Consider the following 57,671-nt stretch of genomic DNA (forward strand, 5'->3'; position numbering starts at 1 on the left):
TCATCGTGGTAGTAGATGACGAAAATCGAGAAAATGAAGGTGACTTGATTTGTGCCGCCCAATTTGCTACACCAGATACGATCAACTTTATGGCGGTGGAAGCACGAGGACTGATTTGTCTGGCAATGATGGGCGATCGCTTAGATGAACTAGATTTACCATTGATGGTAAGTAACATCACAGACACAAACCAGACTGCCTTCACAGTTAGTATTGACGCAGGACCACATTTAGGCGTTACTACTGGTATATCAGCAGAAGACCGCGCCCGTACTATCCAAGTTACTCTTAATCCTGCCACAAAACCTTCAGATTTACGTCGTCCCGGTCATATTTTTCCCATCCGCGCTAAGGAAGGTGGCGTACTTAAACGAGCAGGACACACAGAAGCAGCTGTGGACTTAGCTAGACTAGCTGGATTATACCCTGCCGGGGTAATTTGTGAAATTCAAAACCCTGATGGTTCAATGGCGCGTTTACCTCAGTTAAAGTCCTACGCTCAGCACCATAATCTCAAGATTATTAGTATTGCCGATTTAATCAGTTACCGCTTGCAACACGATCGCCTGATTAAGCGCGAAACTGTTGCCGAACTACCTACCCAGTTCGGTCAATTTCAAATCTACGCTTACCGCCACACCAAAGATAATACAGAACATGTCGCAATTGTCAAGGGAGATCCGTCTCAATTTGGTGATACACCAGTAATGGTACGGATGCACTCGGAATGTTTAACAGGTGATGCTTTGGGTTCTCTCCGCTGTGACTGTCGAATGCAGTTGCAAGCAGCTCTGAAAATGATTGAAAATGCTGGTACTGGTGTTGTAGTATACCTGCGGCAAGAAGGACGAGGAATTGGACTGGTGAATAAGTTGAAAGCCTACTCGTTACAAGATATGGGGCTGGATACAGTGGAGGCGAACGAGCGTTTGGGATTCCCGGCTGATTTGCGCGACTACGGTATGGGAGCGCAAATGCTGATGGACTTGGGCGTACATAAGATTCGTTTGATTACCAATAATCCTCGGAAAATTGCAGGTTTAAAAGGCTACGGTTTGGAAGTAGTGGATCGAGTGCCGTTGTTGATTGAGGCAAACGATTACAATACCTATTATTTAAGTACAAAAGCGAATAAGTTGGGACACATGCTGTTACAAACGTATTTAGTAACAGTAGCAATTCATTGGTTTGATGAGCCAGAAGCGATTACAGAACGTTATGAACGGTTAGAGAAACTGCGTCATTTAGCAAAAAATCACGATCTATTATTGCAGGAAGAAGCGCGTCCGTTGGCGATCGCCTTATTTGACAACCCATCATTAACAGTACACCTGGGTTTCGATCAACCCCGCTTAGCAACCCATGACTGGTATCAACAGCAAGGTCATCCTTACGTACAGGCGATTTCTCAAATTTTAGACGAACTCCTAGCAATACCTTACATCCAAAAGCTAGAATTTTTGATTTCTCCCGGCGTCGATCCCTTGAGTAATTTGCAAGTGCAATTAGATCGGCAAACTTTCCCCACAGGTACTTTACCTTCATCAATTTGTTGCGACCAACTACAGACGCAAAAGATTTACAGTTTTACTCGCTCAGTGGAATAATATGGCAGTAGATAAGTTATGATTGTTGCTAAATCTTCATCAATAACGCTCGAAGAGTTTCTCCTGCTTCCAGAAACTAAGCCTGCCAGTGAATTTATTGATGGCGAAATTATTCAAAAACCAATGCCGAAAACTCGCCACTCCCGACTTCAAGGAAAGTTAATTTACAAGATCAATGAAGTTACTGAAGAGCGGCGAATTGCTTATGCATTTCCAGAATTACGTTGTACCTTTGGAGGTAGATCAATTGTTCCTGATGTAGCAGTTCTTCGTTGGGAGCAGATTGAGTTTGATGAGAATGGAGAACCTGTAGATAATGTGTTGATTGCTCCAAATTGGACAATTGAAATTATTTCACCGCAACAGAGTTCCAATCGAGTCACAGGCAACATCCTGCACTGCTTGAAACACGGTTGCCAACTAGGATGGTTAATTGATCCGGGCGATCGTTCAATTTTAGTCTTTCAGCCCAATCAACAACCCGAATTATGTTACGTCCGTGATAATTTAACTGTGTTAGACGGTATTGAACTGACATTGACAGTGAATCAAGTATTTGACTGGCTGAAGATGGCATGATCAATCAGATAACTTCAAGATAGCTAGCAATCGGAGCGCGAGATTTATGAAAATTCGCCAAGAACTTCTCAACGTGGTTGAGCAACTGAGCGACGAGCAGTTATCCGTACTGCTGAATATTGCTATGATTGCTAAGTAGTCGGACAAAATTAAATTCATTCGTGAAGGCAGGAGTCATCGAAGTAGTCTTCTAACAGCATCTTTTATCCCTCTTTCTTTTGCAAAATTTCTCGAATTCGCGTCCTAAATAAACGCACTGCGGCTCTTTGTCCAATAGTTTTACTTTGTTCAATAAATCCTGGAACTTCTGTAATAGGTAAAAAGGGAAAAGCGAGACTTTGAGGAGTAAGTTCATAATTCGCTTCTACAAGTTGATAAACTTGCAGAGTTTGACGGCGATATCTCCATAGTTCGGGAACACCCAGAGAAGCGTAAATTGTGAACTTGTTCAGAGAAGAACTTGTATAATCTGACTCAACTACTAAATCTGGTGGTGGATCGTTAGGGAAAACAACGTTTTTGCCTCGGACTCTGGCTTCATTTTGGATGTAAAAACAAGTATCTGGTTCAACAGCACGAGTTAAGTCTTCTCGCTCAAGAGTCAACGCACCTAGTTTCATCACCTCAATTTCTAGCTCATCTGCGATCGCTTCAACAAAACTCTCTATCAGTCCTTTAGGAACTTCATGTTCTTGTAGTGGCATTCTCAGTTCTAATACTCCTCCATCATAAGCAATTCTCCAAGCGCGATCGTCCCCAACTTCTGCCATTAATGCCTTAAAAGTTTGCCAGCTAACACCTTTTAAAACAAATTTTGGTTCTACAAAGGTAGAGGAAGTTACCTGTGCATTCATGATTTGATTTCTCTGACTAAATTACTCAAACTATAACGCTTCTAATGATGGCGCTAAGAACAAGACGTTCGTTCAACAATAAACCACTTGTGGGACTTGGGGAGATGCAGTCACTCAAGTGATTGCTGTATTTTATTCGATTGAGAACCGCGCTTATTACGTATACCAAAGTTTTCACCTGACTCCTGATGAGTCTGTACGACTAGTAGGGGGTTTTTGATCGCTGGTTGGCTCATAGCCAGCTAGTGCAGCTTGAGTTGACAACAGTGTAATAGCTAAAACACAAATTGCTATTAACCTGGGATTGAGAAGTTTGTGTAAAAACCGCATTTTATCAGCAATCATGAGTATTTTTACCTTGAATAATAAATTCGATTTATTTTGCAAACAGAATTTATTACTTTATTTGCCTAATACTACTAAATATGATAGTTATTTTTATTACCTGTTGTCTGTAAAGAGGATGTAAATTTTTTACTATGATTTGTGTGCAGTGACGAACCAAGTAGAGACGCGATATATCGCGTCTCTACAGATCCCTTGTCAGCTACATACCAGTAAAACCAAACTTCACCCCAGGCCAAGTTAATTCACATATAGTACCTTTTGGAGAAAGCGCAGAACGTCTAAATTTGCCTTTAAGTTGTTTAGCTATGTGTTTAAACTGTTGTGTTCCTCGACCTTCTCTGAAGGATTTAATACCTAAACCATCATCTATGACGGTAAGATTAAACCAGCCATCAACAGTTGTACAAGTTACTTGTATGCGAGTTACACCTACAGCATGTTTGCCTATATTACACAAAGCTTCTTCTAAAAATCGGCACAAAGCTCGCTTTTGTTCAATATTTAAATATTTCTCTTCTATATGCTCAAAGGCACGGATTTTAACTTTGAGTGTTTTGAAGCAAGGAAAGTCTCGCTCTAGTGTGTATTTGTAGACTTGATAGAGAATCTCCTGAATTGGGTTTTGTAAATTTAGCTCTATACCATTGCTAATATAAAGACTACTATCTTCAGAGAGAGGTTGTCTTTGTAAAAAATCATAGATTCCGCGTAAATCATGGTTTAGTTTTTCTAGTTCTGATTCAATTTGTGGAAGTAATTCTTGGGGTGGTAAATCTCGTTCTCGAACTTGCTTTAAGGCTTTTGCAAGGGTTTGCAAAGGACCGTTGTGAATTGTTTCAAATGTGTGTTCAATGATTGTTTGACGAGCGTTAATTGAAGAGCGTAAACTTTGATCGTAAAGAAATAAAGCGGTGAGTCCTACGCCATTCAAAGTCAAGGTTAGCATTGCAGGTGTGACTGGAATCCACAAACCCCAAGTAGAGAGAAGTAAATAACTGCATCCGATCAAGCTGGCGCTACTAATACTAACAGCGAAAAGATTTGTGAGGGGAAATTTGGTGATCCTAGCGCAACACATTCCCAAAATACCCCAGCCGATAATCCACACATATTCCCATTTATCCGACCAAGTTGTGATCAGTGGTCTATTGTTAAGTACTGCACTGATAATCTGGGAACAAGCATGAGCCTGAATTTCTACTCCATAAACTTGTCCTGGTGCAGTTCTGTTGCTTGATGGAATTGCCGAAGTAGTGTTGAAATCTTTAACGCTCGGAGCAATGACTCCAAGTATAACAATGCGATCGCGTACCCAAGACGGATTAAACCGCCCTGTTTTGACATCACGTAGAGAAATAGTTCTAAATCGCTGTTTACCACTGCGAAAATTTAGCAACAGCTGAACCCCGCCTGCATCTGCTTTTACATACCCCCCAGAGTCTGGTGAAAAACGTGGTAGTTCAGTTTTTCCAAACCTCATCACATTCTTATCTTGCTTACCACTTTGTAGAGTAATACCTTGATGAGCCAAATAAGCTTCTGCTAGACGTATCGTCAGAGAAAATTTATATTCCTTAGTTGTTGGCGATGGAGTTCCTAACAAGCTACGTCTTAGCTTACCGTCTGTATCAATAATTTGGTCTGTAAAACCAACTTGCTTTGGAGGTAAATATCTTGGTGGATCAACTGCATCTGGTAATACTTTCTCGATCGCAATTAGATTTTTACTACGTTGTAATGTTGCCTTCAATTCTTCATAACCTGGGTAAACTGGTATATTCCGATAGGTATCAATACCAATTACTCTCGGCTGATATTTCTGTAATTTCCGTAATATATTGGCAATTTCTCCATCAGGTACTGGGTAAGCTTCTAAACTACGTATATCACCTTCATTAATTCCGACAATCAAAATACGTTCATCGATGGTTTCAGTAGGACGCCAACGCAGAAAACTATCAAAGACTAGCCACTCCAGTTCTTGCAGTGAACCAGTCATCCGAGCTACCATTATTAACCCAATGACGACTATTCCTGTGAATACACCTACACGCCAAAGGGCTACTTCATCCTTGACTCTTTTCCAGATGCCACGATGCATAAGCTTCATGAACTGATAACCAATCAAATTTAATAATAGTACCCCCTTTAACAGATACTATTGGTCTATTCCGCTTCCGGATATGTTCACAGTATTTTTACGGAATCTTTGCAAAATCTTGTAGAGACGTTCCGCCGGAACGTCTCTACGGTATTCGCTCCTAATCTATTAATCCTTCTTCCCGCGCTCGCATTTCAGTTTGAATGCGGATATTTTTTCCATCCTCAGGATAGACGTCTAGAGCGTCTTGCAGTTTACTCCAGTAGTGGCGGATCATCCTTTCAGATACATTCATACGTTCAGCGATGGACTTATCTTGTAATCCTTCTTCAAATGCTAGAGTTAACACCTTGAGCCACTCTGGTTTAACTTCTAATCCTCTTATTCCTTTGATATCTTTAGTGTGGGTAAGTCCTTGTAATGCCCAATCTACTCTAGTCAACATTTCTTGACTAGGAAGGCTCTTATCAGCAACTGTAAAACCTCCTTTGTGAGCATCAATTTCCGGTCTAATCCGCACAAGTGTTTTGACGTGAGCGCTTTGGACTACTATATTCAAGGTGGGATATTTTGTCATCAAAGTCCTGATCAGTTGAATACCTGTCTCTGTACGTGCTGTCGCTTTAGGATATTCCGGAATCGAAATATCTGTAACAACTATGTCTGGTTGGGAGTCTGCTACTTGATTGATTACAGTTTCCGCAGTCTGAGCAGTGCTAATATCAGCATCTGGGTATTTTCTACGTAGAATTGGCACTGTACCTGCTAATACTGACTCATGATCATCAATGACAAGAATTTTTAGTAATGCTTTCTCTAATAAGCCTTGGCTCATCACTATTCTCCAAGTTTACTACTCTATGTCTCTACCAAAAGAAGTACCAAGCGACGCTTAAATTATTGTTACGGCAGAAGCATTTTCCTGATGTTAAAACTCGAAAGGAATCGCTGAGATATCCTAACTCTGGGATATTGGAATGAAATTCAAGTGTAGATTCATCAGGATAAGTAATTTCTACCAAGAGCTGACGAATATTTTCTTGCTGCTTTAAATTAATATATATTGAAATTTGCGTCAAAACTTGCGGCAAAGTTATTCTGAGCAATTCTTCTAAGGTGCTTAAAATTACTATGCAGCGTTCTGCTGGTTCGTCCCGCCAATAGGAAGGAACGTCCATTTTAAAATATATGTGAGGATGGGATGCTACCCACGGTTGTAATAATAGTTCGATCGCCAACGGCAAACCTTCTGGTAGGTATGCTGAAAATAAGCGATCGCTCAATTGCGCCAAGGAAAGATGAAAATTATTGATTTTATTTAAACATTCTTGAGTATGGTCAAACGATAGCTCTAAGCTTTCTACTGGCAATAACTCCAAGTTACGACGGATTGTAAAGGATTCTTGCAGTAAGTCGTCTCTAATTTTCTCGGCTTCAGCAAAAAGTTTCATAGATTGTCTATCAGACCACCATCTTAACGCTTGTTGAGTTTTCACGTAAGAAGAGAAAAACCAAACAAGGGTCATGATGTAGATAATTAAAACTATGATTTGAGTACACAACTGGTAGATCACAAGTATATTACTACGTTAGCTGTTTTCTTATAGTAGGGAAAAAAACTAGGTAGTGCATGGCTTGTTTGTGCCAAATAAATTGTCTAAATCGGACAAAAGAATGCCAAAAATGTGCAATTGTCACTTCCGAAAACTGCAACTGATGAATTACGCAGAAACAAAACTTGCTTATTCACGTATACATAATAACATGTTATTCCCGCAATAACCATTAAATTTGCTCATAAACAAAGTCCGCGAACACAGACTTTGTTCTCAAGGCGTGTTCTGTGAGCAAATTACAAATCACTAATTATCCTTGCTTTTCTCAACAGGAATTGCATAGCTGTCTCTTCTTTGGAAATAATTTCAGCTGCGGCATTCATACCGGCTTGAATTTTGCATGTACGCCCAAATTGTCCAAAAGAATTACTATCTGGCTTGATTGTAGCCTCATAATAGCTTGCACTAGGAGTAGTGGTAGCTGATGTTGCACCTGTATTGTTAGCTTGAGGTGAAATTGCATCTGGAGAAACATAGCTGACAACACCTTTTAAGGTACCGTAATCAGGATAAGGGCATGCATCAAGGCGCAAAGATACTTTTTGCCCAACGGCGACATGTTTAATGTCCGAAGTCGGAACTATTGATTTTATGATTAGAGGTGCGTTTTGAGGTAAAATCTCAGCAATTCCTTCTGACGCACGTACCACTTGACCTGGGTTGCGCAGATTAAGTTTCACAACAGTGCCATCACTGGTAGCACGAATTACACTATCACCAATTTTGAGCGCATTTTTTTGCAGTTCTTTTTGAGATTGTACGACTTGATTGCGCATTTCAATGCGACGCTGAATTAAAGCGTTTTTCTCTCTTATAAATGCAGCGACGCTGGATAAACCTTTAGCGGATTCTTGGGCAATTCTTTCTTGGGCAATCGCTACGGTTGCTTTACTGGGGTTAAGGACTGATTTAGCAGTTTGCAGGCTTGCTCTGGCTATATCCACAGCTTTTTGTTGAGCTTCAAGCAGTGATTCTGCTTGAGAAACTGCTAATTTTTTTTGTTCATATTGAAGTTGTGCAACTGCCCCTTCTCCTACCAGCGTAGAATAGCGTTCGCTTTCAGTTTTCGCATATTCTAAATCTGCTTTAGCCTTTTGTAACTCTGCCTCAGCTTTTTGCAAATTTGCTTGCGCTGCCAATGAATCGCTTTGAGTTTTTACTTGCTCATTTTGATATTCCCGTTGATTGCGTGCTAAATCAGCTTTAGCTGAAGAAATTGTTCTATCTACTATTTGTTTTTCCGCTGCAATCTGGTTATCTAAAGCTTGAAGTTGGGCATTAATTTGGATTAGCTGTAAATTGCCTTCTTGAATACTACTACGTAGTTGGTTATTTTTTATATTTAATTCCACGTCATCTAGACGAGCAATTACATCCCCTTGTTTAACAGTTTGATTTTCTTTTATATAAATACTTTTTATCGTTCCATCAATTAACGGTTGTACCAATCGGGTTTCCCCAATAGGGCGAACAGATGCAGGTGCTTTCACCGTTACATTATATTTCACCGATGAAGCAAGGCTAATTGCAGCGCCAACAGTCCCAATTAAAGTTATGCCAGCTAAAGATGTCCAAGGACTAACGGGAGGAAGAAAATCGCTACTTTTAACAGAGGGTAGAGCTCTTTGATTTTCAGTATAAAGCATAAGTGTTACGTAGTATTAAGGGAATTGAGAATTGGGTCATGAGCAATGTAATTAATTTATCGCCCTTAACGCAGTTATTCCTCAAGTCGGGAAACCCGCCCAAGGCAATGGCTTCCCCAGAAAACATTTTAAGGAGTTAAAAAATCTAAATGATCTCCTGGTTTTGATCGTAACTCCTCCAATGTACCTTGAAGTTTTAACTTACCCTGATCTATCAATACAATCCAATCAGCCCGGTTAATTACCCTGGGGCGGTGGGTAATCATAATCGTGGTTTTGCCCCGACGATGGTGCAATAATTTATCCAACACAATGGTTTCACTTACTGGATCTAATCCTGCGGTAGATTCATCTAAAATTAGAACTGCTGGATCTGTAACAATTGCTCTGGCTATTGCCAGTCTTTGACGTTGCCCACCAGATATATTTGCACCAAATTCACCTAATATAGTTTGATATTTATCAGGCAATTTACTGATAAAGTCATCAGCTTCAGCTATTTGGCAAGCTTTGACAATCTGCTCAAAAGTTACATGAGGTGCTCCTAAGCGAAAGTTTTCAATAATAGAACGACTCCAAAAGTGAGCGTCTTGGGGGACTAAAACCACTTGTTGACGGAGGCTATCTAGTGAAAGGTCATCTAGGTTATATATTCCAATTCGGATATTACCTGATTTTATAGCGTATAGCCCAGCAATTACTTTAGCAAGGCTGCTCTTACCACAACCAGATTTACCTATTAGAGCAACAACTTTACCACCGGGAATTGTCAAAGTAAAATCTTCAAGTAAGTCAACTCGACCTGCGTAGTGAAAGTTAATGTTTGTACAAACAATGTCGGCATCACCCTGTAGTTCAACAAATTGCTTTTTGCTGTCGCCTTCATTTTCTGGAGTAGCGTCTATAACTTCTGTCAAGCGTTGTGTAGCAGTTTGCGCCCGAGTAAATTCATCAACAAAACCGATTACAGTACTAATAAAGCTGATAAAGTTGCCGTTCATTGAGTTAAAGGCAAATAGTTGCCCAATACTCAAATTTTCTGCTGGGTTAATTACCAAATTACCGCCTACCCACAGCAAAATTACACCACCAATAGTAGAAACAAAACCAGAGAAGGTACTGTTGATAATGCTAATTTGAATTGTCCGGAGTGTGAGGTTAGCAAGCCGACTAAATCGGTTTTGAAACTCCTCCCAAAACTGTGGTGCAGCTGTGGTACTTTTGAGGGTCAGTGCGCCTTTAAATGTTTCTACTAAAACACCTTGGGTTTCTGCTTCTGTAATTAATAGTTCACGAGTTTTTTGCTGCAAAGTTGGCTGAAACACAACTGTAGATCCCGTCATGATCACAGATATGATCACAGCTACTACTGTCAGTTTCCAACTGTAAAAAACCATTAAAGCCAAAGAAACTACCGCAATAAAAAAACTGCTGGGCAGACTCACAACTACGCCAGCAACTATGCTATTGATTTGGTTAATATCTCGCAGACGGCTAACAATTTCCCCACTTCGACGTGCTTCGTAATAAGAAAGAGGTAATCGGAGAATTTGCCGTCCAAATTCCAAGACTAGCCCTAGTTGTAATCTTTGTGCAAAATGAGCAATTAAGTTAGACTGCACCCACGAAATGCTACTAGAAATAAAATTCATCACCATCACGGCGATCGCCACACTAGTCAGCAGCTTAGTATCACCCCTCACTAGCACGTCATCTGTGAGAATTTGCATCAAAAAAGGCGAAGCTAATGATAGCAATCCCAGGATCAGGTTTAGGGGTAATGCTTGCGCTAAAATATTGCGAAAAATCCAGACGCGCTGAAAAAACCGGAAAATGCCACCAACTTGATCATCTTCTTGGGCTAAGAAGCGAACTGGATCTGGCTCTAGCAGAAGCATCATCCAATCTGTCCAAGCCTCTTCTAAATCTTTTTTCGACAGATAACGGATGCCGATTGCCGGATCTGCTACTACGTATTTTTTCCCTTTCTTTCCGTATAAAACTACCCAATGATAACCCTTCCAGTGAATAATTGCTGGTAAGGGCGCTTCATTAATTCGATCTAATAGAGCTGCCGATGTTTTTACTGGGCGTGCATTGAAACCAAGATTTTCTGAACCCCTTCTTAACCCTAATAAAGTTGTGCCTGTTTGTCCGGTGCCTACTAATTCTCGGACGTGACTTATAGTGAAGTTACGCCCATAATGTTTGGATACGGAAGCCAGACAAGCTGCACCGCAGTCTTCTTCACTAGATTGTAAAACATAAGAATATTTCATAATGCCACAATGCTTGTCTTAATTTCCCTATCACTCATTTCAATATTTCTGTAGAGTTTGAATATTATTGGTGAAACACCCTATCATTATAAATTGCCCACACCTATTTTCAGGTGGGGCTAACTATAAAAATCAGCAAAGGAGTTAGGAGAGTATTTTTATTTCTTGGTAGTTTATTATTACATTTAAGTTATTCCACAACTAGAGAAATAAAGTCATACTACCCTCTAAGATTATATTACCTAAGATAAGAATATTATGTTACATTTTTCGATGAGCAAAATTTCCCTGAGTACATGAACTATCTTTCATTAATTTTTAATTACCTCTTAACCTGACGTTTTTTACTTTCTTGGTCAAAAACTAACGCCCGCTCCCTGGCAGACTAAGTTTACTTTCAATTTAACATGTAATTGTAAAATTTATTACTAGCACCTCAATTAAATAAGTAAGTATTCTGGTCAAAACTTACCCTGGGTTTTCAAAGTTGATAATATCAGACTCTTATTTTGTTAGATCCGTAAATCGACAGTTTTTCTCTCCAAACAATAAAATATCACAATATGTAGCAATGAGGATAACAAAACATTCGGGAATTTCGGAGCAGAATTTACCAACTTCACAAACTTTTCATATTTTATTTACACGTATAAAAATAAACTGGCAGTTAAATGAAGATTTTATGAGTTTGTGACCATTATTACCCAATTTATGGTATTTTTTTACACATAAGCACAAATAAGAGGTACTTATGACTATTAAAATCGCCGATCTATGGATAAAATTTGCTCTGAGTGCAGGGTTGATCTTCTTTGGACAGTCTACAGTAATGGCTCAGTCAAATTCAGCACAGGTTTTACCAATTTCAGCTACGGCTGAGATAGCCGGTCAAACCTTTGATCTAGAAGTTGCTCTAACTCCCGAACAACAGGCTATGGGATTGATGAATCGAACCTTTTTGCCTGACAATCGGGGATTGCTGTTTCCCTTTAATCCACCTCAACCTGCAAGTTTTTGGATGAGAGATACACCAATCCCCTTGGATATAATTTTTCTGCTGAATGGGACGGTGTTGGACATTGCACGGAACCTTCAACCCTGCCTCACAGAGCTTTGTCCCAGTTACTTACCAGCATTTGAAATTAACGAGAACACCACTGATATAGGGATTGACGACATTTTTATTTTTCAGTCAGAACCACAGGGTATCTCAGATACGATTAAACTACCACAAAACATTTTCTTAGCACCCGTCGATCAAGTGATTGAGGTGCGAGGTGGACGTACAAGTGAACTGGGACTGCAAAAGGGTGAGTCTGTGGCAGTACGTCCAGTGTCTGAATCTTCTTCATCTATACAAAATAGACCAACAAACGAAATAACGGAAGTGCCTGAATCTCCTTTCTCTGTTTGCACACTAGCGTTGGGTGCTTTGGGTGTGGGTTGGCTATTTAAACGCAAACAAAATCGACTTTCTAAAGTTAAGAGCTGTATTTGAATCCGAAAATAACTAACGGTAGAATTAACACGCACATTCAGTGTTAAAACTAACCTATCCTGTATAACTCTTACTGTAAGGTTTCTACGTTGGATTGCGATCGCCTACCAATATTAATCGGTTACTAGTGCTAAAGCGAATATTCCCTCAACCCCCCTTAAAAAGGGAGTTTGATGCCCCCCTTCAAAAGGGGGGTTGGGGGGATCAAATATTAACCGAGAAGTATTGGATCGTCCACTACCCTTGATCTTAATTTCGTCTCATCCATAAAAAAATACTGAAACATTAGAGTAATGTCTCAGTATTTTTTAGATTATTGTGATTTGGAATTGGAAATATTCTTGTGCTATGACTGCACTACTTCCAATTTAAACTATACCCTAACAGGTATATTAATTAGTACGGGAGCTGCGGGAGCTGCGGGAGCTGCGGCGCCACTAGAGGTGAAGAGTGCTCTGTTGAAGGCTTGGTTAACTACGTTGGTAGTTACGCCACCATTAAATACTGCACCTGCACCGATTACAAATAGGTATGTATTGAGGTCAAAGTTAACTGTTGATTGACCACCACTGACTAGAGCAGATTCTTCTGCTGTAACTTCTGTGTACAAAGAGATTTCTGTGTTAGCTTCCATGATTAATTCCTTGGTAGTTGCAATTAATTTGCTTTGTTGTAAGTATGTTAGCTGTTAGAGCTTATACTGTGATTTCTGCCATGAACATACTTGTTATCCCTGGCATTACTTCACACTAAATATAATGAGCCAAAAACTGGATCATTATACTTAATGTCTTATGACTGACTTGCTTTAGGTTTCGTCAGAAGTCTTCAGAACTGTTCCTAAGCTTTGATTAGAAGCTCTGAGTAAACAGCGCTCTGTTGAAGGCAATGTTAACTACGTTGGTAGTTACGCCACCATTAAATACTGCACCTGCACCGATAACGAACAGGTAAGAGTTAAGGTCAAAGTTAACTACAGTTTGACCACCGCTGATGATTTCAGCCTCTTCAACGGTAATTTCACTGTACAAAGAAATTTCTTGGTTAGCTTCCATGGTTCAATCAACCTGAGTTTACTATCACTTTTTTCGATTGATATGTTCATTTTCTACATCTTTCTCTTATCTATAACAGATGCAAAAATGAACATACCCAAGAGCACAAACACTAAATAGGTTGTCCTAGTCTCTAGAACTTCTCTATCGCTCTATTATTTCTCAGTCATTTCTGGCTGTTCAGAAAAACCTAGAATCTTTTCTAAGCTTTGATTAGAGGCTCTGAGTAAACAATGCTCTGCCGAAGGCAATGTTGATGTTGTTGGTAGTTACGCCACCATTAAATACTGCACCTGCACCGATGACGAACAGGTAGGTGTTTAAGTCAAAGTTAACTCTGGTGCCTTGACCACCACTAACGAGTTCAGATTCTTCGGTAGTTACTTCAACGAATAGTGCTTCGTCTTTTTGGTATTGCATGGTTAGTTGCTCCTGTGTGGTAATTGAACCGTTTTAATTGACTCTGAGTTGATAGCTAATAGCTTTCCTGAAAGCAACTCAACTCTCGGCTTATTAAATACAATAACACCGTTTATTATGGCTGCTTTTTTTTTTGAAAACAAAAAATAAAAACTTTGCAAACATCTGTTTTTTGTGAAGATATAAATCAAAAAACCAATTTCACTCTATAATTTTTCTTACACCATATTTAATTTTTATATAAAAAATTTTTTTTGCAAAACTATAATTTTCTTCATAAAAAAATTATGCATATTTTTGCTTGAATTGAGTATGTGTAATGTTCGTATCTTAGTTGTAAATTCACCAATGATTAGAAGCCCGGTTGCCCAAGAACTTGGGCTTCGCGTGTTCATCTTCCTAAAAAAAATACTGGAACATTTAATAATGTTCCAGTATTTTTTACTTTAAAAAATCTCCACCAAACACAGTAGCTGCTTCTGCTGCTATGACTTCGGTTAACATGAGGTATTTATCCAGGTTAAACTAGTTGAATATAGGCGGAATTGAGACTTTTATTCACTACTTCAGGACGACAGTCTTAGTTCATTTATTATTCCGTCAACGTCAATACCTCTGTCACGTAGGGAATATCCAAGATCTATGAGATTAGCCTCTACTGAAAGAACCTCACCTCTAGTGCCAACGGGCGTAAAAAGACTTATACCAATACTTGGTAGACTAAGGAATAATTGACCGCCACAAACGGTAGCAGATTCCTCTACTGTTACCTCTGTAAATAGTGAATTGTTTTCTGTTGTTGTCATTGCTTTTCACCTACGATGTAGTTGGTCGCTAAATTCTTCTTTGACTCACCATATTAAACACTGTTACAAGTCGTAGTGTAACAGTATTTATTAAAGTAGAAATGTCAGCTTAACTCCATGAGATGTTCTAGAAATTGAGAGAAAAAATCAGAGACACCTGTTTGGGTATTTTTACACCACTAGCAGGATCGTTAACTATAGCTGCGCTAGTGGTCAGTATGAAAGTTACAGTTAAATTTGCTGTTCTTTAACTAAGGTTCCGGTATTTTTTTTAGAACCACGACTATACTAGCAGATGATTTAGTTATGATTCATAGAAAAAAGATTTTTTCTTGATTTTTAAGATGTGCCTATTTTGGATGCGCCCTACTGACATAAGTCTTTGTCGAGATTTTTCTGACTAGTACAGAAGTCTTAGCAGTTTTTCCCGTTCTGAATTCTATTATCATTTTTATCCTGTAAAATAAAATAACTTTGGTCAAAATATAGTAAAAATTATTTTTTACGCCAAGATAAATTTAAATTATTTATCTTTAATCAAAAAATCATAGGTGGCAAGGTTAGCAAGTTCATATCACTAGGGAATAAATAGATAAATTTCATCTCTACAACTGTAATGATTTCAATTCCTGCAAAAATTGTATTTACTATAACAAGTAGATATATATCTAATTTACACTTTTGGGGAAGTCATCAGTTAAAAGAAGGAAATCGCTTGATATTTAAACTTTAACTATTTATTAGTCTTTTTTTAACTTACTGAGGTTAATACATGCCAACTTTGATATATGAAAGTAAAAATACTTTTTACTATGCTGTTTTATTTTCTTAAATCAATTACTTTTGATGCAAAAAATTACCAGTAGCAGGTAAGCAAGCTAAAACACCTGTCCAGTAAAATAAAACAGACGCGAAACTTCGCGTCTGTTTTTAAACCATGACCTAAAATAGTTATCTAGTGAAATAGCGGGTGGCTTCTGGAGTAGGTTACGCCTTATTGGTGAAGATTGCTGTTTGGAAAGCCGAGTCAACCAAAGCGTCAGTTACTTTTGCTCCAACAGGTATAACCCTGGGTGGGAAATTTTGGACAACAAAAGCAGCTTGTGGTGCAGCACTTTTAATAGTGGACACGTAAGCTTTTAAATCAAAATTAACCTGAGTCAACTTACTACGGCTAACGGGAGTAGATTTTTTGCGTGTCATTGTGGTTAAAAGATAGTTATTTCCAATATCTTGGATGGTAGCGCATCCCTGAGTCGATTTACACAAATCCGCTAAGCACTGATATTTTTTATAGGTGCATGAGAAGTCTGACTGACAACGGGCTACGTCCATACCAAGCTTGCATCTAGTTATTCAACTAGATGCAGGCGCGATTGAGACTAATTATTAGTCAGTCTACCGCCAGAGTCGGAAATCAAAAGGGACTACATTGTCAGGACTCTGATTAGCAAAGGAACTGCCTTGTAAATTAGCTATAGAGGTCGGACTAATATCGAGAGTAAAGTTGGAAGTAAAGTCACTGCCTGTAAAACTACCGTTGAGATTTGAAACCAGCTTTAGACTTCCGTCTTCACCAAAAATTAGTTGATTGTTTTGGGTATTAATTCCAGTGAATTGACCACCACTAACGGTGGCACTTTCTTCGTCAGAAACTGCTGTCAAAAGGGAGTTGTTCTTCTCTAACATGTTGGTATCCAGAGAGTTGTGGTTAATATGTTTGCTAATGGCAGTGCTTTCCTGGGTAGATTTACTCCTGATTACCTTATTGTTGGTCTTTAGTGATATATACTGTTTTGCACTTAAAAAGCAAAACAACAATACATAAATGCTCTGTTGCTATTTTATACTATGTAGCGTTTAGATGCAACACACTTAGGTGATGAAAATGTGGCAACATCAACTATCACCTTCTATTTTCTTAAGACCTTTTTTTAGACTTTTTGTTTTTGTCAAACACAAATGCATTTTCCCACGCAAACTGAGTTTCTTCGTAAGTAAGTCCTGGATTCCCAAATACAACACCAGCTCCCAAAATGAACAGGTAAGTATTGAGGTCAAAACTGACTCGAGTTCCTCCTCCGCTAACGTTAGCGCATTCTTCTGTTGTTATGTCCGTAAAGAGTTGGCTTTTTTCTTCCATTGCCGTAAATGATCAATTGTTGTCGTAATTAGCATAACAGACACCCTAAATATTTTTGGATAAAAAGTCTAAGGCTTTATCATATATTTGCATTTTATCCAAAAACAAAAAAAATCTATTTATATTTTCTTTAAAAATAAAAAAATACCGGAACAATATATCCTGTGTTCCAGTATTTTTTCTTACGCAATTCAAGGTTACTATTTATACGGAAATTTCAAGTTCCTTAAGCCTATGGGCTGAGCAAACCTGTATTAGAAATCTCCACCAAAAGAGTTATGCGTTACCCAAAAACCCTTGTAGAGACGCGATCGGACGAAGTCTCTACTGCTATGTATATTGGTTCCACATCTGCTCGTAAGCTTTCTCCATCTCACAAGTAAATTGCCTTGCATTCCACAGTGGTGCTGTATGCCTTGACTGTCGCAGTTTCCACGCCACTTGCTGTCTTAAAGTAGCGTCCTTACCCAGACGCACACCCCATTCCACGTACTCTTCATCTGTCCAAGCAATGCCTTCTGTTATACCAGCATTTATCATCATGGTGTAGCTATTACGAGCTGCAAATTGCTGCCCAACTCTAGTAACTAGCGGAATACCCATCCATAGTGTTTCTAGAGTTGTCGTTGCCCCATTGTAGGGAAATGTATCTAATACAACATCTGCAATAGTGAAATTTGCTCGGTGGGCAGATTCAGTGGGATCTAACGGCAAAAATCTTAGGCGCGAGCCACTCACTCCCTCTTCTTGGGCTAACTGCATAAAGAATTTCTTCACACCTTCTGCTTCTGCGAACCCCTTAATCAAGAAATAGCTGTTAGGAACCTGCTTGATGATCTTCATTTGCAGTCGTGCTGTTTCGGGGTGACGTTTAAATCCTCTTTGCGCACTAAGGTAGACTACAGCATCATTGGGAATACCCAGATGATCGCGCCTTTGAGTTGGCACACCTACTTCAAAACCATCCACTGCAATATAGGTTTGGGGCAATCTCCAGATTTTTTCTGCATAGTATTCCTGAGCAGATTCTGGCAAAACATAAGGATCGGCAATAAAGTAATCAACGCCTGGTATTCCGGAAGCATCCCAACCCAACCATGTTACTTGAACAGGTGCGGGTTTTAGTGACATAATTTCACAAGCAACATCTACGGTAATGCTATCAAGGTCGATCAAAATATCAATTTCATCCTGGTAAATTTGTTGAGCAATGACTTTACCATCAATTCCACCTTTATAAGCTTTCGTTACTTGCTGAGTGTACCAGTGTTGTAGCGGATCTCCCTGTTTAGAATTTATGAAGTACGCATAAATTTGAAAACGCGAGCGATCGTGATACTGAAACAGCCATCGTGCTAGCCAGCCCACTGAATGTATACATAGACAATGAGATACGTATCCGATTTTAAGTAGCCCAGTGCGATGCCGCAATGCGGCCTGCCCCGAAGGGGCATCGCCTGATGTCCGTTGCTGATATTGCTTGACTTGTTCACTAGCATAATTTTGCACTGCACGCTGAGCAAATTGAGCTAGTTGATTCTGAATTTGTCGATTTTTCTGCGCATCATCTCGCAAGTAAGGTGCAAAATAGTTGGCATTAAACAAACCCAGAACACTATCTGGTTCAATATTTGTAGGTTGTTCTTTAAACAAAGACTGTAGTAAATCTTCCAGTTGCTGCAAAGCCGCACGAGCTTCCTGCCAAGAGTCAGGAGCCTCCATCAATCCTCGTTGCAGCAGATGTACTGCATATAACTGATCTATTAATTTATCTGATAAGGAATAGCACAACTTAGCTGTCTCTATTCCTTGAGAGTAATCACCAGCATTGATATAAAAACCAGCTAAATAGCGCAAAACTTCTAAATTTTTAGGTTCCAGACGTAAACCTAGCGTAAGCAACCGTGCTGCGGTTTTTGGCTGCCGGATTGAGTGGGCAATTTTAATCGTTGCTGGAATCAATACGTTAAAGAAAGAATGAGGCTCGCGAATATATGGCAAACTTGCTTCTACACACTTTAGCACTCCGGGATGCAAAGGAGCAGCTTGGAGAATATTATTCAACCCCTGCAACAATTTAATTTGTTCTAGCTCACCCTCAGCCATACCCAACTTCCAAGTACTCTGAGCTTCTGCCTCTTGCCCCTGCAATAGCAACATTAATCCTAAGTTCCAGAAGTGAGATTTCACTTCTGGCTCTGCTTCTATAGCTTGCCTATAGCAGTTAGCCGCCTGAGAGTAGTCGCCTTTAGTCAAGTATTGCTGAGCTTGCTGCTCTTTCGGGGTGAGTTCAGTGTGAGCTTGCATAGAAGTCATAGCCAATTTTCAATTTTAGTAGTCTTGCATCAAATCTTACACCATACCCTTAGCTGTAGAGACGTTACATGTAACGTCTCTACAATCTATGGACAGTTTCTTCAGCAAAGCACTGGAATATCTTAAGATATTCCAGTGCTTTGTACAGTCACAGCATAGCTGGGTAGCCCAGGTTAACGATTCTCCCTGATCATAACTCTTGCCTGTCCGGTTGCTTTATCAACGTAGACTGATATCAGAAACGGAAGGGGAGTAGTTGCATACAGCTTTATTTCATTGAATTCAGGAATATCTTTACCTGGAACATTACTACCGCTGCCTGGTTGTATACCATCAACGCCACCAGAAACGGTAGCGCATTCTTCTTCAGAAACCGCTGCAAAAAGCGATTTTTCTAGTGAGTTGTTCTCATGTATTGCCATTGTTTTTTGTCCTATGTTTAGCTTGGTTGAGTAGTTAAAAACCTGGAGACTTATAAAAGGTTCCAGTATTTGCTACATCCTGATTTCAGAAGTAATCAACTTGTTAGTTTAAACCAAGGCTTCTTTTGAGACTTGCGTTACCTGGTAAATTCAAGATACGTATCACTAATTCCACGACTTTTGGCTCAAAAGTCACCTGGGCGGTGTTGTCAGTAATGTTGTAACTAATAGAGTTACCTGAGTTATTACTAACATTAATCGAAATCTCAGATCCACCACAAACGGTAGCAGATTCTTCTACCGTCAATGATGTAAAAAGTGAGTTTTTTTCAGTTGTTGCCATGGTTTTGTACCCTAATTATGTTTCAGTGATTATTCCAAATACTGGATAATTAATAAAATTATCCAGTATTTAATAATACAACCTTACCTCGGCATTATCCGGATTTTTCGGGTATTCATTAGAGAGATTAACTGATTATTAGAAGATAAAATTGATGAGTTATTTACTTCACATTTCTAACTCCTAATGCTTCACTTCTCACTCAGGAAGAAGTGAGTTGTTCTCAGTTTTTATCATTCTTGTTTACCTAAAGCTCTTTAACGTCAATAAGACCACCGGAAACAAGTTTAAATCCACGTAAAAGTCCAGAAGGAGCAGGGGAAGGAGTAGGAGTACTACCGGAACTGTTACTAACGGGATTACCATTACTAACAACATTAACAGTAGCATTCATTTTAGCTCCGTAATCTGCTAATTGTCTAGCAAGCTCAAGTACAGCATCAGTAGGCTGGCTACCACCGCTAACGGTAGCAGATTGTTCTACTGTCAGTTTAGTAAACAGTCTAGATTTCTCGATTTTATGCATGGTAAGTAATTCCTAATTAAGCGTCAGTACGATTTACGAAATAGGTAAGTATTAAGATTGGAGTTAGCAACTTACCTTGTCTGGAGAGTTAATAAAAGTCTCCACTATTCACTACATTCTTAGTTCGGTATTACACCCTGGAATTTTTGGGTATTTATTCAAGAGATTAACTGATTGTTAGAAGATGAAAGTGATGAGCTATTCGTCACTAATTTCTCACTCCTCATGCTTAACTCATCATCTCGCTGCCTCGAAAATTCTTCTGAGATCTGGGTTAGCATTTAGGTAAGCTTCGTATTGCGCCCTATTACTTAGATCTACATTAACAAAGGCTATGCCACCCGAAAGTATAGCTAAACTTCCAATGAGATTACCACCATAGGCGACACCACGACCAGTATCAACAGAAAGGTTACTACCACCAGAAACAGTAGCAGATTCCTTTTCAGTAATCACTGTAAAAAGTGAATTTTTAACTGTTGTCATTGTCATTCTCCTATACCTTAATCAGGCCACTAGAAACTACCGCAAATATCGGTAAAATTAAAGGGGGAGCAGGGGGAACAGGGGGAGCAGGAGTAGCAGGGGTAACAGGGGTAACAGGGGTAGTTGAGGATGTTGTAGTACCACTACTACTACCACTATTTGTCGCAACTATAGTGGTAGTTGTAGTACCTGCAACGGATGCTATTACTTGTGTAGTACCACCGCAAACAGTAGCAGATTCATCTACTGTAATTTCAGTGAACAGTTTAGATTTCTCGTTTGAATGCATGGTAAATAACTTCTCAGTCGCAATCAGTATGATTTGCTTCAATCTACTCATCGCCGTATTTTGATCAGAAATGCCATGATAAGTAGATTTAGCGGTTCAGACACATAAGATGAGATGTGCCTGTATGATTTTTTGCTAGCAAGCCAGTAGCTAATGCAGCAGTCTAAAGACTATGACACTACAAGGTAAACGTTATCTACCACCAATGTTCTGTGCTGCTATGCCAGTACCTAGTATCACGAACGGGGTAGCGGTGGGACTAGGTGAGGGAGTAGGATTTGGGCTAGAAGTAGTCCTTGTTTGGGCAGTCGAGGAGCTTGCAAGTGCCCTCTCGAAAGCCAAATCTCCAACAACAGTACCACCGCTGACAATAGCTGATTCTTCAATTGTCAGTTCGTTGAACAAAGAAATTTTTTCGTTAACTTTCATCGTTAGTCACTTTGCAGTTACAGTGATTTTTGTTTGGGATGCGAGCGTCGGCATTGTTGCGATGGATGCTACGCTCAACATACCCAACACCAACAGACTCATTAAATAAGATTTTTTCCAAACTGGATTCGCCTTACTTATTGAGTCCGCTGGTGTTTTTCTTGCTATTGAGCCAAAAACCTTTCTAGAGGAGAATTAGCTGCGAGTAAATAGCGCTCTGCCGAAAGCGATGTTAACTACGTTGGTGGTTACTCCACCGTTGAAGATTGCACCAGCACCGATGGTGAACAGGTAGCTGTTGAGGTCAAAGTTAACTGTAGCTTGACCACCGCTAACGATTTCAGATTCTTCAGTGGTGATTTCGGTGTACAAAGAGATTTTGTTGTTAGCTTCCATGATTATTTACTCCGTGTTGTGATTGGAATGATTGATTTTTTCTAGTCTGTTCCGTAGTCGCATTGTGACGATTGATGCGACTACGGAACAGACTCAGCCGCAATAGGAGGAGAATTAGCTGCGAGTAAACAGCGCTCTGCCGAAAGCGATGTTAACTACGTTGGTGGTTACTCCACCGTTGAAGATTGCACCAGCACCGATGGTGAACAGGTAGCTGTTGAGGTCAAAGTTAACTACGGCTTGACCACCACTAACTAGTGCAGATTCTTCAGTGGTGATTTCGGTGTACAAAGAGATTTTGTTGTTAGCTTCCATGGTTAGTAATTCCTAATTTGCAATTAACTTGATTGATTTTTGCAGGGGGGTTCATCAGTGGCGTTTTTGCAATATACGCCACAATGAACTTTCTTACCTTTATGGACAAATCAAATAAAGGCTTTGATTAGACGCTCTGAGTAAACAGTGCTCTACCGAAAGCGATGTTAACTACGTTGGTGGTTACTCCACCGTTGAAGATTGCACCAGCACCGATGGTGAACAGGTAGCTGTTGAGGTCAAAGTTAACTACGGTTTGACCACCGCTAACTAGTGCAGATTCTTCAGTGGTGATTTCGGTGTACAAAGAGATTTTGTTGTTAGCTTCCATGGTTAGTAATTCCTAATTTGCAATTAGCTTGATTGATTTTTGCAGGGGGGTTCATCAGTGGCGTTTTTGCAATATACGCCACAATGAACTTTCTTACCTTTATGGACAAATCAAATAAAGGCTTTGATTAGACGCTCTGAGTAAACAGTGCTCTACCGAAAGCGATGTTAACTACGTTGGTGGTTACTCCACCGTTGAAGATTGCACCAGCACCGATGGTGAACAGGTAGCTGTTGAGGTCAAAGTTAACTACGGTTTGACCACCGCTAACTAATGCAGATTCTTCAGTGGTGATTTCGGTGTACAAAGAGATTTTGTTGTTAGCTTCCATGGTTAGTCGTTCCTAGTTTGCAATTAGCTTGATTTATTTTTCGCTTTCGGTTGATTGCCTCTTGTTGGCTGTTCAACTCACCGCTTGATTAATACGATATCCTGCTACCGATAGATGTTGCATTAACGATTTATGTAATTTTAATTACCAAGTTTAGACAATCTAATTTCACTATTACGAAGCGTCTCACTTCCGAAAAATACATACATAAATCTCGCTTCAATGAATGCATGTATAGCTATTTTTTTTAATAAAATTACTGTAAAGTATTTAGCTCCATAATAAAGTTTTTGCTAATACTTAGATTTCGCTTTAACTCCAGCACGAATAACCACTGAAAGTTCATGAAAATATTGTAAAGCATTAAGCTGAAAAATCAATTTGTTTTGAACTTTCTATTTAATACCGTTTCTCTAAAAACTGGCTACATAATACCAATTCGCTAAAATTTGACTACACATCAAATATTTGTAGGGGCACGGCAATGCCGTGCCCCTACGCTGTGACGCATTTAAAATGTATATTGACTCATTAGAGTCGTCATTTGTCATTAGTTATTTGTCACAAAGGACTTTGGACTTTGGACTGTCTTCACGAAAAAATGTTCAATTTAGATGCGCACCAGCTTACCAGCAATATTTGTAGCCTAATTCAAGAGAAATGGTGTAATTTGTTAACCTTTCTTACAAAGACACCGGGTTTCTTGGACAATACCTTCGCCAATTATGAAGTGGTGACGGGAGGCTTAGGGGCATGAATACGGCCTAACGAGACTATTCTATCAAAAATTTGATCTAATAAAACCTTGTGTAGCTTTTACGTTCGCATCTTAATAGTTTCCTGTACATATCGAGTACCACGGAAATAAGCTTTGAGGTCATGTAGTCCGGAGCCAGGATTGTGAACACGAAAATCTTCAAGGAGGCGATGGGAAAGATTCACCATAAAAAAACGTGCATATTGGCGGCATTAGTAACTCTCGTCCGCTCATGGCTAACATTGCTTGGGCTACTCGACTCATTTGACGCAAGCTTGTTTTACGAATATCGGCTTCTAAACTTAAAACAAGTGTTAGTACATCTAGCATGGGCGTTTTGTAGACTGGGAGTTGTCGTTGTGGTAAAAAACAACTCTACTACAGAACGCCCTGTTTATTTTTGGCGAAGGTATTATTGGAGAAACCGGGTTTCTGGAGGCTGGGAAATTTACACAATTACAATAGTCTCAAATCCAAAATCAACTTGATCCCACATTGCCCAAAAGCCGATCGCGAATCGCCATTAATTGCTCTTGAGTGTTAACTGGCGATCGCGGCGCTGGAAGTTCTGTATTCGGCCAGCCAACTAAATTATTACACGGGCATAATTCTGGCGGCATCCCTACACTGCGTATAGGTACAGGCATACTACAACGAGCGCAGGGTAACATATCCCAGTCTGGTGTAAGTAGTTCAGCAATAGTTTCTCTTGTGCCTTCTAGGTGACACTCACCTGATTCTTTGGAAATGATTTTTTGCCAGCACTCTTCAAACTCTTCACTGTAGCGATCGCCTTCGATCACCTTTCGCGGCAGCAGGGTTGCTGCACCATTGTTAATCACAACCTTCTTACCTAGTTGAAACCAGTAAGCTAGGTATCTTTTTACGTCTTGTTTAGATGCCATGCTTTAATTTTAGATTTTAAATTTTGAATTTTAGATTAAAAATTTATAAATAATTAAGGGAGCCGTAGAGACGCTCCGCCGGAGCGTCTGTAAATGAGTCAGAATATCTTGAACGATCGCGACATCACGGTAAGGGTAGCCCGTAGAGACTAAGATTGAGAACATGACCCCCAGTCACCAAGTAGACAGTACCAGAGATCTCGCCTAACTGACGAATCAAAGAACCCAGGCGATCGCGAAAGCTGATACCGATAGAATAAGCAGGTACTACACCCCAGCCTGTTTCTTCAGCAACAAAAATTACATCAGCAGTAATTAACTTCACTGTATCTAAAAACTCTTGCACAGTAATTTGCCAAGCTTGCTCGTCTTGTTCCAAAAGATTAGCTACCCAAGTTCCCAAAGAATCAACCAAAATACAAGTGTTTGAATTTGCAGAGGCAAGAGTAGCAGACAATGCACATGGCACTTCTAATGTTACCCAGTCAGGGGGACGGCGCTGTTTGTGTTGTTGAATACGTAACTGCCACTGTTGATCGGTAGAGTCTTCCTTTGCTGTTGCTACATAAACAACTGCTTTGTGTGACTCCATCGCCAGATGTTCAGCCCATTCACTTTTACCACAACGTACAGGTCCTATCACCAGAATGACTTTACTCACAGTTGTTTCCTGATCAGCAAATGGCAAACTCGTACAATACTCTAGCTTATACCGTTTCACCCAATGTTTGCTACATAATATCCCCCCAACCCCCCCTTAATAAGGGGGGGTTGGGGGGGTGGGGATCTGATTTGTGGCAAAGATAAAGAGAATTGGTATTAAACTTATTGTTGCAGCAAAGCCGCCAAATCTTCATCTTGAGCCAAATCAGGTTGCAGGGCAATGCTAGCGCGAAAGTAACCTTGGGCTTTGTTTAAATCACCAGCATTTTTCCAAGCAACAGCCAACTGGTGATTCAATTGCGCATAGTAGAGTTTTTGCTCTGGAGAGAGCTTGCCCATTGCTTGCAGAGCATTGCCCAATTTCGCCTCGGCTTCTGTAAAATCTGGATTAAGTTCTAAGGCTTTTTGATAGCAGTTAATTGCTTCGTCAAATAGTCCAAGTTGTTCCAGAACATAGCCCAAGTTGGTGTAAATTGGTAGTGCGTCTGGTCGTAGTTCCAGAGCTTGACGGTATGCGGCAGCGGCTTGGGCATACTGCTTTTGAATTAAATGCAAATTACCTAAACTGAACCAAGTTTTAACATCAGGCTGGACTTGCGATGCAGCCAAAAGGCATTTTTCAGCTGTTTGGAGTTGCCCCAATTGCTGAGCCAGCATACCTAAATTGTATAAAGCTTCCGGGTGATCGGGTTGTTGTTCCAAAACTTGACGATAGAGCAGACTTGCTTGTTCTAAGCGATGGGCTTGATGATGTTGAAGTGCCAGTTGGAGGGTTTGTGCCACTTCAGTGCTAAATCGTCTGGGCTTATTTACCACCTTGAGGAGAAAATCCTCCAGAACTCTGACTGGTGTTAAGTCGTTATATAACTTATGTTTATTTTCCGCCACCAGCCTGGAGATATGTTGCCGATATTCAGCATCTTGCCCAAGACGAACTGCAATTTTGACGTAATCATCTTTCGTCGTCGCAATCATCTCTTCTATACCCATCATTTTTAGCATTGCCATTGTATGACGTCCTCGCATCATCTCTCCTGGCAAAGTCATAGCTGGAATATTGTAGGCTAGAGCTTCTAAAGTAGTGTTACCTCCCGACCAACCAATGGTATCAAGAAAAACATCGGCTGCTGCTGCTGTTCCAGCAAAAGCAGCGCCATCTAAGCGAGGCAAAAAGATGCAATAGTCTTGATAAGAGAGTCCATAGTAATTGAAAGCATGGTCTAATCGTTGGCGAAAGACATCAGTAATATATTTGCCTTGTGGTGCTTCAATAAAGACAAATTTACCTTTACCTAACTCCTGAGCGATTCGAGGAAAGACATCATCATGCTGCGGTAAGTATTTGTATAAAGATTGACAGCACCAGAACATGGTTTCATCATCAGCAATACCGATGTCCCCTTTACTCATTGCTTGAGGTTGAATGGATAAAGGGGTGTAATGGATGGATAAATTGGGCAATCTGACTAACTGCTCAGTGTAATGTTCTTGAGCATTTTCCGGTTCCATTAAATCACTAGTCAAGAAATAGTCAATTGTTGGTAGCCCACTGGTTTGGGGATGAATCCAAGATGCCATTTGAATCGGAGCCAGTCTTAAACAACCGAGCTGCACTGTTGTGGTGTCCATCCCAAATTCGGGAAAAATCAGAACGTGTAATTTGTCAAGTTGAATTAACTCACACCATTGTTCCAGTGGCAAAGGACCTTGAATAAATTTATCAAATGCTTTCGCTGCTTTTATAGTCTCTTGATCACGTATCGAGTTTGTGTGATATCCAAATAATTCAAACTCACTTTTGTCGAGATTCTCTAGCCAACCCTTAATTAACTTCCAACAGGAATGATTGCGAAAGAATCCACTCAAAAATCCCACCCGAACTTTCTGTTGAGGTTGTAAATTAGGCACAGAAATCTGTTGGCTCCAATTGGAATAGCGGCTCGACATCAGCCCAGCAATCATTTCCCCATATATTTGCTGTAAAGTGCGATCGTTTAAGCCTTGATAGGGTAAATAAAAAGGTTGCATTAAACCGACAGCCGCCCCTGCCTCTGCTCTGACTTCGGGAGTAGTCAATTTATAGTGTTCAGCTAAAGAGAGGAGATTTTGGAGATAATGATTTCGCCGTAACTGAATTTCGTCCACACTGGAATAAATAGTCGGCAGCTGAGCGATACAAAGACCAAATTTGGCAGCCGCAAAGTCAGGTTGGATATTTAAAGCCTGCTGATAGGACTTGATCGCTGCCTCTATATTACCCTGGTCGCACAGTGTTGTTGCCAAGTTATGGTGGTAAGCGGCATGGTTAGGGTTAAGTTGTATAGCTTGCTGGTAGAAGTTGATCGCTGCTTCTAACTTGTCCTGATCCTTGAGGATATTTCCCAAGTTGTTTAGTGCGGAAGCTGCTGCTGGGGTATTTGGCGCTTGGTTGACAATTTTTTGGTAGGCTTCAATTGCCGCGTTTAAATCACCCTGTTCGTAGAGTTTTTTTGCCAAATTCTCTAGAAATTCGACAGATTCTGAAGTATTTTCGGTCTTCATGGCTATGTCCAGGTAATATAGAGTTTATGGTTAGAGATCGCCCTTATAGCCCAGAATTTTTCTATTTTCCGCGAATATAAAAGTAATAGCTGAGTACAATTGCTCCCTGGTTAATTCCCATTTATTGGTAGTAGATTAAGACCGCATTGCTCAAGTAAGTACGAAACTATGTGCGTAAATATTCCGTGAACTTGTTGCCTAAATTGTAAATTTTTTACATTTACCACAACCTTTGGGTTTGATACGCATCTAATGCAGAATCTGCACTCAAAATAGGTATATGTTCAACAATAGACTGAGCAATTAACAGGCGATCAAAAGGATCGCGATGATGGTTAGGTAGATTTGCTAAAGCCCAAATATGGGCTAGCTCAATTGGTAAGAGTTGCAGATTATTTGTTTGTTGTTGGCTCTCTATCAAATTGGGGAGAGGCGAATTCAGCCTTAGCTTACCAAGTTGAAGTTTGATCTGTATTTCCCAAATGCTAGCAATGCTTAATACTAAAGTGTTGCTAGTATCGAGCAACAACTCTCTAGCTCTTTGAGAAAGCTTTTCTGGGGTTCCGGCTGACCAAATAAATACGTGAGTATCTAATAAGAGTTTCACTTACTGCTCACCCGTCCAAAATTCATCTGGTAAAGGGTCATTAAAGTCGTCGCTGATCCAAATGTCTCCCCTGTTCAGACCTAGTATGCGTTTTTGCGCTTGAGTAGCGTGGCTGTAGCTATACTTCTGTGTGAGAAAATCAACGAAATCAAGCACCTGTTGTTGCTGTTCAGGTGGTAGGGCTTGCAGTTTAGTAATGAATGCCTTACTCAGGTCTTGTGTCTGGAAAGTCATTTTTGCCTCTTGCAAATTGTTATTTCCAATTCTAAAGTAGTGCAGGAAATATGAATGGAAGTTAGCTTATGAATTAAAAATACCTAATCTTTATATAAATTTAACATATTTTTCAATTGATTTGCAGAAAATTTATAAAATTGACAAGTAATTTAACGGAAACTACTTATGTATAAAGTATATCTAAGCAGACCGACACAGAAAAACCGAACTATATGAATTTATGTAAAGGTTCGTAGTTGCGCTTGGGTGTCCTAGATATGAGCGCCCAAGCGCAACTAAAAATCTTTATTTACTTGTGCCGAGCTACCTATAGTAAGTTCTGTACAGCAAAATAGTATTTGATCTTGGTAGTAATGTTCTACGCCTTGCTACGTTAGAAGCCAAAACTACCTAAGCTGCAAGGTTAACATTTATACCTAAATAGATTACTTAGAATCAGCCATGAATACCGAAAATATTTCAGAATCTAATATTATATCTCTGTTCCAAACCGCCATACAAAAGCAGTATTCAGGTCAATTGAATGAGGCTGAAACAATATACAAACAGATATTAGAAACTCAGCCTGAAGATGGAGAAGGACAGATATCACTGGGAAACCTATTTCATCCGTTCATACTTAATTTTGGATATGTCCTCCATCAACAGGGAAAGTTAACCGAAGCAATCAAACTCTATCAGCAAAGCTTAATAATCGATCCTAACTTTGCCGAAGTTTATAACAGCTTGGGAAATGCTTTTCAAAGCCAAGGTCAATTAAGCGCAGCTATACAGTCCTACCGACAAGCCATCAACATTAAACCTGACTTTGCTTATGCTCATAACAACTTAGCGAATGCCCTAAAAGAACAGAACTTAGACGAAGAAGCTATATATTCATACCGACAAGCAATTAGCATTCAGCCAGACTTAGTTGATGCTCATTACAATTTAGGGACTGTACTCCATAAACAAGGTCAGTTAGAAGCATCTACAGCCGCCTATCAGCAAGTATTAAATATCAAACCTGACTTTGCTGCAGCCAGATTTGGCATTTGCATAAATCAATTGCCAATCATTTATTCCACTGTAGACGAAATTCAGTTAAGGCGAAATCAGTACCAACATCATTTGCAAGAGTTAGCTCATCACTATCAATTCGCACCAGATCAAGAGCAAGCGCAGGCAGCGAAGATGGTAGGATATTTACAACCTTTTTATTTACCATATCAAGGTTTAAATGACCGAGGTTTGCAACAAATTTATGGGGAAATGATTTGTCAACTCATGGCGAGAAGTTATCCAAAGTGGAGCAAGCCAATCGAACTGACAAATGTACAAGCTCAAGAAAAAGTTCGGGTGGGATTTGTAAGTGGATTTTTTCGTCAAGGTTCCTGTTGGAAGTTACTTAAAGGTTGGCTAGAAAACCTCGACAAAAGCGAGTTTGAATTATTTGGATATCATACAGGTTCACAACGGGATCAAGAGACAGTAATAGCAGCGAAAGCCCTTGATAAATTTATTCAAGGTCCATTGCCGCTGGAAAAATGGTGTGAGTTAATTCAACTTGACAAGTTACACATTCTGATTTTTCCGGAAATCGGGATGGACCCTACAACAGTACAGTTGGGTTGCTTAAGACTGGCTCCGATTAAAATGGCATGTTGGATGCACCCTCAAACTAGTGGTCTAGCGACAATTGACTATTTCTTGTCCAATAATTTGATGGAACCGGAAAATGCCCAAGACCACTATACTGAAAAGTTAATCAAATTGCCCAATTTAGGTATCCATTACACACCTGAAGAAATTAAACTACAAGCAATTAGTAAACAGGAAATTGGCATCGCCAATAATGAAATTATGTTCTGGTGTTGTCAATCCCTATACAAATATTTACCGCAACATGATGATGTATTTCCTCAAATTGCTCAGGCGCTAAGGAGGTGCAAGTTTGTATTCTTTAAACATTTTGCTAGTGAACACATAACAGAAGTTTTTCGCCAACGGTTACAGCTGGTTTTTGAGGACTTTGGTCTGAATTCTCAAGACTATTGCATCTTTTTGCCTCGCTTAAATTCGGTTACGTTTGCCTCAACAGCAGCGACTGCAGATGTTTTCCTCGATAGCATTGGTTGGTCTGGAGGTATCACTTCCTTAGAGACGATCGCTCATAATACACCAATGGTCACTTTACCGGGAGATATGATGCGGGGACGGCAGACAATGGGAATACTAAAAATGATGGAGATCGAAGAGACGATTGCGACGACGAAAGATGATTATGTGCAGATTGCGGTTCGTCTTGGGCAAGATGCTGAATATCGGCAACAGATCTCAAAGCAAATTGCCGAGAACAAGCATAAGTTATATGGTGATTTAAGACCAATCAGATTTCTAGAGGATTTTCTTTTAGGAGTAGTAAACAAACCAAGAAAAGGTGTCTGCTAAAAAAACTTTTGGTACTGATTACGCCAAGTTGTCCGGACAAAATTCATCTGGTAAAACAGAAGTGATAGGAATTAAGATATGAGTAAGTAGAAGCGATAGGAAAAACGATAACGCAGATTATTACAGACCTAGAACCAGAGGTGATAGAAAAACTTAAAGTTCGTGCGACTAGCCAAGGTAGGAAGCTGGAAGCAGAAATTAAGGCAATTGTTTTGGCAGCGGTAGAACCAGCACCAGCACCGAAAAAACGAACTCTAGCTGAGTCGCGGCAAATTTTTGAGGAAGCAGGTCAGCGTTATGCAGGACGTAAGTTTAGCGATAGTGCTGAACTTCTACGGGAGGATCGGCAACGTTGAGTAAATTTGTTGTCGATGCCAATGTAGCAATTAGCCCCACCCTTCTAAGGTGGGGCGGATGGCTCTCACTCAGGTATGAGTACATTGAGCAATTTGTCTACAACTACCTGCCAAGTAAATCCTGTAGCTACAAACTTTGGTCCAGTAGTTCGAGCTTGAGTGATAAAATCTTGACGTTCGATTACCACTTTCATCAGTTCAATTAAATGTTCTAATTCAGGAACTACTATAAATCCAGTGTTATGCTCGTCTAGTCTAACTTGTTGAAGTTTGCTTTCTATGTGTAGAGCAAAATCTGGTGTAGTAAAATCATCTGTCGCTCCACCTTTTGTACAGATGACAGGCAAACCACAAGCGATCGCCTCTAACACTGGCATATTAAAACCTTCGGCAAAATAAGGAGATACATAAGCATCGGCAGCTTGATATAACTGTGCAACTTGAGCGAAGGGCATTGTTTCACCAATGTAGATCAAGCGCTGCAAAATCTTTTCGGTGTCAAAGTCTTTCAATCCTTCAACATTTTTGACAAAAAGCTCTTTTGAGGGGTATAAAGAGTCCAAGCCTTTTAAAACTAATTTTGCCTCAGGATATTTATCGATAATTGTCGCAAAAGCCTTTAATAAAAAACCAATTCCCTTGGTAGTAGTCATTGCTCCGATATTGAGAAAAATAAAGCCTTCCCACCCTAGTTCTGAACGTAATTTATTCCGTTCTTCTGTACTTAAAGGTTGATATATACTTGGCTCTACACCATGAGGAACTATAACTACACGCGATGGATCTGCACCACTATTAATAAATCCTAAGCGTGACCAATGAGAAGGTGTGATAATAATGCTATCTGAGTTACTATGTGCTTCCTTAAGCAACTCATTATTTAATAACATATTAGAAGTAACTCCACCTACTTCCGAAGTACCAAATACACAAGTTTTTGGTGCAGAAGATGTTTCAAGATTATAGGGATAAGTTATTCGTAATACTGCGTCATAAAGTTGGTTGGCGGAAGGCTTGGGAATGTTTTGCAGTGATACTTCAGCAGCTTGAGCAAAAAGTCCATTAATTGATTGCCAAGTTGGTTGAAAAAATGGTACGTCCTCATGAAAAATTTGCACGCTGGGACGCTTAAGGAGTTCTAAACACTGAAATTGATTAATAATTGAGTAGGAATGGGGAAGAAATCGCCATCCCTGAATAACTATATTTGCCATGACTTAAGTGATTATATTAGACCAATGAACTCGACTAGATGATACATCTACTTAACATTTACCACAAAGGCGTGAAATCGTTGATAATAATGTAATATTTTTACTGTGGGAAAATTATTTGAGGCTGGAATAGCAGAGCGATAAGCAATAAGGAAGAATTACTTATGAGAATAGGCATTATTTCAGAAGCTCCTTCAATTACAACTGGCTTTGGCGTTACTTGTAATCAAATTATCCGGGCATTAGTACAGGCTGGTCATTATGTAGCTTGTTTTGGACTTGGTCTTTTTGGAGAAACATTTGACCGCTCAAAGTTTCCCTGTAGAATATGGGCAGCAGGAGGATATGCTTCACCTGAAGTAATGAGAAACCTATCTAATTTTATCGGATATGAAAATTTAGATTTAGTGTTAATAAATCACGATCTAGGTGGAGTGCAAACATGGGTAGGGGCTTTACAGTATGTAAACTGTAGAAAAACTATCATATCTCATTTTGTGAGTGATGGACTCCCTATTTGTGATGATTTTCTCAAACCATTATTAGTTATGCAAGCATTGATAACTGCAACGCACTCGGTAGCCAACTTTCTTGAACACAGAGGAATGGGTGGGGTGATTGTAGCACCGCATGGGGTTGATCCTAATATTTTTAGTCCTCTAACCAATCGCCAAGAATTGAGACAGCAAGCGGGATTAGAAGGAAAATTTGTTGTGGGTGTTTTTGGGCGAAATATTCAAAGAAAGCAACAGCCTCGCGTGATGTTGGCTATCCAACATCTCAAAAAAATCGGCAAAGCTTCTGATATAGTGCTTTACCTTCACTGTCAGATGAAGGATTCATTGGGTTGGAATCTGCTGGAATTAGCAAGAGATTTAGAGATAGAAGATAAAGTCATATTTCCTTCTGGGAGTTTTAATCAATTTGCCGGAGTTCCATATATTCAAGATGACGTTAACTTACGTCCTCAATCAGATACGCAAACAACAATTACACCAGAACACCAATTATTTATCAGCGATCGCTACAATTATGTTGAAAGACTCAACTGCTGCGATCTTGTAGTAAATGTCCCCTTTTGTGGAGGTTTTGAACTTGGTGTAATTGAGGCACAGTCTTGTGGAGTGCCTGTAGCAGCAACCAATGATGGAGGTATTATGTCAGAGGTAGTGGGTGAGGGAGGAATATTATTAGATCCAGTAGATATGGGTATTTGGGGAACAGGAGCAAGACAATTTTTTGTCTCGCCGCAAACTATTGCCCAGACAATTCTATCTGTAAAAGAAGACTTGCACTTACAGAATGAACTCAGAAGCAAGGGTATGAAAAATGCTTCCAAGTATTCATGGGATCTGTTAAAAAATGCCGTTGTCAACTTAGTGCAGAAATTATAAGTAATCCCTGTAGGGGCGAACGCTTGTTCGCCCTTACCTAGATACACTCTGTTTTGCACGCATTACCTCAGATCTTGCACTCCTGTCAGAAACCCGGTTTCTTGAGAACGACTCTGACTCAAAACCTTGATTTTTCGTTAAGAAACCGGGTTTCTTTGGGCTTGTTGAGGTCTTGCCAAAACATGTTGTCCAGTTGCGCCGACTACATAAAGCTTGCTTTGCGCAACTAAATTCTTATTCTAACATCTAACAGATATAGCAATCCTATTTGATTTACAAACTTTTCATTTGGGCTGTTAACTGTTAACAGTTGACAGTCAACAGTTATCAGTCATCAGTCAAAACAGGACTGTTTGGGAATCATTTAGGAACGCTATAGATCGTAAGCTAATAACAAATACAGTAGCAGAAATTACAATATTCTCCTAATAATAGTATAAAATCAAGATGAATTTTACATAAAATTACTTAAAAAGCGTGAGTCTATAATAATATTAGATACAGTTAAAGGCAATTGAAGTGTTCTCAGGGAAAGCAAAAGTTTACTCCTGGTTATCAAATGGGGATAGCGCAAAGGAACTCCAAGGTGTTATGAAACAACTCAAGCAACCTGCTCTGTTCTGGCTTGATGGACATTATTCACAAGGAATTACAGCAAGAGGAGATAAGGATACGCCGATTTTAGAAGAACTAGATTGTATTTTGAGTTATCCCGATCTTGGACATGTCTTAATCATCGACGATGCGCGTTGCTTTGGCACAGATCCAGCGTACCCAAACATTAACGAACTGAAAAGTTTCATTTTTAATAAGCGAGATTATGTTGAGGTTAGTGTGCAAGACGACAGTATCAGAATAGTTCCTACAAAATAATGATTTGTAAAAACCTCTCTTCTCTTTGTTCTGGAGCATCTCGTGATTCTTTGAAGAATTTTCCTAACTCAGAATAAAAGATAGAAGAGGATTACTATAGATTGCAAACAAGAGTTAATTAAAGAATACAGAGAGGATTGAGCATGACATTTACACGAGATATTTACATTAATATCCCTTCTCCTATTGAAAAAGAGTTAAATAACCTGTTTGCGGCTAACTCTCAGATCACAATTTTTGATATAGGCAGTTGTGAAGGAGAAGATTCAGTTAAATACTCTAAACTTTTTCCCAAAGCTAAAATCTACGCTGTAGAGGCACTGCCCAAAAATATTCCACTACTCCGTGCAACTCTAGAAAAGTATTCCGTCAACAACGTTGAGATATTACCCTTCGCCCTATCTGACTCTAAAGGGCAGGCAAAATTTTATGTTTCATCAGGTAAGCCCGATCATGCTTCCGATGGTGGCGACTGGGATTATGGAAATAAGTCGAGTTCTTTACTAGCGCCAAATGAAGTTGAATTCGATAAATATCTTTCTTGGCTACAGTTCAATGAAGTGATTACGGTTGAAACTTACACTCTAGAAGATGTGTGCAAAGAGCGCCATATATCTGAAATCGATTTTATCCATATGGATGTTCAGGGGGCGGAGATTGCAGTTTTAAAAGGTGCGAGAAATATTCTGAAGGCGACAAAGTTGATTTGGTTGGAGGTAGAAGCAGTTTTTTACTACAAAAATCAACCTCTTAAACAAGATGTTGAGGAGTTTATGGAAGCAAATGGTTTCTATAAAGTGCGAGATACAGTGGGTGCTGTTGATGGAGATCAACTATATGTTAATTTGGCGTATAGTAAGCAGATAGTTTCTTCATTTTTTGATTTATTAGAACGTACTAGATATGAGAAAACCTGCTATTCGCGGTGTGGAGAAGATTTAATAGTCAAATCTATATTTGATGTTCTGGGTGTGAAACAACCTAGTTACTTGGATATTGGGGCTTTCGCTCCTGAGCATTTGAGTAATACATATTTCTTTTACTTAAACGGCTCCAGAGGCATCAACATTCAGCCAGACACAAATCTGTTTCAAACTTTTTTAAACAAAAGGCAATCAGACATTAATTTGAACATAGGAATATCTGATAGCTCAGGTGAAATAGATTTTTATGTTATGTCTAACCCCTTTTTAAACACATTCTCAAAAAAAGAGGCAGATAGCTATTCTAAGATGAATTGCTCTGTCACTGCTGTGCCGAAAATTAAAGTGGATACATTCTCAAACATCATTGCTGGTTATTGTGGTAATAAATTTCCTGACTTTCTATCTGTAGATTTCCTGGGGATGGACGATAATATATTAGCGTCAATCAATTATGAAGCAAGCAGTCCAACTGTTATATGTGTAAAAACGATGACTCTTTCACCCACTGGAAGTAGTGCTAAAAATACATCAGTAGTAAAGTTTTTAGAAAGCAAGGGATACATGGTTTTTGCAGATACTTACATCAATACTATCTTCGTAAAACGGGATAAATGGGTTCGCTCATAGGCATCAGAAGTGATGAAATTAAGAGGGGGAAAGTTATGCTCATTTTATTTTTTCAAAATTATATGGTAATTCTACATGAACTGCATTATTTTGCTGATATATAAATGGCTCTAGTAAAATTCTTTCACCATTTAAGAAGCGTTGATTAAGCTCCTCCGGTGTAATTAAATTTCCAAATCTGGCTGGACAAGTATCCTGCACTTTATTTGCTGGTATATTTAATAACTTGCTATTCTCTTGGTAACAAAGCATAAATGGTGTATTTTCTAAATATTTAGCATTCCTTGCCATTAAAATTTCAAAGGAATTTGGATTGTAAAATTGTAAGTTTTCTGTAAGACATTGGATAATTGGTGTTGAAAAAATGTTGCCATCTAACGACATTGGATATCCCCAATCCCCTTCTGAATCAACCCATCGCCAAACTCCATCTTCTCTAAATTGAGGCACAGAAACATGGCGATTTATGACATAGCAGTAATTTACTTTTGGATATAGTCTTAAAGAGAGACACAGAATCTTTAAGTCATTGCTAAACTGTTTGAATTCTGGATCTTGAAGCGAGAATTGTTCTTTAAAGACTATATCATCTACTAAAAACATAGTCAAAGCATTGTTTTCATTTATAGCGTTTGAAGTTGCCTGTTTAAATGGCGTACTACTCTCAGAAACATAAGAAAACTCAGGATGTAATTTTTGGCAAAGCTGATAACCTTGCTCTAAAGTATGGTGTTCTGCTTTATAAATAACAGTTTTCTCTGCCTGTTCCCATTCAGTGAAGTATTTCTTAAAACTGCGCAGAAGTAGCTCTAATTGGCAAGCTCTATCCTTGCTAAAAATTACTACATTAATCCTGGGATTTTTCTGCCTCGGAATTTTAGTCATTTGCCCATACATTTTTCTACTGAAGTTGTCTACTATCTCTTGAGATGGGCGGTGAGTAGGGTTAATCTCTAATTCTGCTTTTGCTGCTTCAAAAGCCTGCTGATTGTGGTTATTAGCACTTAAACAAATTGCTCTAACAAAGTGCATTTCTGGTATATTGATACCAAGATTAGCTGCTTGTTCGGCAATGAGCGCTGCTTCGATAGAGTTACTGCTATTTAACAAGTTAAGAGCTTTTTTCATCATTGCTTTCACTTGTTGCTCAATATTGAAAACACTTTCAATGAGAGCATGAGTTTCGGAAATCATCCGTTCTTCTTTGAACAAGTGCTGGGCACGAGTTTTGCAAGCATTAGCGCTCTGATGACGTAGTTGTAGGTTAGCAAACCATGCTTGAATTGTGGTGACTAACTCGTTGACAGTAGCATGAGGATCAATCTTTGGATCAGGTAACAATTTACCTGTATCACCTAACTGTTCTGGAACACCACTGACTGCTGTAGCAATTACGGGTAATCCCTTTGCCATTGCTTCCATGATTGACAAGGGCATTCCTTCTATAATGGAAGTTAATATAAAAATATCACTGGCATCTAATAAGTCTGGTATATCCCAACGTTTTCCCAACATTTTAACTTTGTCGTTGGTGATTTGCAGTTGATTGAGTAAAAAGCGCAGTTGGTTTTCTAACTCGCCACTGCCAACCCAGATAAAATAAAGCGAATCCCAAACTTCTGTACCTTTTAGCTTTTGCATCGCTGCTAATTGGTAGTTGTAACCCTTGACTGCTTCTAGAGGCGCAGATGTAAAACAGACAAGTCCATTTTGGGGTATGCTTAGTTGTTCACGTAGGCGATCGCAGACTGATTGCTCTGTTCGTGCAAAACATTTTGCTGGTATTCCTGGATAAATCACTTGTCCTTTATTTTCCGGCAGCCCGTACAGTTGATGTAACAAGTTTAAATTTTCCTTTGAAAGGGCTATCACTGCCATTGCACAGCGATAAAAGCGTGACAATTCATTGAGGATGAGAGACGATGTGCCCGGTGCTCTGTGATCAACTAAACCAATCACAACTATGAAAGGTATTCCCTGTTGAATCGCAACATACTTAGCTCCTGAATTGGAGAAGGGACAGGTGTCACTAAAAATAATCAAATCTGGTTTGGTGATTACAAAAATCTTTTCGGCACAGGATTGATCTGATATTGCACGTTCTGGTTCACTAATGGTGTCAAAGTCTAACCACAAATGCTCTATTCCTAGTTGTTTTTGAACACTCACCATCGGGTTAGAACTCTGAGATTGCACACAGGTAAGCCGATAGCCTAATGCTGCTAAACCACATAATAACGTGTGATTATATTGGGCGACTTCACCGATTCCAGGATCATCTGTGTGAAGCAAGATATGCTTATTCATATGTATTAATACTCAAACTTTTTTATTAACTAAATTTGATTTGCTGTAACAGAATAATTAATGCCTGTTTTACTTGTGCAGATTGGCTACATTTTAGTCCTTGTTGTAAAGTGGCGATCGCGCTGGGATAATCTCCCTGATGCAATAGCTGTTGCGCAGAGTAAAAAGCATATAAAGCCTGAGCTTCTCTTGCCTTACTAGTTAACTTATTTTTGATTTTACTTGGTAAATAAACTTGATAAATTTCAATAGCTTTAAGGTTATCAGCTACTTGTTTAGCATAATTTAAATTAGGATGTTCTCTCCAATTTTCGCACAAATAAACTAACAGTTGCGGCTCATACCACACTGGATAATGCACTGCTATTCGGTTAAACATTTCCCAATCAAAAGCAGAACTTGTATCTTGACAAAACCCTCCTAACTTTTCATACACATCTCGTTTCACTACAACTGAAGGAAGTTGCAGCCTATTCATCATAGCAATTCTTTCTAGCCAATCTGCAATCACTCCTGGAGTTTCTCTTTCTAGAGGAGATATCTTAAACACATTACCAGCTGCGTTGATGTGAATATGACGGCAAAAAGCTGCACCAACATCAGGTTCTTTTTCTATACCTGCTTGAAGATGCTGGTAAAATCCTGGCTTGATTATATGATCTCCATGAAAAATGTGAACCCATTGACCACTAGCCCGTTGTATACAGATATTAAAAATTTGGGTAACACTTACACTCTCTGGATGGTGATAAAAGTAAATTCTCTGTCCTCCAACGGCTTCAACTACTTCGGCAATTTCTGCTTTGATAGACTCATTTCCAGTATTATTAACAACTTCTATTTGCATTTCTTCCGTGCTAGGAGCTTGTTCTAACACACTTTTCAATGCTTGCTCTAAATAATTCGCTCCCTTGTCAGCGGTAATCATTACCGACCAAAAAGGACGGGAAATATTAGTTGATACTGGATAAATTTTTGGAAATTCAACTGCAACTGCTACAGGCGAAATTTCCCCTACCTGCATAACTCCCATCTGCACTAACTGCTGAGAATTTTGCAGTTTGACTGAGTGTTTTTCATCGTACATTATAAGATTTTTATGCTGAGCAATTACTTGCTGATATCTGACATACTCTCTAGCGTTTTTATGATGCTCTTTTCTTCTTACCTCTTGTTCAACATAACTGTAGAAATTATCAAAAAATTTGAAATGAAGTAAACAGCCTCTACTATTAGCTATTTCATGTTTTGGGCGATTAGTAAAATGCTGACCAATATGTAAAATTAAATCTACATTATACTTTATTAAAGGCGATTTACTCAACAAATCGTTTCCGCCAAAAATTCTTTTTCTCACACCACCCCAGTAAGCAGTGTGATTTCGATAATTTCCAAAGTTTTCCTCTTTTTTAGAATAAAATTCCCGCTCAAAATAAGGACAAACATCTAAAAAGTTTTGACCGCTAGTGTAATGGGTATCTTGAACTGCTTTGTCTGAGTACATATCCAAAAGTATTGCGTCAAAGACAGTTTTCTGCTTCTTGTCTAGCTCTTGGCACAACTGATCAATACTGATATTCTCACAGTCTGGATAGTAGAATATTTCATCAGCATCTACAGTTAAACACCAATGTCCTACACCATACTTTCTCAACAACAATTCTAACCAAATAGAACCACAGTTAGCTTTACTGAAAGGGCGAGTTGAATGCCAAGTATAGACATCGGACTGTTCTAGTAAATAACTTAAACTACCATCTGTCGAATTATTATCGACAATCAAAAATTTAGCGATACCTTTCTGTCTGTAATAAGAAAGGAAATAAGGTAATCGCAATAATTCATTTCTTTCAACTACACAACAAAGAATTTCCCAGGGTTGTATTTCAATTTCTTTTGTGTCTACTCGATTAAGCTCATAATACTTAAATGCTTCTTCTATCCCATCTTTTGCCACTATTGCATTAATCAGATTTTTGTGGAACTCAGGTTGATTATCTATAACTCCTATAGCTCTTTCATAAAGAGCTATCACCTCTTGTAAACGTCCTTGTCCTGTGAGAATATTGCCAAGAGCTAGATAAGCTGCTATGCAGTCTGGTTCCTGAAGTAAAATTTTTTGATAGAGTGCGATCGCTTGCTCTAATTTACCGCTTCTTAAACAATCATTTGCTAAATTAAATTGAACATCTAATTCATCGGATTGATGTGATGAGGATAAATTTAAATTCATTTCTCTGTTTGTATATTATATTTAAATATTTATTTAGACTTTTACTAAATCATCAGTAAGGGATGGGTTGAGAGCGGGGAAACTGATCATTCGTAACCACTTAGAAGTACTGTTAACACCACGATATTGTTGATAACGATCTAGGGCAAGGCGTGCCTTCTCCCCTTGATAACGTTCAATATAGGAGTAGGCAAGGCTCAGGTAGCCGTTAAAAAAGCACTGATCGAGAACCATCAAGGGTAATTTCTGTAAACCTACGTTGCGATGGAAAGCTTTTTCTTTAACAAGCAACCAACAAATTAGCTGCCGCTCCTCATTACTCTGCAAGCTATTTGTAGACGACCTGCGGTAATATACCAATGGCTCATTTAAAAAATGAACAGACCATTTTTCAATGATCCGTAACCACAAATCATAATCCTCACAAGTTGCTAAAGTTTCATCAAACAAACCAACCTGCTCCAGACATTCTCGACGCACTACCACAGAAGGTGTAGGTATGAAGTTGCGTACAAATAAGAGCCAGCACTCCTGAACCGGAGGTGTGGGATTGGCTTGTCCCCATGTATTGGGTAACACACCATCTTCATTAAAATAAAACATGTCTGAATAAACTAAACCAATCTTGGGATTCGATTCCAAACAAGCGATTTGTTTTTCCAGCTTGTTTGCTAACCACATATCATCATCGTCAAGAAAGGCAATATACTTTCCCGCAGCCGCTTTGATGCCTGTATTACGAGCGGCAGAAACTCCTTGATTTTCCTGATGAATAGCGATAATCTTATGCTCAAATTTAGCTAATACTTCTTTTGTGCGATCGGGAGAGCCATCATTGACAACAATAATTTCATAATCTGTATAAGTTTGTGCCAAGACGCTCTCAATTGCTTGTGAAACTAGATTAGCTCTCTTATATGTAGGAATAATAACGCTGACATTTGGCATAGAGTGATTACTTATTATTTAATGTGAAAAATCTTTAATTACACACTTTTTGTTTATTTGCATTAGTAGGTTGGGTTTCACTTTTTTCAACCCAACCTACTAATAGGATTATTTTGTAACCAGACTGGCTCTAGCGTTTCAAGCGTCTGAATCGGTACAAATTTATCTGTGTTTATCTGTGTTCATCTGTGGTTAATTACTTTTTCGGCGTACCTCACGTGAGAACCGCTATATTATTGATTGGAATCCAACTTGGTATTTGTAGGAGTCTGTGTCTCAATGATAGTAAAATCTTCTGAAGGAGGTAGGAGTACACCAAGTAAAGTTATTTCTGGTGTCGTGTAAGCTTTTTTAGCTTTTTGGTTAGATTGGTTCATTTTTGATTCTCCAACTGACTTATGCTTGCGTATAGTCTTCTTAATAGAACTTTAGCTATAAGCCAAATGTTTAAATCTTTGGCGTTCGAGTTGAGCAATACATTTTTAGATTAGATGCTGCTGTGTCTTCGTAAATCTTCAACAGCTTCTTTTTATAAATTTGGTCATCGTAATTCTCAATAATGAACTGCCTTCCTTGTGCTAATAATTTTTCTTGCTCTGCAGATGAACTATTCACCTCCGCTATGAGAGCTTCTGCCAAAGCAGCAGGATTTTGTGATTCTACTGTTGTGCAAAACTTCTCAACAAAGGTATTCTCGTAAGCTGGTAGCAAATTAGTAACTGCTTTTCTTTCGCAAGCTAAAGTTTCAACTAAACTGGAAGGAAAAGCATCGGTGATGGGATAATTAATTACTAAATCTGCTACAGAATATGCAGCGGGCATCATTTGATGTGGCAATGGGGGTAGCCAACGGATATTCTGCTCTACTCCAAATTCCTTTGCCTTAGTATAAAAATATTTATAATATTCCTGGACTTCTTGCAAATTGTTAGTTCGTCTGTACTTTAAAAATACCACTACTGTAGGTTTCTCAAAGTATGGATAAGCCTTTGCATAGGCTTCTAAGATTTGGTGATGATTGTAAATTTTACTCCAGCCACGGGGCGAAAGCAGCACTTTACCACCTTCCGGAACATTTAACGCTCTTCGCCACTGCTCTATATACTTTGCTTCTTGAGGACGAAAACGATGTGTTTTTGTTCCCAAATGTATTAACTCTACTCTTTGATGTTGACTTACCCACGGCTTACATTTATCAACAAGACCTGGTGCCTCTACAATTAGTACATCAGAGTTTCTGAATGCAGTAAATGCTACTTTCGTCATGTTTTGATTTAGCACTTCTTCAGATTTAGATTCCAGCAAAAAATTTAAACCACCCCAAGCCGAGCATATAAGTGGGTGTACGTCAGCATAAATACAACACTCTGTACCAAAGAAAAGTCCGTTGGTATGTATAACATCAGGTTGGAATTGTTTGATGATCGCCTTTATCTGTGCTGCCGCTGTTTGAATTAGGTACTGGTGTGTTATCTCATCTTTAGGTAGCTCGCCTGTAAGTTCATGATAGTTGACTAACTCTAAAGTAAAGGGTAAGTAGCGATAATTTTTGGGAGTTTCCTGCGGTAATAAAGGGTTATGGGGAGTCAGTAGCCAAACTTCGTGTCCTTCCTCAAGCGCCCATTTCAGGGGGCGAATCATGGCGATTCCCCCAGGAGCAACCATTAATATGCGCATTCTTTAATTAACCTCTGTTTTGATTAGGGTGTAGGGTGCAGGGTGTAGGGTGTACTAATTTTATTATTTCCAGAAAATATTTTAAGGAGCGGTAATTTCTACTAGTTTGTGTTTGACTAACGAATGTAGATGGTTGAGCAAATCTTGTTGTAACTGCTGTGCATCGACTTCATACTCTTCGAGAAGAGTGTGATAAGCAGCATTAATAGATTCTGACTCCGTTAACACCCACAGCATATGTGTGCCGACTTCGTTTTGCTCAAAATATTCTTGATTTGGAACATACACTATAGCCGACTTTCCTTCTAAGTCCTGAATTAGGACTTCCTTTGCCAGAGTTACTTTATGATTCGGTCCTATTGTCATTCCTCACCTCGATTGATTATACTGTTAGCCTTACTTAACCGGGCGCAAATAAATACCAAAAAAATCTTTATTTTTATACGAACATATGCATTTTTAGCACAAAAAAATTTCCTCCCATCAAATATTAAAATTTTGTAGGTTGGCTTGTATTCTAGCTATTGGTAGTGCGTTCTGAGTGCTATAAATTACATAGCAAGTAATACTTTATGATTAGATATCACTTAGCCATTGGTAGTGCAATTGGACTGCTAGCAGTGACATAGCAAGTAACGTTTTTTACTATACATTATCACTTCAAAATATCAACTACTTGTAACTAAATTTATCTAAGTTTTATATAAAACTGATTTATTGAGTTTTTTCTTGACTATTTCTTTAAACTAGATCTCAGATCTTGCACTCCTGTCAGAAACCCGGTTTCTTGAGAACGACTCTGACTCAAAACCTTGATTTTTCGTTAAGAAACCGGGTTTCTTTGGGCTTGTTGAGAATGGTGCATTCCGGTCAGATCCCCGACTTCTCATAGAAGTCGGGGATCTGGTACAATCACCTATGAAAGGTAGGGATCGCGCCCCAGAGCTTTCAAATAGGTATCCCATTTCTGTTTAAATTTAAAAAATTCTTCCATTTTGACACCTCTTGAACGAGTAGCTGATTCGTAATGAATAAGATGAGCAAATGGTGTAACTACATTGCGGTATCCTGACTGGTGTGCTTTTAAGCACAGATCTACATCAAGATAGTTAAAAGGAAATTGCTCGTCTAACCCTCCCAACTCTTGGAATAAGTCAGATCGGAGCATTAAGCAAGCTCCAGTTGCTGCTAAGTAGTTTTTGATGGTAAAGTTTGAATAATAACAACTAAGATCTTCTCCGTCAGCACCATAATATATGTGACTGGGATTACCATCACTAATTACCATTCCCAGATGCTGTACTTTCCCATCGGGAAATGATAGTTTTGCACCTACTACACCGATTTCTTTCTGTTGTGCAAGTTCCAACAATGATTCAATCCAGTCAGGAGTCAGCACCTGTATATCATCGTTAAGTATCAGGATGAATTCTCCTCTGGCTTTGGCTACACCCATGTTGATGCGCATAGCGGCGTTAAACGGTTCCCTTGTACGAACTATATGTAGGTTGGGATTTGCGTAGGCGCGGAGCGACTTATCGTTAGATATCGCCTCTAAGGTTGATTGTGGAACATTATATTCATCAACTACTATAATCTCGTAGTTGCGATACGTACTCAATTTGTTAATACTGCGAATGCAATTTTCTAATAGGCTTACCTCTCCTTGTGGCGTAAAAATTCTTTTCCCAGCACTAGGAATGATCATGCTGATTAGTGGCTCTCCAATAATGTCTCGCCGAACTCTGTAAAAGCCTGGTAGTGATGTTTCTTGTACACTTCCTGGATAAGGACTACGTTCTATTATTGCTTCAAGAGCTTTTTTAGCTCTAGTATATACCCCTTTTGCTTGTACTTCACCGTTAGTTACAGCTTGGATATTGCGGCAATGGTAAAGAATTTTGGGAATATGGTGGATATTCTGTGTTTTTTCTACAACTCGTAATACCAAATCATAATATTGAGCATCTTCATACTCACTCCTGAAACCGCCAATTTCCCGAATTAAACTAGTACGATAAACACCTAAATGGCGAGTATACATACAGGAATAGAAATACTCTGGGGACCAATCTGGTTTTAAGAGCGGGGCAAAGTGGTTCCCTTGAATATCTATGTTATCTTCATCACTATAGATAAAATCTACATCTGAGTGCTGATTAATGAGCTTAGCATTTTCAAACAGGGCATCAATAGCTAACTCATCGTTGTGATTGAGAATAACTATATAGTCGCCAGTAGCTAATTCTAAAAACGAATTATTAGCAGTATAAATACTACTATTCTCAGAACGAAATACAAATTTGATTCGTTCGTCAAGTTGGCTATAATGATTGAGAATAGAGCGGATATGCGGTTCTGTAGACGCATCATCAACAATACATAACTCCCACATAGGATAAATTTGATTCAAAACTGACTCAATAGCTTTTTTTAACCATTGTTCTTCTACATTATATATAAATATAATTACTGAAAATTTGGGATGAATTTGCATCTGTGCAATTTGTTTACGCGCCGATGCAATATCTTGCTCGGTTAAGTGGTTCTTTTCTACCCATTCTTGATAATCTAAATGATATTTTTCTGGATCAGTTATGGTAGGAGACACATAATTCAAGGCTTCTAGATGTTCCTTATCTTGCTTCAGTAAAAACTCGGCAATACTGGCAAATGCTTGTCTGAGCAATGTTGGCTCTACAGTATTTGAAGAACTTTGACGTAGAAGTTCAAGTACTTGCCAATCTTGCAAAAGGTTTGGTGTGAAGATATCTAAAGTAATTGAGAGCTGGATTAGCTCGAGAAGATTGTTGATGAGTTGAGGGGAAATTTTTCGGATATGTTGCCGAATAATCCAGCTGATTTGAGTATTACCTGAGTTTGCTTGAGACTGAGCTTGAGCATCTAGAAGCTGAATAAATTGCTCTGTATTTTGTGACACTTCTAAGGCAGTATTCTGAGCTATGGTTTTTGTCCAAGCTCCTTGAGCTACTTCGCTTAAGTTCTTTTGTTTTTGCTCAGTTTTATGGCGCAAAGCTATGTATTCTTGCTGAGAAACAGTCATGGTTCAAAACCCTGGTTCGGTAGATTGGTAGCGCAAATGTTTATAGATTCAGTAAATGCACGTATTTATTACCTAATTTTTGATTATTCTTTTGGAAATAAACATTTGTATTTCTAACACATAAAATTTTTCTACGACTAAAATTTAAACTAGCTTTACTAGCTTGATTTATCAGCCATAGGTATTTACCTCGTTTCCTCGTTCCAAGTCTCTGACTTGGAATGCCTTGTTTGAGACTCTGTCTCACGTAATTGCGCTACTAAGAGGCTGAGCCTCCTGTAACGCATTACCATGCAGCGAGGAATGCTGAGCATAGAACGAGGAAACGAGAAAGTTCTATTTGTATCTTTACTCCTGGGTGTGTTTTATTCTTGGGTAGTGTGGACGACAGGGGGTTCCCCAGCACACTTGTCCAGAAGGTATGTTACTAAAAACGCTACTACGAGCGCCAATAACCGCATTAGCTCCGATTTCTACTCCTGCTCCTACAAAACAGTCTGTAGCAATCCATACACCATTACCCACTGTGATCCTCGCTGTCTTCAATCCAAAAGCTGGATCGTAAATGTCATGGCTACCTGTACAGAGGTAACTTTTCTGTGAAATGACGCTGTGTTCACCAATATGGATTTGATCGAGACTATACAAAACTACGTCATCGCCAATCCAACTGTAATCACCAACAGTTACTTTCCAAGGGTAGGTGAAGCGAGCGGTAGGACGAACTACTACACCTTTACCAATATGCGCACCAAATAACCGCAGCAATGCGCAACGTAATCCATTAAGTGGGTGAGGAGTTAGGGGAAAGGCGATCGCCTGCACTAACCACCATAATAAAATATACCAGCCTGCACGTCCTCGGTCAAACCAGGATTGGTCGTATTTACGTAAATCTACAAAAGGTGTGTCATTAGTCATTGGGAATAGAAGAATTGTTAATTGCTAATTGTTAATGGCTAATTGCTAATTGTTACGATTAGCTATCAGCCATTAGCCATTAGTCATTTCATATTGCTGTTTGCCCAATTTCCTGGGGACGGGATGGTGATATGGTATCTTTTGTAGATGCCGTGTTGAGATGTCCACCACAGTTACGTAATTCGTATAGTTTGACGCCTATTTGATACTCGTATTGGCTTAACAGTCGTCCGTAAATATATCCAGCTTTGCCGTCTAGGAAACCACGTTGAATGAAGTAAAACAAAATAAACCGCAAAAATGGTTTAAATGGTAGTCGTACCCATATTTTTTTCAAAAAGCGCTTGCGTTGTACTGCGTCTCCAAAAAGGTTTGCGCCAATGGTATCGCTGTCATCTTTACCTGTAAGCAAGTTGAGATAAACACGAGCTTCCCAATTGGAATAACGGTTGTGCCTTTCTATCCAGTGGTAAAGATCTCGGAAGTCTTCATGAATCATATCGTGCTTGAGATATCCAACTTTACCTTCTAGAACAACGTGTTCATGAACTTCGTTATCGCCAGTGTTAGGAATATCTTCTGTATGTAAATTTTCGTAGCGACCTCTTTTGTGCTTAAATAAGCGTAGGTTCCAATCAGGATATTTACCACCGTGGCGAATCCATTGACCTAAGAAAAACACACGACGGTTGAGGTAGTAGCCTTCGTATTCGGGATTTTGAATTGCCTGTGCAATTTCTTCCCATAACTCAGGAGTGATACGTTCATCGCAATCGACAATTAGCACCCATTCGTTCCGGAAAGAAAGGTTGTCTAAAGACCAATTCTTCTTTTTCGGCCAACGTCCATTGAATTGGAATTGTACAACATTTGCTCCCAGGCTCTTGGCAATTTCTACGGTTTTGTCACTGCTTTGAGAATCGACGACAAATATTTCATCTGCTTTTTGAAGGCTGTTTAGGCAAGCAGGTAAGTTTGCTTGTTCGTTTTTTGCCGGAATTAGTACAGAAACTGGTATTTTGTATGACATATAACTATATTATGATTTTTTCTTTGAAGTGGATAGAAGACCCTTAATCGCTGCATTTATGTAACCAATCTGACCGTAAGCGTACACAAATTTATCAAAGCATTCAGCCGGGTCGGAAATATATTGTAATGATTTATACAACCCACGCAAAAAACGTTCGCTACCGCGCTGCAATTGACTTATACCAGCTTTACCAGTAAGTTGTTCTCGATAACATTCACTAATACCCTGCCACCAGCCTCTATTTAAAAACCAGGAACGTTTGAGGCGTTCTGGTGCTACATTGTGAGCTACTAGGGCATCAGGAAGATAGGCGACTTGCCAACCCCGTTGTAGGGCATACTCAGTCATTTGCAGTTCTTCGTTTGATAGTAAATTTGTACCAACACGACCAAGATTAGTATCAAAACCTCCGATTTCATCAAGAAAGCATCTACGAATAGAGTAGTTCAAGCCTCTGGGGGTTGAACCCGGATTTTCGATGTAAACTAAACTATCTCCTAAGTCGTATGCTCCCAGGTTAGCGGTTAATCCTGTTGATAGCCAACGTGGAGGTTGTACTCCACTGGGCCATAACAAGGTAACTTTTCCACCTGCTATTGCTAGTTTAGGATTATTTTGATAAGCAGAATACAAAACTTTCAACCAACTTGAGCTAGCAACGGCATCGTCATCAAGGTATGCCAGTATTTCCCCGTTGGCAACTTTAGCACCTGTGTTGCGGGCAACGGATAAACCAAGGACGGGTTCATAGACGTACTTGAGTCGAGGATCGTCGGCTCTTTGTTCTACAACTTTTTCTGTGCGATCGCTTGAGCCATTATCTACTACCACTACTTCAAAGCCTAAAGCAAAATCTTGTGCCAAAAGGCTATCTATGGCTGCACCTAAGTAAATATCTCGATTGTGAGTACAGATAATGGCAGAGATGGGCGTTTCTGGCATAGGAGGATGTGGGATGTGGGATGTTGGATTTTGGATGAAAATTTCCCATCCAATTTTCGCCTGGGTTTTAGCTAAATCTATACCAAAAATTCACGACTCACCAACCGAGTTTTTTCGGAAATATAATTTTGGTAGGGGCGAACCAACCTTCGCCTCTACACAAGTATTGCCACATAAGAGGTTACTGGTAACTGGATTACGCTTGCTGGATATGACCGTGTAAGATGGTCAAGGTTTCAGCTAGTTGTGTGAGGCGAATTTCTAGATATTGCTTACGCCCTAAGAGTTGGCGTAGCTTTTGGTAACGGGCGATCGCCATACTCACGCTAGCTACTTGATCCTGTGGACATGGACGTGACCATACTTTACCATTCGCATCTAAACCGCATAGACGATAGCCAGCACGGGGTGATTGGCAAGACATGTTAGCTTGATTTGCACAAATTTCTTCTACGTAGTCCATGAGGTGATCAACTTCGGCGTGGCGAAGGGGAGCAGTTTTGTCTGATTCTGCTTGTTTGTCATGGGACTCTAACCAGCCATTCACAATCGGTCCTTCTAAGTATATTTCCTGAATTTGTTGAATAATTTTTTGTAGTTCTTTTTGCCAATCCGTAACACTTTGCTGAATTTCTTGTAACAGATTCATTGCCAATGCCGGATTGGCTCCGTTGCGATGACTTGTAAAGCTGGGAGTTTTTAATTTGGGCAAGCTTGGTGCTTTACATCCGCTGTCTTGTGCGTACATGCTTTGCACTGAGGTATCTTGAGGAAACAATTCATTGTCTGTTGGTGGCAGTTCTTGTTCTGGTGTATCAGTATTTACTGTATATTCTGATGCCCCCGTAGAAATCCTGAATGAGAAAGACCGCTTTGTTGTTGTAGCTGGTTCATTGGCCCAAGAAGTGGTGCGTTCTAAATCGTGTAAAGTTGCTTCAATACGTTTTACGCCTACTTTCATATCTACTTCTCGCTTTGCTTACGTTTGTTCTGCTTGATCATCTACAAGGAGCAAACAACTGTTTGCCCCCACCTTTCGCGATTTTATGCGCTTGGTAGTATTTGCGTCAAAGACGCTGGTGATAATTTTATCTAACTAAAGTTATTTTCGGGAGACTTCCGATCTGTGAATTACAAAATTATTGCTGCCGTCTGACACTAAGCAAAGTAAAAATATGCAGTTCAGCATAATCACTGGTAATACAAAATTTACAATTTAGCAAAAAACTTCATGTAATATTTACGTACATTGCTATACTTTTTCACACATGACAAAGGATATTAGCTCTTAATGTAAAGAAATAAAAAAGAAATTACTTCGCAAAACGAGTTTTAGATGAATTTTCGGTAAAAATGATGATGAGTAGTTGAGATTTTCGGGTTAGAACATATAGTAATTAATGTTACTGCTTGCTAGTGCTAGAAAGTAAAAAGCACAATTCAAGAAAAACTCCCACACGCAGCTACTAGTTTTATACATAGCTCTCCGTGTGTGCAGAGCGACTATAATGCCCCTTGTGTGCTGAAAACAAAGATTTGCTACTCGGTGTGATATCTACCAATAGTAAAAAATAAAACAGCAAAAAAATTTGATTTTTTGTTAATGAAAAATTCTGCCCATGCCTAGTGTTAGTGTGATTATTCCCACCTACCAACGGGCTAATTTGGTATCTCAAGCAATTGAGAGTGTCTTGGCACAAACCTACACAGATTACGAAATTATCGTTGTCAATGATGGTTCACAAGACAATACCAAAGAAGTCTTAGCTGGATTTGGGGACAAAATTAGTGTAATTAATCAGGATAATCTTGGAGTAGCTGCTGCTCGCAATGTCGGAATTATGGCAGCACAGGGACGATATATCGCCCTGCTCGATCATGATGACATTTGGCTGCCAACAAAGCTAGAAAAACAAATTGCTTGTTTAGAAGCCAATCACAAGATTGGTGTAGTCTATTCAGACATTTTCTACTTCAATGACAAAGGTATATATCCTTATACATATGCACAAAAAAATAAAATACTTCCTTTCGAGCAGCTTTGGAGTATATTTGTGCGTGGTCCCATCCCGACCTGTTCTGTTGTAGTAATACGTCGAGAATGTCTAGACGAGGTGGGTTTATTAGATGAAACGCTGGTCCCTGTGGATGATTACGATTTGTGGTTTCGGATTGTCGAAAAATGGTTGATTTATTTCTTGAATGAACCTTTAGTTTATTACCGCAGGTACGAAGGTCAGCAGAGTAATAACGAAGAAAAGATGTTACTTGGCTTGTTACGTGTCAAGGAAAAAGCCTTCAACCGCTATAAAGAACTCCAAAAGTTACCTTTGATGGTTCTCGACGAACACTTTTTTAATGGCTACCTGAGAGTCGCGTACATGTATATCCAACGTTATCAAGGTGAGAAAGCTCGCCCATTTTTGGAACGATATCGACAAATTCGTGGGATTAACATTAACTCTGAGTGGTTGTGGATGATTAGTTTTCCCATCCTCAATCCTTCGTCTACTTCTGATTCAGTATCTGTAACAGCACAGTAATCCGTCCATGCCAAACGTCAGTGTGATAATTCCCACCTACCAAAGGGCTAATTTAGTTTCCCAAGCAATTGAGAGTGTCTTGGCGCAAACCTACACAGACTACGAAATCATTGTGGTCAATGATGGTTCTACGGATAACACTATAGAAGTATTAGAATATTTTGGGGAGAAAATTACTGTTATTCATCAAGAAAATCAAGGATCAGCTGCTGCTCGTAATACAGGGATTAAGGTAGCACAAGGACAGTACATTGCCTTACTCGATCATGATGACATTTGGCTACCTACTAAGCTAGAAAAACAAGTTAGTTATTTGGATTCCCATCCAAAGATTGGTTTAGTTTATTCAGATACACTCTATTTTAACGAAAAGGGTTTGTTGCCCGGTTCACATGCAAAATTCTTCCCCGTACCGCCTGTTCTACAAAGTTGGACTTTATTTGTGCGTAACACAATCCCAACATGCTCCGTTGTCATGATGCGTCGAAAATGTCTAGATGATGTGGGTTTGTTTGATGAAACACTACCGCCTTGTGATGATTACGACTTGTGGTTACGGCTGGTTGAAAAATGGCCTATTCATTTTTTGAATGAGCCTCTAGTGCATTATCGCAGGTATGAAGGTCAGCAAAGTAATAGTGAAGAGCGAATGTTACTTGGCTTGTTGCGTGTCAAAGAAAAAACTTTCAAACGCAACAAAGAACTACAGAAGTTACCTCTGTTTGTACTTGACCAATGCTTTTATGAAGGCTACCTCAGTCTCGCCTACTTGTATATTCAACTTTATCAAGGTGAAAAAGCTCGCCTTGCCTTGAATCATTATCAACAAGTACGTGGTATAAATTGCTACTATAAATGGTTGTGGATGTGCAGCTTTCCTCTTCTCAAGCCGTCGTCAATTGAATTACAGTGTAGATAAAAAATCAAGTTTTTACGGAAATATATTTACAGAAATCATAATTAAAATATGACTATTCCTCAGCTAGAATACATAAATTTGCGTTACAACATAGAGCAGAGACAAAAGATTTTAAACAAAGTAGCTCAAGAAACTTGGGAAAAAACTCTAGCTCAGAACACTGCTTTAAACTTGTCCCATCCAGAGCAATTAGTTAAGCTTCTCGATCAGCAAGCTCAGGAACAAACAACAAGGGGAAACACTCAAATGAGCTGGATAATTCGACAACACATCCGAATGAATTCCCCTCAGCTTATTAACAATCTTCTCCAGCTAATCCAACTTTCAATTAATTTAGATGTCTTTACACCAAACCTTTTGGAAAAGTGGCATGTAATCGAACTCCTACGTCAAAATTCAGGTGTGGTAGATCCAGCATTGCTCAAGCAAGTCTTCGCTAGTACTGCTGAAATGTTTCTTAGGCTAGATAAAGAATATCTGGAAGCCTTGAACTATGTGCCAAAGTTTTTAACCGATATTGATAAATATTATTTAGACTATCAACAATGGGTAGAAAAGAATCGCTTAACTGAGCAAGATATTGCTGACTGTCGTGAAGAAATAGCTTCAATGCATATTCATCCGAAGTTTTCAGTTATTATACCCTTGTATAATGTGGAAGGAAAATGGTTAGAAAAAGCTATTGAATCAGTACTGAATCAAATCTATCCAGTATGGGAATTATGTATCGCTGACGATGCATCTACAGAACCCCATATTCGGTCTATTCTCAATCACTATAGTCAAGTTGACCAACGGATCAAAGTTGTATTTCGCACTGAAAATGGCAATATTTCAGCCGCTAGTAACTCAGCTTTAAAATTAGCTACTGGAGATTATATTGCCCTTTTAGACCATGATGATGAGTTAGCGATTAATGCCTTATTTGAAAACGCGAAGCTCATTAACCAGCATCCAAACGCAGATTTTATTTATAGTGACGAAGATAAAATAGATACTCAAGGGAACTTCTCTGCCCCATTTTTCAAACCAAACTGGTCCCCCGAGTATTTCTATTCCTGTATGTACACTTGCCATTTAGGAGTTTATCGCACTAGCCTGATCCATAAGATTGGTGGTTTCAGGAGTGAGTATGATGGCGCTCAGGATTATGACTTAGTATTACGAGTTATAGAGGAAGCTAGGAACATCTTCCATATTCCCAAAATTCTTTATCATTGGCGCACTATATCCACCTCTGTCGCCACTGGCGACGCACAAGCAAAACCGTGGGCACATACTGCTGCTAGAAAAGCTCTTCAAGCAATGATCGAGCGCAGCTCATATCCAGGGCGTGTAGAAGAAACACAACTTCCAGGTTTTTATCGAGTTCGGCGCGACATAGTTGGGCAACCGCTGATTAGCATTATCATTCCCAGCGCTGGAAAAAGGATTTTTACTCCTTTAGGAGAAGTGTGTTTATTAGAAAATTGCATTCGCAGTATTAACAAGCTGAGTACATATCGTAACTATGAAATTATAGTAGTTGATGGATACGATATTCCTGAGTCAACCTTAGAGGCGATATCTAACGATAAGTCGCTCCGCGCCTACGCTTCTCCTGATGTGCAATTAGTCCGGACAAAGGAACCGTTCAACTTCTCAATGCGCATCAACATAGGTATACCCAAAGCCAGAGGGGAATTTTTACTGCTACTTAACGATGATACACAGGTAATAACCCCAGACTGGATCGAATCAATGTTAGAACTTGCACAACAGAAGGAGATTGGTGCAGTAGGTGCAAAACTATTATTTCCTGATCGCAAAGTACAGCATGTGGGAGTAGTAATTAACGAAGGTAATCCTGGTCATGTATTTTACGGATATGACGGTGAAGGACTTGGTTATTACAATTCAAATATTACCATCAAAAACTACTTAGCTGTAACTGGTGCTTGCTTGATGATGCGACTCGATCTGTTTCAGCAGTTAGGAGGGTTAGACGAAGAATTTCCTTTAAACTATAACGATGTTGATTTATGCTTAAAAGCACACCAAGCCGGATACCGCAATGTAGTCACACCATTTGCCCAACTTGTTCACTACGAATCAGCTAGTCGCTCCAGAGGTGTACAACCAGAAGAATTGTCAAAATTTAAAGAAAAATGGCATATTTATTTGAAAACTTTAGGAGGCGATCCGTACCTTCCACAAATTACTTAGCAGTGATATCCGTTAACTTATTCAGGATTTATGAGGAATTCACAAAAATAAATTTGAAACTTAGAAATATACTACAAGGATAAAAACATGACTATTTCTCAGGAAGAATACATAATTTGGCGTCAAAGTGTTGAGCGGAGACGAAAGAATTTTAACGAAGTAGCTGAAGGAACCTGGGCAACTACGATGGCTATAAACCCATCTAGCGATGTGTCAAAAAATCCAGAGCAATTAGTTAAGCTTTTAGACGAACAAGCTCAGCAACAATTAACTTTAGGGAACACTCAAATTAGCTGGATAATCCGGCAACATATCCGAAATATTTCCCCTACCTTCATCAACAATCTCCTTCAGCTAATCCAACTTTCAATTACTCTAAATATCTTCACCCCAGACCTTTTAAAAGATTGGCAGGTAGTCGAACTTTTGTGCCAAAATTTAACTCAGGTAGATCCAGCATTGCTTGCACAAGTATTTGCTAGTACTACCGATATTTTCCTTAAGCTAGATCAAGAATCTCTACAAGCCTTGAACTATGTGCCAAGCGAGCAATCTGACACTGAAAGCTATCAAAAGGCTAAAAAGTTATTAGATAAATTTGCTAGTCCCTATAAAGTTCATATTGGCTGTGTAAAAGTAAAATTTGATGGCTGGATCAATATAGATAAGGACGAAAAACTTGATACGGTAGACTTCGTGTGGAACATACTTAATGGTCTACCTTTTGAGAATGACTGTTGTCAATTTATATATCACGAACACTTGTTACAACATTTGCCTGTAGACAAAGGCGTGATGTTTCTCGAAGAGTGTTATCGTATTCTCGAATCCGGGGGAGTGTTACGTGTTGCCATGCCATCTCTCGATTTACTGTATAATACAGTAACCTCTCTCAATTGGCAAAATCAAGACTGGCTTAAATCACCAGAGTATCAGTTGAGCAAAACACGAGCTGAGATGCTTAACGTAGCCTTTCGCTGGTGGGGGCATGAGTGGCTTTATGATCGCGAAGAATTAGAGCGAAGATTGAAAGAAGCTGGATTTACGCACCTAGAGTTTGTTGAGTGGGGCTGTAGTCAAATAGAGGAACTCAGAAACCGGGAAACTCGAAAAGATTCTTTGTTAATATGCGAGGCACGAAAATAATGTCTCAAATCCTTTTTGGTGTTAGTACTTTTGAGAATACCACCATAGATATTAGGTGCAGAAAACATTTAATTTCGATAATTAGGTAACTAATGCTAACGCGAAACAAACCTTTTGAACAACCAATCTATGTAACTCGCCCTATCCTGCCAAGTTTAGACAAATTTACTGATAAACTTCAAGAAATATGGCAAACTAAATGGCTAACTAATAATGGAAAACAACATTGGCTGCTGGAAAATAAATTACAAAATATACTCAATGTTCCATATATTTCATTATTCAATAATGGAACAATAGCTCTCATAATTGCTTGCCAAAGCTTACGCCTAGCTGGTGAAGTTATTACTACTCCTTTTACTTTTCCGGCAACTCCTCATGTGCTGACTTGGAACAATATTAAGCCAATATTTTGCGATATTGATCCAGTTACAATGAATATTGATGCCGATAAAATTGAATCAATGATCACACCCCAAACATCTGCGATTTTGGGTGTGCATGTATATGGTACTCCATGTGATGTTGTCAAAATTCAAGAAATAGCTGATAAATACGGCTTAAAGGTAATTTATGATGCAGCTCATGCATTTGGAGTAGAAGTTTCCGGGGTTGGAATTGGAAACTTCGGTGATATATCAATGATGAGCTTTCATGCTACTAAGCTTTTTCATACTGCTGAAGGTGGCGCTTTGACATTCACAAATCAGAACTTAAAGACAAGGATTGATTTCCTCAAAAACTTTGGCATTAAAAATGAAGAAGAAGTAGTAATGCCTGGAATTAATGGAAAAATGAATGAAATTCAGGCAGCTCTTGGTTTGGTAGTACTCGATTATGTTGAAGATGAAAGAAATAAACGAAAAATTTTAGTTGATACATATAGACAATGCTTAAGAGATATTCCAGGTATTACGCTTTTGCCAGAAAATCAAGATTTTACAAGTAGCTATCAGTATTTTGTGATTAGAATTGATGAGGAGTTATTTGGATATTCACGCAACTATGTATATGATAAATTCAAAGCGTATAATGTCTTTAGTAGAAAATACTTTTATCCTTTGTGC

The 57,671-nt window shown here is 39.1% G+C and carries 57 protein-coding genes (2 of these 57 cut by a window edge); 16 read left to right on the forward strand and 41 right to left on the reverse strand.

Going from position 1 to position 57,671, the window contains the following annotated elements:
* Together ribBA and ICL16_RS05020 are read left to right on the forward strand one after the other, a co-directional pair.
* Positions 1-1,607 carry the 3' portion of a bifunctional 3,4-dihydroxy-2-butanone-4-phosphate synthase/GTP cyclohydrolase II gene (ribBA, locus tag ICL16_RS05015; protein ID WP_190825781.1) on the forward strand. The gene continues 85 nt to the left of window position 1, outside the view, so the window shows 1,607 of its 1,692 coding nt (coding positions 86-1,692); its start codon lies beyond the left edge, outside the window; it ends in the stop codon at positions 1,605-1,607.
* 18 nt (positions 1,608-1,625) lie between these two features.
* Positions 1,626-2,186, forward strand: coding sequence for a Uma2 family endonuclease (locus tag ICL16_RS05020; RefSeq protein ID WP_190825782.1), 561 nt, complete (start codon positions 1,626-1,628; stop codon positions 2,184-2,186).
* Positions 2,187-2,389: 203 nt separating this feature from the next.
* Here ICL16_RS05020 and ICL16_RS05025 read toward each other — a convergent pair whose 3' ends face one another.
* The 7 genes from ICL16_RS05025 to ICL16_RS05055 form a co-directional block, all read right to left on the reverse strand.
* The gene (locus ICL16_RS05025; RefSeq protein WP_190825783.1) at positions 2,390-3,040 is read right to left on the reverse strand and encodes a Uma2 family endonuclease; all 651 of its coding nucleotides are present in this window, start codon (positions 3,038-3,040) and stop codon (positions 2,390-2,392) included.
* A gap of 174 nt (positions 3,041-3,214) precedes the next feature.
* The gene (locus ICL16_RS05030; RefSeq protein WP_190825784.1) at positions 3,215-3,385 is read right to left on the reverse strand and encodes a hypothetical protein; all 171 of its coding nucleotides are present in this window, start codon (positions 3,383-3,385) and stop codon (positions 3,215-3,217) included.
* 202 nt (positions 3,386-3,587) lie between these two features.
* Positions 3,588-5,489: a CHASE2 domain-containing protein gene (locus ICL16_RS05035; protein WP_190825785.1), complete on the reverse strand. Its 1,902-nt coding sequence runs from the start codon at positions 5,487-5,489 to the stop codon at positions 3,588-3,590.
* Between the two features lie 160 nt (positions 5,490-5,649).
* Positions 5,650-6,324, reverse strand: coding sequence for a response regulator transcription factor (locus tag ICL16_RS05040; RefSeq protein ID WP_190825786.1), 675 nt, complete (start codon positions 6,322-6,324; stop codon positions 5,650-5,652).
* A gap of 31 nt (positions 6,325-6,355) precedes the next feature.
* Positions 6,356-7,015: a hypothetical protein gene (locus tag ICL16_RS05045; protein WP_202895419.1), complete on the reverse strand. Its 660-nt coding sequence runs from the start codon at positions 7,013-7,015 to the stop codon at positions 6,356-6,358.
* A 326-nt stretch (positions 7,016-7,341) separates the two neighbouring features.
* Positions 7,342-8,751 carry an HlyD family secretion protein gene (locus tag ICL16_RS05050; protein ID WP_190825788.1) on the reverse strand — a complete coding sequence of 470 codons (1,410 nt, stop codon included), beginning with the start codon at positions 8,749-8,751 and terminating at the stop codon, positions 7,342-7,344.
* Between the two features lie 128 nt (positions 8,752-8,879).
* Complete coding sequence (locus tag ICL16_RS05055) at positions 8,880-11,030, reverse strand: peptidase domain-containing ABC transporter (RefSeq protein ID WP_190825789.1); 2,151 nt, start codon at positions 11,028-11,030, stop codon at positions 8,880-8,882.
* Positions 11,031-11,781: 751 nt separating this feature from the next.
* On the opposite strand from ICL16_RS05055, the gene ICL16_RS05060 reads away from it, so the two are divergent.
* Positions 11,782-12,528: a DUF192 domain-containing protein gene (locus ICL16_RS05060; protein ID WP_190825790.1), complete on the forward strand. Its 747-nt coding sequence runs from the start codon at positions 11,782-11,784 to the stop codon at positions 12,526-12,528.
* A 373-nt stretch (positions 12,529-12,901) separates the two neighbouring features.
* On the opposite strand, the gene ICL16_RS05065 is transcribed toward ICL16_RS05060, so the two are convergent.
* From ICL16_RS05065 to ICL16_RS05120, 12 genes are all read right to left on the reverse strand, one after another.
* Complete coding sequence (locus ICL16_RS05065; protein ID WP_190825791.1) at positions 12,902-13,162, reverse strand: hypothetical protein; 261 nt, start codon at positions 13,160-13,162, stop codon at positions 12,902-12,904.
* A gap of 217 nt (positions 13,163-13,379) precedes the next feature.
* Positions 13,380-13,583 carry a hypothetical protein gene (locus ICL16_RS05070; RefSeq protein WP_190825792.1) on the reverse strand — a complete coding sequence of 68 codons (204 nt, stop codon included), beginning with the start codon at positions 13,581-13,583 and terminating at the stop codon, positions 13,380-13,382.
* 213 nt (positions 13,584-13,796) lie between these two features.
* Positions 13,797-14,003, reverse strand: coding sequence for a hypothetical protein (locus ICL16_RS05075; protein ID WP_190825793.1), 207 nt, complete (start codon positions 14,001-14,003; stop codon positions 13,797-13,799).
* A gap of 566 nt (positions 14,004-14,569) precedes the next feature.
* Positions 14,570-14,809: a hypothetical protein gene (locus ICL16_RS05080; RefSeq protein ID WP_190825794.1), complete on the reverse strand. Its 240-nt coding sequence runs from the start codon at positions 14,807-14,809 to the stop codon at positions 14,570-14,572.
* Between the two features lie 987 nt (positions 14,810-15,796).
* On the reverse strand, positions 15,797-16,012 hold the full coding sequence (locus tag ICL16_RS05085) for a hypothetical protein (RefSeq protein WP_190825795.1): 216 nt from the start codon (positions 16,010-16,012) through the stop codon (positions 15,797-15,799).
* Between the two features lie 195 nt (positions 16,013-16,207).
* On the reverse strand, positions 16,208-16,498 hold the full coding sequence (locus tag ICL16_RS05090) for a hypothetical protein (RefSeq protein ID WP_190825796.1): 291 nt from the start codon (positions 16,496-16,498) through the stop codon (positions 16,208-16,210).
* A gap of 232 nt (positions 16,499-16,730) precedes the next feature.
* Complete coding sequence (locus ICL16_RS05095) at positions 16,731-16,952, reverse strand: hypothetical protein (RefSeq protein ID WP_190825797.1); 222 nt, start codon at positions 16,950-16,952, stop codon at positions 16,731-16,733.
* Between the two features lie 330 nt (positions 16,953-17,282).
* Positions 17,283-19,268: an O-linked N-acetylglucosamine transferase, SPINDLY family protein gene (locus ICL16_RS05100; protein ID WP_190825798.1), complete on the reverse strand. Its 1,986-nt coding sequence runs from the start codon at positions 19,266-19,268 to the stop codon at positions 17,283-17,285.
* Positions 19,269-19,441: 173 nt separating this feature from the next.
* The gene (locus ICL16_RS05105; protein ID WP_190825799.1) at positions 19,442-19,690 is read right to left on the reverse strand and encodes a hypothetical protein; all 249 of its coding nucleotides are present in this window, start codon (positions 19,688-19,690) and stop codon (positions 19,442-19,444) included.
* 103 nt (positions 19,691-19,793) lie between these two features.
* Positions 19,794-20,033, reverse strand: a complete 240-nt coding sequence (locus ICL16_RS05110; protein WP_190825800.1) for a hypothetical protein — start codon at positions 20,031-20,033, stop codon at positions 19,794-19,796.
* 247 nt (positions 20,034-20,280) lie between these two features.
* A complete protein-coding gene (locus tag ICL16_RS05115; protein WP_190825801.1) occupies positions 20,281-20,559 on the reverse strand; it encodes a hypothetical protein in 279 nt (92 codons plus the stop codon).
* Between the two features lie 237 nt (positions 20,560-20,796).
* Positions 20,797-21,045, reverse strand: a complete 249-nt coding sequence (locus tag ICL16_RS05120; protein ID WP_190825802.1) for a hypothetical protein — start codon at positions 21,043-21,045, stop codon at positions 20,797-20,799.
* On the opposite strand from ICL16_RS05120, the gene ICL16_RS05125 reads away from it, so the two are divergent.
* Both ICL16_RS05125 and ICL16_RS05130 read left to right on the forward strand, forming a co-directional pair.
* On the forward strand, positions 21,045-21,398 hold the full coding sequence (locus ICL16_RS05125) for a hypothetical protein (RefSeq protein WP_190825803.1): 354 nt from the start codon (positions 21,045-21,047) through the stop codon (positions 21,396-21,398). The two genes, ICL16_RS05120 and ICL16_RS05125, sit on opposite strands and share 1 nt — an antisense overlap.
* A gap of 108 nt (positions 21,399-21,506) precedes the next feature.
* Positions 21,507-21,872, forward strand: a complete 366-nt coding sequence (locus ICL16_RS05130) for a hypothetical protein (RefSeq protein WP_190825804.1) — start codon at positions 21,507-21,509, stop codon at positions 21,870-21,872.
* 86 nt (positions 21,873-21,958) lie between these two features.
* Here ICL16_RS05130 and ICL16_RS05135 read toward each other — a convergent pair whose 3' ends face one another.
* The 10 genes from ICL16_RS05135 to vapB all read right to left on the reverse strand — a co-directional run bounded on the left by ICL16_RS05135 (position 21,959) and on the right by vapB (position 28,843).
* On the reverse strand, positions 21,959-22,159 hold the full coding sequence (locus tag ICL16_RS05135) for a hypothetical protein (protein ID WP_190825805.1): 201 nt from the start codon (positions 22,157-22,159) through the stop codon (positions 21,959-21,961).
* A 114-nt stretch (positions 22,160-22,273) separates the two neighbouring features.
* Complete coding sequence (locus ICL16_RS05140; protein ID WP_190825806.1) at positions 22,274-22,474, reverse strand: hypothetical protein; 201 nt, start codon at positions 22,472-22,474, stop codon at positions 22,274-22,276.
* Positions 22,475-22,601: 127 nt separating this feature from the next.
* The gene (locus ICL16_RS05145) at positions 22,602-22,805 is read right to left on the reverse strand and encodes a hypothetical protein (protein WP_190825807.1); all 204 of its coding nucleotides are present in this window, start codon (positions 22,803-22,805) and stop codon (positions 22,602-22,604) included.
* Between the two features lie 127 nt (positions 22,806-22,932).
* Entirely contained in the window at positions 22,933-23,136 is a 204-nt protein-coding gene (locus tag ICL16_RS05150; protein WP_190825807.1) for a hypothetical protein, read from the reverse strand.
* 916 nt (positions 23,137-24,052) lie between these two features.
* On the reverse strand, positions 24,053-24,223 hold the full coding sequence (locus ICL16_RS05155; RefSeq protein WP_190825808.1) for a hypothetical protein: 171 nt from the start codon (positions 24,221-24,223) through the stop codon (positions 24,053-24,055).
* A gap of 149 nt (positions 24,224-24,372) precedes the next feature.
* Positions 24,373-24,798, reverse strand: a complete 426-nt coding sequence (locus ICL16_RS05160; protein WP_190825809.1) for a hypothetical protein — start codon at positions 24,796-24,798, stop codon at positions 24,373-24,375.
* 124 nt (positions 24,799-24,922) lie between these two features.
* Complete coding sequence (cobU, locus tag ICL16_RS05165; protein WP_190825810.1) at positions 24,923-25,459, reverse strand: bifunctional adenosylcobinamide kinase/adenosylcobinamide-phosphate guanylyltransferase; 537 nt, start codon at positions 25,457-25,459, stop codon at positions 24,923-24,925.
* A 164-nt stretch (positions 25,460-25,623) separates the two neighbouring features.
* Positions 25,624-28,002 (reverse strand): tetratricopeptide repeat protein, encoded by a 2,379-nt coding sequence (locus ICL16_RS05170; RefSeq protein WP_190825811.1) that lies wholly within the window; start codon positions 28,000-28,002, stop codon positions 25,624-25,626.
* A 220-nt stretch (positions 28,003-28,222) separates the two neighbouring features.
* Positions 28,223-28,609: a PIN domain-containing protein gene (locus ICL16_RS05175; protein ID WP_190825812.1), complete on the reverse strand. Its 387-nt coding sequence runs from the start codon at positions 28,607-28,609 to the stop codon at positions 28,223-28,225.
* Positions 28,610-28,843: a type II toxin-antitoxin system VapB family antitoxin gene (vapB, locus tag ICL16_RS05180; RefSeq protein WP_190825813.1), complete on the reverse strand. Its 234-nt coding sequence runs from the start codon at positions 28,841-28,843 to the stop codon at positions 28,610-28,612.
* 444 nt (positions 28,844-29,287) lie between these two features.
* Here vapB and ICL16_RS05185 point away from each other — a divergent pair, with 444 nt between their 5' ends.
* Together ICL16_RS05185 and ICL16_RS05190 are read left to right on the forward strand one after the other, a co-directional pair.
* On the forward strand, positions 29,288-31,276 hold the full coding sequence (locus ICL16_RS05185) for an O-linked N-acetylglucosamine transferase, SPINDLY family protein (RefSeq protein WP_190825814.1): 1,989 nt from the start codon (positions 29,288-29,290) through the stop codon (positions 31,274-31,276).
* A gap of 119 nt (positions 31,277-31,395) precedes the next feature.
* The gene (locus ICL16_RS05190) at positions 31,396-31,632 is read left to right on the forward strand and encodes a hypothetical protein (RefSeq protein ID WP_420485255.1); all 237 of its coding nucleotides are present in this window, start codon (positions 31,396-31,398) and stop codon (positions 31,630-31,632) included.
* A 65-nt stretch (positions 31,633-31,697) separates the two neighbouring features.
* Here the strand turns inward: ICL16_RS05190 and ICL16_RS05195 are convergent, their stop codons facing one another.
* Positions 31,698-32,846, reverse strand: a complete 1,149-nt coding sequence (locus tag ICL16_RS05195; protein WP_190825815.1) for a glycosyltransferase — start codon at positions 32,844-32,846, stop codon at positions 31,698-31,700.
* A 164-nt stretch (positions 32,847-33,010) separates the two neighbouring features.
* Here ICL16_RS05195 and ICL16_RS05200 point away from each other — a divergent pair, with 164 nt between their 5' ends.
* The 3 genes from ICL16_RS05200 (at position 33,011) to ICL16_RS05210 (ending at position 36,666) form a co-directional block, all read left to right on the forward strand.
* A complete protein-coding gene (locus tag ICL16_RS05200) occupies positions 33,011-34,240 on the forward strand; it encodes a glycosyltransferase family 4 protein (protein ID WP_190825816.1) in 1,230 nt (409 codons plus the stop codon).
* Positions 34,241-34,831: 591 nt separating this feature from the next.
* Positions 34,832-35,113, forward strand: coding sequence for a hypothetical protein (locus ICL16_RS05205; RefSeq protein ID WP_190825817.1), 282 nt, complete (start codon positions 34,832-34,834; stop codon positions 35,111-35,113).
* A 143-nt stretch (positions 35,114-35,256) separates the two neighbouring features.
* Positions 35,257-36,666 (forward strand): FkbM family methyltransferase, encoded by a 1,410-nt coding sequence (locus ICL16_RS05210; RefSeq protein ID WP_190825818.1) that lies wholly within the window; start codon positions 35,257-35,259, stop codon positions 36,664-36,666.
* Between the two features lie 39 nt (positions 36,667-36,705).
* Here the strand turns inward: ICL16_RS05210 and ICL16_RS05215 are convergent, their stop codons facing one another.
* The 10 genes from ICL16_RS05215 to ICL16_RS05260 form a co-directional block, all read right to left on the reverse strand.
* Entirely contained in the window at positions 36,706-38,973 is a 2,268-nt protein-coding gene (locus ICL16_RS05215) for a glycosyltransferase family 4 protein (protein WP_190825819.1), read from the reverse strand.
* 25 nt (positions 38,974-38,998) lie between these two features.
* Complete coding sequence (locus ICL16_RS05220) at positions 38,999-41,206, reverse strand: glycosyltransferase family 2 protein (protein ID WP_190825820.1); 2,208 nt, start codon at positions 41,204-41,206, stop codon at positions 38,999-39,001.
* A gap of 33 nt (positions 41,207-41,239) precedes the next feature.
* Positions 41,240-42,154, reverse strand: a complete 915-nt coding sequence (locus ICL16_RS05225; protein ID WP_190825821.1) for a glycosyltransferase — start codon at positions 42,152-42,154, stop codon at positions 41,240-41,242.
* 233 nt (positions 42,155-42,387) lie between these two features.
* On the reverse strand, positions 42,388-42,531 hold the full coding sequence (locus tag ICL16_RS05230) for a hypothetical protein (RefSeq protein ID WP_190825822.1): 144 nt from the start codon (positions 42,529-42,531) through the stop codon (positions 42,388-42,390).
* Between the two features lie 70 nt (positions 42,532-42,601).
* Positions 42,602-43,831: a glycosyltransferase gene (locus tag ICL16_RS05235; protein WP_190825823.1), complete on the reverse strand. Its 1,230-nt coding sequence runs from the start codon at positions 43,829-43,831 to the stop codon at positions 42,602-42,604.
* Positions 43,832-43,912: 81 nt separating this feature from the next.
* Positions 43,913-44,197, reverse strand: a complete 285-nt coding sequence (locus tag ICL16_RS05240) for a PqqD family protein (RefSeq protein WP_190825824.1) — start codon at positions 44,195-44,197, stop codon at positions 43,913-43,915.
* A 550-nt stretch (positions 44,198-44,747) separates the two neighbouring features.
* A complete protein-coding gene (locus ICL16_RS05245; RefSeq protein ID WP_238360607.1) occupies positions 44,748-46,895 on the reverse strand; it encodes a glycosyltransferase family 2 protein in 2,148 nt (715 codons plus the stop codon).
* A 348-nt stretch (positions 46,896-47,243) separates the two neighbouring features.
* Positions 47,244-47,816 carry a hormogonium polysaccharide biosynthesis acetyltransferase HpsU gene (gene hpsU / locus ICL16_RS05250; RefSeq protein WP_190825825.1) on the reverse strand — a complete coding sequence of 191 codons (573 nt, stop codon included), beginning with the start codon at positions 47,814-47,816 and terminating at the stop codon, positions 47,244-47,246.
* Between the two features lie 88 nt (positions 47,817-47,904).
* Positions 47,905-48,846 carry a glycosyltransferase family 2 protein gene (locus tag ICL16_RS05255; RefSeq protein WP_190825826.1) on the reverse strand — a complete coding sequence of 314 codons (942 nt, stop codon included), beginning with the start codon at positions 48,844-48,846 and terminating at the stop codon, positions 47,905-47,907.
* 9 nt (positions 48,847-48,855) lie between these two features.
* Positions 48,856-49,791 carry a glycosyltransferase family 2 protein gene (locus tag ICL16_RS05260; protein WP_190825827.1) on the reverse strand — a complete coding sequence of 312 codons (936 nt, stop codon included), beginning with the start codon at positions 49,789-49,791 and terminating at the stop codon, positions 48,856-48,858.
* Positions 49,792-49,804: 13 nt separating this feature from the next.
* Here ICL16_RS05260 and ICL16_RS05265 point away from each other — a divergent pair, with 13 nt between their 5' ends.
* The gene (locus tag ICL16_RS05265; RefSeq protein ID WP_190825828.1) at positions 49,805-50,014 is read left to right on the forward strand and encodes a hypothetical protein; all 210 of its coding nucleotides are present in this window, start codon (positions 49,805-49,807) and stop codon (positions 50,012-50,014) included.
* Here the strand turns inward: ICL16_RS05265 and ICL16_RS05270 are convergent.
* A complete protein-coding gene (locus ICL16_RS05270) occupies positions 49,988-50,752 on the reverse strand; it encodes a hypothetical protein (protein ID WP_190825829.1) in 765 nt (254 codons plus the stop codon). The genes ICL16_RS05265 and ICL16_RS05270 overlap by 27 nt on opposite strands.
* A gap of 658 nt (positions 50,753-51,410) precedes the next feature.
* On the opposite strand from ICL16_RS05270, the gene ICL16_RS05275 reads away from it, so the two are divergent.
* From ICL16_RS05275 to ICL16_RS05295, 5 genes are all read left to right on the forward strand, one after another.
* Positions 51,411-52,334, forward strand: a complete 924-nt coding sequence (locus tag ICL16_RS05275) for a glycosyltransferase family 2 protein (protein ID WP_190825830.1) — start codon at positions 51,411-51,413, stop codon at positions 52,332-52,334.
* Between the two features lie 7 nt (positions 52,335-52,341).
* The gene (locus ICL16_RS05280; protein WP_190825831.1) at positions 52,342-53,253 is read left to right on the forward strand and encodes a glycosyltransferase family 2 protein; all 912 of its coding nucleotides are present in this window, start codon (positions 52,342-52,344) and stop codon (positions 53,251-53,253) included.
* A gap of 450 nt (positions 53,254-53,703) precedes the next feature.
* Positions 53,704-55,458, forward strand: coding sequence for a glycosyltransferase family 2 protein (locus ICL16_RS05285; RefSeq protein ID WP_190825894.1), 1,755 nt, complete (start codon positions 53,704-53,706; stop codon positions 55,456-55,458).
* Between the two features lie 87 nt (positions 55,459-55,545).
* Entirely contained in the window at positions 55,546-56,604 is a 1,059-nt protein-coding gene (locus tag ICL16_RS05290) for a class I SAM-dependent methyltransferase (protein WP_190825832.1), read from the forward strand.
* Positions 56,605-56,696: 92 nt separating this feature from the next.
* On the forward strand, positions 56,697-57,671 hold the 5' portion of the coding sequence (locus ICL16_RS05295) for a DegT/DnrJ/EryC1/StrS family aminotransferase (RefSeq protein WP_190825833.1). The gene runs 165 nt beyond the window's last position; only the first 975 of its 1,140 coding nucleotides appear in the window; its start codon is at positions 56,697-56,699; the stop codon falls past the right edge of the window.

This window comes from Iningainema tapete BLCC-T55 (assembly GCF_014698965.1).
GTDB lineage: Bacteria > Cyanobacteriota > Cyanobacteriia > Cyanobacteriales > Nostocaceae > Iningainema > Iningainema tapete.

Coding starts and splice junctions, on each gene's coding strand:
- ICL16_RS05065 (WP_190825791.1), bottom strand. CDS start 13,162: ATGGAAGCTAACACAGAAATCTCTTTGTACACAGAAGTTACAGCAGAA.
- ICL16_RS05060 (WP_190825790.1), top strand. CDS start 11,782: ATGACTATTAAAATCGCCGATCTATGGATAAAATTTGCTCTGAGTGCA.
- ICL16_RS05275 (WP_190825830.1), top strand. CDS start 51,411: ATGCCTAGTGTTAGTGTGATTATTCCCACCTACCAACGGGCTAATTTG.
- ICL16_RS05095 (WP_190825797.1), bottom strand. CDS start 16,952: ATGGAAGAAAAAAGCCAACTCTTTACGGACATAACAACAGAAGAATGC.
- ICL16_RS05100 (WP_190825798.1), bottom strand. CDS start 19,268: ATGACTTCTATGCAAGCTCACACTGAACTCACCCCGAAAGAGCAGCAA.
- ICL16_RS05285 (WP_190825894.1), top strand. CDS start 53,704: ATGTTTCTTAGGCTAGATAAAGAATATCTGGAAGCCTTGAACTATGTG.
- ICL16_RS05210 (WP_190825818.1), top strand. CDS start 35,257: ATGACATTTACACGAGATATTTACATTAATATCCCTTCTCCTATTGAA.
- ICL16_RS05235 (WP_190825823.1), bottom strand. CDS start 43,831: ATGCGCATATTAATGGTTGCTCCTGGGGGAATCGCCATGATTCGCCCC.
- ICL16_RS05040 (WP_190825786.1), bottom strand. CDS start 6,324: ATGAGCCAAGGCTTATTAGAGAAAGCATTACTAAAAATTCTTGTCATT.
- ICL16_RS05155 (WP_190825808.1), bottom strand. CDS start 24,223: ATGCTAGATGTACTAACACTTGTTTTAAGTTTAGAAGCCGATATTCGT.
- ICL16_RS05055 (WP_190825789.1), bottom strand. CDS start 11,030: ATGAAATATTCTTATGTTTTACAATCTAGTGAAGAAGACTGCGGTGCA.
- ICL16_RS05080 (WP_190825794.1), bottom strand. CDS start 14,809: ATGACAACAACAGAAAACAATTCACTATTTACAGAGGTAACAGTAGAG.
- ICL16_RS05290 (WP_190825832.1), top strand. CDS start 55,546: ATGACTATTTCTCAGGAAGAATACATAATTTGGCGTCAAAGTGTTGAG.
- ICL16_RS05280 (WP_190825831.1), top strand. CDS start 52,342: ATGCCAAACGTCAGTGTGATAATTCCCACCTACCAAAGGGCTAATTTA.
- ICL16_RS05240 (WP_190825824.1), bottom strand. CDS start 44,197: ATGACAATAGGACCGAATCATAAAGTAACTCTGGCAAAGGAAGTCCTA.
- ICL16_RS05185 (WP_190825814.1), top strand. CDS start 29,288: ATGAATACCGAAAATATTTCAGAATCTAATATTATATCTCTGTTCCAA.
- ICL16_RS05110 (WP_190825800.1), bottom strand. CDS start 20,033: ATGGCAACAACTGAAAAAAACTCACTTTTTACATCATTGACGGTAGAA.
- ICL16_RS05085 (WP_190825795.1), bottom strand. CDS start 16,012: ATGACACGCAAAAAATCTACTCCCGTTAGCCGTAGTAAGTTGACTCAG.
- ICL16_RS05265 (WP_190825828.1), top strand. CDS start 49,805: ATGTGGGATGTTGGATTTTGGATGAAAATTTCCCATCCAATTTTCGCC.
- ICL16_RS05150 (WP_190825807.1), bottom strand. CDS start 23,136: ATGGAAGCTAACAACAAAATCTCTTTGTACACCGAAATCACCACTGAA.
- ICL16_RS05020 (WP_190825782.1), top strand. CDS start 1,626: ATGATTGTTGCTAAATCTTCATCAATAACGCTCGAAGAGTTTCTCCTG.
- ICL16_RS05215 (WP_190825819.1), bottom strand. CDS start 38,973: ATGAATAAGCATATCTTGCTTCACACAGATGATCCTGGAATCGGTGAA.
- ICL16_RS05120 (WP_190825802.1), bottom strand. CDS start 21,045: ATGACAACAGTTAAAAATTCACTTTTTACAGTGATTACTGAAAAGGAA.
- ICL16_RS05030 (WP_190825784.1), bottom strand. CDS start 3,385: ATGATTGCTGATAAAATGCGGTTTTTACACAAACTTCTCAATCCCAGG.
- ICL16_RS05105 (WP_190825799.1), bottom strand. CDS start 19,690: ATGGCAATACATGAGAACAACTCACTAGAAAAATCGCTTTTTGCAGCG.
- ICL16_RS05270 (WP_190825829.1), bottom strand. CDS start 50,752: ATGAAAGTAGGCGTAAAACGTATTGAAGCAACTTTACACGATTTAGAA.
- ICL16_RS05130 (WP_190825804.1), top strand. CDS start 21,507: ATGACACTACAAGGTAAACGTTATCTACCACCAATGTTCTGTGCTGCT.
- ICL16_RS05170 (WP_190825811.1), bottom strand. CDS start 28,002: ATGAAGACCGAAAATACTTCAGAATCTGTCGAATTTCTAGAGAATTTG.
- hpsU (WP_190825825.1), bottom strand. CDS start 47,816: ATGACTAATGACACACCTTTTGTAGATTTACGTAAATACGACCAATCC.
- ICL16_RS05115 (WP_190825801.1), bottom strand. CDS start 20,559: ATGCATAAAATCGAGAAATCTAGACTGTTTACTAAACTGACAGTAGAA.
- ICL16_RS05145 (WP_190825807.1), bottom strand. CDS start 22,805: ATGGAAGCTAACAACAAAATCTCTTTGTACACCGAAATCACCACTGAA.
- ICL16_RS05140 (WP_190825806.1), bottom strand. CDS start 22,474: ATGGAAGCTAACAACAAAATCTCTTTGTACACCGAAATCACCACTGAA.
- ICL16_RS05255 (WP_190825826.1), bottom strand. CDS start 48,846: ATGTCATACAAAATACCAGTTTCTGTACTAATTCCGGCAAAAAACGAA.
- ICL16_RS05075 (WP_190825793.1), bottom strand. CDS start 14,003: ATGCAATACCAAAAAGACGAAGCACTATTCGTTGAAGTAACTACCGAA.
- ICL16_RS05260 (WP_190825827.1), bottom strand. CDS start 49,791: ATGCCAGAAACGCCCATCTCTGCCATTATCTGTACTCACAATCGAGAT.
- ICL16_RS05025 (WP_190825783.1), bottom strand. CDS start 3,040: ATGAATGCACAGGTAACTTCCTCTACCTTTGTAGAACCAAAATTTGTT.
- ICL16_RS05230 (WP_190825822.1), bottom strand. CDS start 42,531: ATGAACCAATCTAACCAAAAAGCTAAAAAAGCTTACACGACACCAGAA.
- ICL16_RS05035 (WP_190825785.1), bottom strand. CDS start 5,489: ATGCATCGTGGCATCTGGAAAAGAGTCAAGGATGAAGTAGCCCTTTGG.
- vapB (WP_190825813.1), bottom strand. CDS start 28,843: ATGACTTTCCAGACACAAGACCTGAGTAAGGCATTCATTACTAAACTG.
- ICL16_RS05200 (WP_190825816.1), top strand. CDS start 33,011: ATGAGAATAGGCATTATTTCAGAAGCTCCTTCAATTACAACTGGCTTT.
- ICL16_RS05225 (WP_190825821.1), bottom strand. CDS start 42,154: ATGCCAAATGTCAGCGTTATTATTCCTACATATAAGAGAGCTAATCTA.
- ICL16_RS05090 (WP_190825796.1), bottom strand. CDS start 16,498: ATGTTAGAGAAGAACAACTCCCTTTTGACAGCAGTTTCTGACGAAGAA.
- ICL16_RS05070 (WP_190825792.1), bottom strand. CDS start 13,583: ATGGAAGCTAACCAAGAAATTTCTTTGTACAGTGAAATTACCGTTGAA.
- ICL16_RS05195 (WP_190825815.1), bottom strand. CDS start 32,846: ATGGCAAATATAGTTATTCAGGGATGGCGATTTCTTCCCCATTCCTAC.
- ICL16_RS05050 (WP_190825788.1), bottom strand. CDS start 8,751: ATGCTTTATACTGAAAATCAAAGAGCTCTACCCTCTGTTAAAAGTAGC.
- ICL16_RS05245 (WP_238360607.1), bottom strand. CDS start 46,895: ATGACTGTTTCTCAGCAAGAATACATAGCTTTGCGCCATAAAACTGAG.
- ICL16_RS05160 (WP_190825809.1), bottom strand. CDS start 24,798: ATGGCATCTAAACAAGACGTAAAAAGATACCTAGCTTACTGGTTTCAA.
- ICL16_RS05045 (WP_202895419.1), bottom strand. CDS start 7,015: ATGACCCTTGTTTGGTTTTTCTCTTCTTACGTGAAAACTCAACAAGCG.
- ICL16_RS05220 (WP_190825820.1), bottom strand. CDS start 41,206: ATGAATTTAAATTTATCCTCATCACATCAATCCGATGAATTAGATGTT.
- ICL16_RS05205 (WP_190825817.1), top strand. CDS start 34,832: ATGAAACAACTCAAGCAACCTGCTCTGTTCTGGCTTGATGGACATTAT.
- ICL16_RS05135 (WP_190825805.1), bottom strand. CDS start 22,159: ATGGAAGCTAACAACAAAATCTCTTTGTACACCGAAATCACCACTGAA.